At 66.7% G+C, this 55,998-nt stretch carries 56 protein-coding genes (2 of these 56 only partly in view); 29 read left to right on the plus strand and 27 right to left on the minus strand.

The annotated features are described in order from the left end of the window. The 18 genes from LPB04_RS14845 to LPB04_RS14930 form a co-directional block, all read left to right on the plus strand. Positions 1-1,993, plus strand: partial view of a formate dehydrogenase subunit alpha gene (locus tag LPB04_RS14845; protein WP_193685308.1) — the 3' portion only. Its footprint begins 827 nt before the window's first position; only the last 1,993 of its 2,820 coding nucleotides appear in the window; its start codon lies beyond the left edge, outside the window; its stop codon occupies positions 1,991-1,993. Between the two features lie 43 nt (positions 1,994-2,036). After that, positions 2,037-2,720: a formate dehydrogenase FDH3 subunit beta gene (gene fdh3B / locus LPB04_RS14850; protein WP_227496418.1), complete on the plus strand. Its 684-nt coding sequence runs from the start codon at positions 2,037-2,039 to the stop codon at positions 2,718-2,720. After that, positions 2,717-2,935: a hypothetical protein gene (locus tag LPB04_RS14855; RefSeq protein WP_193685309.1), complete on the plus strand. Its 219-nt coding sequence runs from the start codon at positions 2,717-2,719 to the stop codon at positions 2,933-2,935. The genes fdh3B and LPB04_RS14855 overlap by 4 nt, the downstream gene beginning before the upstream one ends. Positions 2,936-2,944: 9 nt before the next feature. Then, complete coding sequence (locus LPB04_RS14860) at positions 2,945-4,021, plus strand: formate dehydrogenase subunit gamma (protein WP_193685310.1); 1,077 nt, start codon at positions 2,945-2,947, stop codon at positions 4,019-4,021. An 8-nt stretch (positions 4,022-4,029) separates the two neighbouring features. Next, positions 4,030-4,494 carry a hypothetical protein gene (locus tag LPB04_RS14865; protein WP_193685311.1) on the plus strand — a complete coding sequence of 155 codons (465 nt, stop codon included), beginning with the start codon at positions 4,030-4,032 and terminating at the stop codon, positions 4,492-4,494. Further along, entirely contained in the window at positions 4,491-5,207 is a 717-nt protein-coding gene (locus LPB04_RS14870; RefSeq protein ID WP_193685312.1) for a hypothetical protein, read from the plus strand. Before LPB04_RS14865 ends, LPB04_RS14870 begins: the two co-directional genes overlap by 4 nt. Beyond that, positions 5,207-5,647, plus strand: a complete 441-nt coding sequence (locus tag LPB04_RS14875; protein WP_193685313.1) for a DUF3305 domain-containing protein — start codon at positions 5,207-5,209, stop codon at positions 5,645-5,647. Before LPB04_RS14870 ends, LPB04_RS14875 begins: the two co-directional genes overlap by 1 nt. Positions 5,648-5,655: 8 nt before the next feature. Then, positions 5,656-6,384 carry a DUF3306 domain-containing protein gene (locus LPB04_RS14880; RefSeq protein WP_193685314.1) on the plus strand — a complete coding sequence of 243 codons (729 nt, stop codon included), beginning with the start codon at positions 5,656-5,658 and terminating at the stop codon, positions 6,382-6,384. 67 nt (positions 6,385-6,451) lie between these two features. Further along, on the plus strand, positions 6,452-8,113 hold the full coding sequence (locus LPB04_RS14885; RefSeq protein WP_193685315.1) for a 4Fe-4S dicluster domain-containing protein: 1,662 nt from the start codon (positions 6,452-6,454) through the stop codon (positions 8,111-8,113). Between the two features lie 162 nt (positions 8,114-8,275). Next, the gene (locus tag LPB04_RS14890; protein ID WP_193685316.1) at positions 8,276-9,955 is read left to right on the plus strand and encodes an AMP-binding protein; all 1,680 of its coding nucleotides are present in this window, start codon (positions 8,276-8,278) and stop codon (positions 9,953-9,955) included. A gap of 81 nt (positions 9,956-10,036) precedes the next feature. Continuing rightward, complete coding sequence (locus LPB04_RS14895) at positions 10,037-10,636, plus strand: RNA polymerase sigma factor (protein ID WP_227496419.1); 600 nt, start codon at positions 10,037-10,039, stop codon at positions 10,634-10,636. Continuing rightward, the gene (locus tag LPB04_RS14900) at positions 10,633-11,283 is read left to right on the plus strand and encodes a zf-HC2 domain-containing protein (protein WP_193685317.1); all 651 of its coding nucleotides are present in this window, start codon (positions 10,633-10,635) and stop codon (positions 11,281-11,283) included. The genes LPB04_RS14895 and LPB04_RS14900 overlap by 4 nt, the downstream gene beginning before the upstream one ends. Further along, positions 11,280-12,614 carry a S8 family peptidase gene (locus LPB04_RS14905; protein ID WP_193685318.1) on the plus strand — a complete coding sequence of 445 codons (1,335 nt, stop codon included), beginning with the start codon at positions 11,280-11,282 and terminating at the stop codon, positions 12,612-12,614. Before LPB04_RS14900 ends, LPB04_RS14905 begins: the two co-directional genes overlap by 4 nt. Continuing rightward, entirely contained in the window at positions 12,611-13,303 is a 693-nt protein-coding gene (locus LPB04_RS14910) for a TorF family putative porin (protein WP_193685319.1), read from the plus strand. The genes LPB04_RS14905 and LPB04_RS14910 overlap by 4 nt, the downstream gene beginning before the upstream one ends. A gap of 95 nt (positions 13,304-13,398) precedes the next feature. Then, complete coding sequence (locus LPB04_RS14915) at positions 13,399-14,517, plus strand: TIGR03118 family protein (protein WP_193685320.1); 1,119 nt, start codon at positions 13,399-13,401, stop codon at positions 14,515-14,517. A 161-nt stretch (positions 14,518-14,678) separates the two neighbouring features. Beyond that, a complete protein-coding gene (locus LPB04_RS14920; protein ID WP_193685321.1) occupies positions 14,679-15,167 on the plus strand; it encodes an SET domain-containing protein in 489 nt (162 codons plus the stop codon). A 10-nt stretch (positions 15,168-15,177) separates the two neighbouring features. After that, positions 15,178-16,368: a nicotinate phosphoribosyltransferase gene (gene pncB, locus LPB04_RS14925; RefSeq protein ID WP_193685322.1), complete on the plus strand. Its 1,191-nt coding sequence runs from the start codon at positions 15,178-15,180 to the stop codon at positions 16,366-16,368. 59 nt (positions 16,369-16,427) lie between these two features. After that, entirely contained in the window at positions 16,428-16,847 is a 420-nt protein-coding gene (locus LPB04_RS14930; RefSeq protein WP_193685323.1) for a DUF4019 domain-containing protein, read from the plus strand. A 4-nt stretch (positions 16,848-16,851) separates the two neighbouring features. Here LPB04_RS14930 and LPB04_RS14935 read toward each other — a convergent pair whose 3' ends face one another. Beyond that, the gene (locus LPB04_RS14935; protein ID WP_193685324.1) at positions 16,852-17,949 is read right to left on the minus strand and encodes an L-dopachrome tautomerase-related protein; all 1,098 of its coding nucleotides are present in this window, start codon (positions 17,947-17,949) and stop codon (positions 16,852-16,854) included. 39 nt (positions 17,950-17,988) lie between these two features. Next, entirely contained in the window at positions 17,989-19,113 is a 1,125-nt protein-coding gene (locus tag LPB04_RS14940) for a DNA topoisomerase IB (protein ID WP_193685325.1), read from the minus strand. A 178-nt stretch (positions 19,114-19,291) separates the two neighbouring features. On the opposite strand from LPB04_RS14940, the gene LPB04_RS14945 reads away from it, so the two are divergent. Then, a complete protein-coding gene (locus LPB04_RS14945) occupies positions 19,292-19,504 on the plus strand; it encodes a ParD-like family protein (protein WP_193685326.1) in 213 nt (70 codons plus the stop codon). Continuing rightward, entirely contained in the window at positions 19,501-20,268 is a 768-nt protein-coding gene (gene map, locus LPB04_RS14950; protein ID WP_193685327.1) for a type I methionyl aminopeptidase, read from the plus strand. The genes LPB04_RS14945 and map overlap by 4 nt, the downstream gene beginning before the upstream one ends. On the opposite strand, the gene LPB04_RS14955 is transcribed toward map, so the two are convergent. The 4 genes from LPB04_RS14955 to LPB04_RS14970 all read right to left on the minus strand — a co-directional run bounded on the left by LPB04_RS14955 (position 20,265) and on the right by LPB04_RS14970 (position 26,190). Continuing rightward, entirely contained in the window at positions 20,265-20,849 is a 585-nt protein-coding gene (locus LPB04_RS14955; protein WP_193685328.1) for a hypothetical protein, read from the minus strand. The two genes, map and LPB04_RS14955, sit on opposite strands and share 4 nt — an antisense overlap. 155 nt (positions 20,850-21,004) lie before the next feature. Next, positions 21,005-22,633 carry a Na+/H+ antiporter gene (locus LPB04_RS14960; RefSeq protein ID WP_193685329.1) on the minus strand — a complete coding sequence of 543 codons (1,629 nt, stop codon included), beginning with the start codon at positions 22,631-22,633 and terminating at the stop codon, positions 21,005-21,007. A 159-nt stretch (positions 22,634-22,792) separates the two neighbouring features. After that, positions 22,793-25,039, minus strand: coding sequence for a hybrid sensor histidine kinase/response regulator (locus LPB04_RS14965; protein WP_193685330.1), 2,247 nt, complete (start codon positions 25,037-25,039; stop codon positions 22,793-22,795). Beyond that, positions 25,036-26,190, minus strand: coding sequence for a pyridoxal phosphate-dependent aminotransferase (locus LPB04_RS14970; protein ID WP_193685331.1), 1,155 nt, complete (start codon positions 26,188-26,190; stop codon positions 25,036-25,038). The genes LPB04_RS14965 and LPB04_RS14970 overlap by 4 nt, the downstream gene beginning before the upstream one ends. Positions 26,191-26,452: 262 nt before the next feature. Between LPB04_RS14970 and LPB04_RS14975 the strand changes: the two genes are divergently transcribed. Then, positions 26,453-26,791: a hypothetical protein gene (locus tag LPB04_RS14975; RefSeq protein WP_193685332.1), complete on the plus strand. Its 339-nt coding sequence runs from the start codon at positions 26,453-26,455 to the stop codon at positions 26,789-26,791. Positions 26,792-26,813: 22 nt separating this feature from the next. Here LPB04_RS14975 and LPB04_RS14980 read toward each other — a convergent pair whose 3' ends face one another. The 10 genes from LPB04_RS14980 to LPB04_RS15025 form a co-directional block, all read right to left on the minus strand. After that, positions 26,814-29,042, minus strand: a complete 2,229-nt coding sequence (locus LPB04_RS14980) for a xanthine dehydrogenase family protein molybdopterin-binding subunit (RefSeq protein WP_193685333.1) — start codon at positions 29,040-29,042, stop codon at positions 26,814-26,816. Continuing rightward, positions 29,039-29,527, minus strand: coding sequence for a (2Fe-2S)-binding protein (locus LPB04_RS14985; RefSeq protein WP_193685334.1), 489 nt, complete (start codon positions 29,525-29,527; stop codon positions 29,039-29,041). The genes LPB04_RS14980 and LPB04_RS14985 overlap by 4 nt, the downstream gene beginning before the upstream one ends. 124 nt (positions 29,528-29,651) lie before the next feature. Next, a complete protein-coding gene (locus LPB04_RS14990; RefSeq protein ID WP_193685335.1) occupies positions 29,652-30,992 on the minus strand; it encodes an erythromycin esterase family protein in 1,341 nt (446 codons plus the stop codon). A 4-nt stretch (positions 30,993-30,996) separates the two neighbouring features. Beyond that, positions 30,997-32,196: an SRPBCC family protein gene (locus LPB04_RS14995; RefSeq protein ID WP_193685336.1), complete on the minus strand. Its 1,200-nt coding sequence runs from the start codon at positions 32,194-32,196 to the stop codon at positions 30,997-30,999. Positions 32,197-32,268: 72 nt separating this feature from the next. Continuing rightward, the gene (locus tag LPB04_RS15000; protein WP_227496420.1) at positions 32,269-32,976 is read right to left on the minus strand and encodes a phosphoribosyltransferase; all 708 of its coding nucleotides are present in this window, start codon (positions 32,974-32,976) and stop codon (positions 32,269-32,271) included. Between the two features lie 39 nt (positions 32,977-33,015). Then, complete coding sequence (locus LPB04_RS15005; protein WP_227496421.1) at positions 33,016-33,525, minus strand: Hsp20/alpha crystallin family protein; 510 nt, start codon at positions 33,523-33,525, stop codon at positions 33,016-33,018. A gap of 157 nt (positions 33,526-33,682) precedes the next feature. Next, positions 33,683-34,522: an S-formylglutathione hydrolase gene (gene fghA / locus LPB04_RS15010; RefSeq protein ID WP_193685337.1), complete on the minus strand. Its 840-nt coding sequence runs from the start codon at positions 34,520-34,522 to the stop codon at positions 33,683-33,685. Between the two features lie 164 nt (positions 34,523-34,686). Continuing rightward, positions 34,687-35,271, minus strand: coding sequence for a chromate transporter (locus LPB04_RS15015; RefSeq protein ID WP_193685338.1), 585 nt, complete (start codon positions 35,269-35,271; stop codon positions 34,687-34,689). Then, on the minus strand, positions 35,268-35,843 hold the full coding sequence (locus tag LPB04_RS15020; RefSeq protein WP_193685339.1) for a chromate transporter: 576 nt from the start codon (positions 35,841-35,843) through the stop codon (positions 35,268-35,270). The genes LPB04_RS15015 and LPB04_RS15020 overlap by 4 nt, the downstream gene beginning before the upstream one ends. A gap of 65 nt (positions 35,844-35,908) precedes the next feature. Then, complete coding sequence (locus tag LPB04_RS15025) at positions 35,909-36,085, minus strand: hypothetical protein (RefSeq protein WP_193685340.1); 177 nt, start codon at positions 36,083-36,085, stop codon at positions 35,909-35,911. A 180-nt stretch (positions 36,086-36,265) separates the two neighbouring features. Here LPB04_RS15025 and LPB04_RS15030 point away from each other — a divergent pair, with 180 nt between their 5' ends. Continuing rightward, positions 36,266-36,481 carry a hypothetical protein gene (locus tag LPB04_RS15030; RefSeq protein WP_227496422.1) on the plus strand — a complete coding sequence of 72 codons (216 nt, stop codon included), beginning with the start codon at positions 36,266-36,268 and terminating at the stop codon, positions 36,479-36,481. A 441-nt stretch (positions 36,482-36,922) separates the two neighbouring features. Then, a complete protein-coding gene (locus LPB04_RS15035) occupies positions 36,923-39,058 on the plus strand; it encodes an ATP-dependent helicase (RefSeq protein WP_193685341.1) in 2,136 nt (711 codons plus the stop codon). A 38-nt stretch (positions 39,059-39,096) separates the two neighbouring features. Here the strand turns inward: LPB04_RS15035 and LPB04_RS15040 are convergent, their stop codons facing one another. From LPB04_RS15040 to LPB04_RS15055, 4 genes are all read right to left on the minus strand, one after another. Then, positions 39,097-39,270, minus strand: coding sequence for a hypothetical protein (locus LPB04_RS15040; protein ID WP_193685342.1), 174 nt, complete (start codon positions 39,268-39,270; stop codon positions 39,097-39,099). 64 nt (positions 39,271-39,334) lie between these two features. Beyond that, complete coding sequence (locus tag LPB04_RS15045) at positions 39,335-40,216, minus strand: SIR2 family NAD-dependent protein deacylase (protein ID WP_193685343.1); 882 nt, start codon at positions 40,214-40,216, stop codon at positions 39,335-39,337. Continuing rightward, positions 40,155-40,520 (minus strand): hypothetical protein, encoded by a 366-nt coding sequence (locus LPB04_RS15050; RefSeq protein WP_193685344.1) that lies wholly within the window; start codon positions 40,518-40,520, stop codon positions 40,155-40,157. The genes LPB04_RS15045 and LPB04_RS15050 overlap by 62 nt, the downstream gene beginning before the upstream one ends. Before the next feature lie 30 nt (positions 40,521-40,550). Beyond that, positions 40,551-41,171 carry a phosphohydrolase gene (locus LPB04_RS15055; protein ID WP_227496423.1) on the minus strand — a complete coding sequence of 207 codons (621 nt, stop codon included), beginning with the start codon at positions 41,169-41,171 and terminating at the stop codon, positions 40,551-40,553. 191 nt (positions 41,172-41,362) lie between these two features. Here LPB04_RS15055 and glpD point away from each other — a divergent pair, with 191 nt between their 5' ends. The 3 genes from glpD to LPB04_RS24370 all read left to right on the plus strand — a co-directional run bounded on the left by glpD (position 41,363) and on the right by LPB04_RS24370 (position 45,017). Further along, on the plus strand, positions 41,363-42,913 hold the full coding sequence (gene glpD, locus LPB04_RS15060) for a glycerol-3-phosphate dehydrogenase (RefSeq protein WP_227496424.1): 1,551 nt from the start codon (positions 41,363-41,365) through the stop codon (positions 42,911-42,913). Between the two features lie 258 nt (positions 42,914-43,171). Then, positions 43,172-43,594, plus strand: coding sequence for a post-PEP-CTERM-1 domain-containing protein (locus LPB04_RS15065; RefSeq protein WP_193685346.1), 423 nt, complete (start codon positions 43,172-43,174; stop codon positions 43,592-43,594). Further along, complete coding sequence (locus LPB04_RS24370; protein ID WP_193685347.1) at positions 43,581-45,017, plus strand: PA domain-containing protein; 1,437 nt, start codon at positions 43,581-43,583, stop codon at positions 45,015-45,017. Before LPB04_RS15065 ends, LPB04_RS24370 begins: the two co-directional genes overlap by 14 nt. 66 nt (positions 45,018-45,083) lie before the next feature. On the opposite strand, the gene LPB04_RS15075 is transcribed toward LPB04_RS24370, so the two are convergent. From LPB04_RS15075 to LPB04_RS15090, 4 genes are all read right to left on the minus strand, one after another. Then, the gene (locus tag LPB04_RS15075; RefSeq protein ID WP_193685348.1) at positions 45,084-46,040 is read right to left on the minus strand and encodes an IS1595 family transposase; all 957 of its coding nucleotides are present in this window, start codon (positions 46,038-46,040) and stop codon (positions 45,084-45,086) included. A 111-nt stretch (positions 46,041-46,151) separates the two neighbouring features. After that, entirely contained in the window at positions 46,152-46,973 is an 822-nt protein-coding gene (locus LPB04_RS15080) for a response regulator (protein WP_193685349.1), read from the minus strand. Continuing rightward, positions 46,966-49,290 carry a PAS domain-containing hybrid sensor histidine kinase/response regulator gene (locus LPB04_RS15085; RefSeq protein ID WP_407943862.1) on the minus strand — a complete coding sequence of 775 codons (2,325 nt, stop codon included), beginning with the start codon at positions 49,288-49,290 and terminating at the stop codon, positions 46,966-46,968. Before LPB04_RS15085 ends, LPB04_RS15080 begins: the two co-directional genes overlap by 8 nt. Before the next feature lie 65 nt (positions 49,291-49,355). Further along, positions 49,356-50,105, minus strand: a complete 750-nt coding sequence (locus LPB04_RS15090) for a Crp/Fnr family transcriptional regulator (RefSeq protein WP_193685350.1) — start codon at positions 50,103-50,105, stop codon at positions 49,356-49,358. Positions 50,106-50,390: 285 nt separating this feature from the next. Between LPB04_RS15090 and LPB04_RS15095 the strand changes: the two genes are divergently transcribed. Then, a complete protein-coding gene (locus LPB04_RS15095) occupies positions 50,391-50,714 on the plus strand; it encodes a hypothetical protein (RefSeq protein WP_193685351.1) in 324 nt (107 codons plus the stop codon). Then, complete coding sequence (locus LPB04_RS15100; protein WP_227496425.1) at positions 50,711-51,328, plus strand: glycine zipper 2TM domain-containing protein; 618 nt, start codon at positions 50,711-50,713, stop codon at positions 51,326-51,328. Before LPB04_RS15095 ends, LPB04_RS15100 begins: the two co-directional genes overlap by 4 nt. A gap of 33 nt (positions 51,329-51,361) precedes the next feature. On the opposite strand, the gene LPB04_RS15105 is transcribed toward LPB04_RS15100, so the two are convergent. Beyond that, positions 51,362-54,028 carry a M1 family metallopeptidase gene (locus tag LPB04_RS15105; RefSeq protein WP_193685352.1) on the minus strand — a complete coding sequence of 889 codons (2,667 nt, stop codon included), beginning with the start codon at positions 54,026-54,028 and terminating at the stop codon, positions 51,362-51,364. Between the two features lie 157 nt (positions 54,029-54,185). Here LPB04_RS15105 and LPB04_RS15110 point away from each other — a divergent pair, with 157 nt between their 5' ends. Then, complete coding sequence (locus LPB04_RS15110; protein ID WP_193685353.1) at positions 54,186-54,812, plus strand: glutathione S-transferase family protein; 627 nt, start codon at positions 54,186-54,188, stop codon at positions 54,810-54,812. Between the two features lie 39 nt (positions 54,813-54,851). Here LPB04_RS15110 and LPB04_RS15115 read toward each other — a convergent pair whose 3' ends face one another. Both LPB04_RS15115 and LPB04_RS15120 read right to left on the minus strand, forming a co-directional pair. Further along, positions 54,852-55,703: a CheR family methyltransferase gene (locus LPB04_RS15115; protein ID WP_227496426.1), complete on the minus strand. Its 852-nt coding sequence runs from the start codon at positions 55,701-55,703 to the stop codon at positions 54,852-54,854. After that, positions 55,691-55,998 carry the 3' portion of a hybrid sensor histidine kinase/response regulator gene (locus LPB04_RS15120; RefSeq protein WP_193685354.1) on the minus strand. 4,609 nt of this gene lie beyond the right edge of the window, so 308 of the gene's 4,917 nt are visible here — the last part of the coding sequence; its start codon lies beyond the right edge, outside the window — the gene reads right to left on this strand; its stop codon occupies positions 55,691-55,693. Before LPB04_RS15120 ends, LPB04_RS15115 begins: the two co-directional genes overlap by 13 nt.

Here is a 55,998-nt window from a genome sequence, read left to right on the forward strand (position 1 = left end):
CCTCTGGCACATCTTCAACAACGGCTGGGAAGACAAGGAATACATCGCCGCCCGTACCTACGGCATGGACGACGTGCGCAAGGAAGTGGCGAAATGGACGCCCGATAAGGTTTCCGATATTACCGGCGTGCCGGAAGCCTCGGTGCGCATGGCGGCCGAGATGCTCGCCAAGAACCGCCCTTCGTCGGTGGTCTGGTGCATGGGCATTACCCAGCACCACGTCGGCACCGCGAACGTGCGCGCGCTCTCGATCCTGCAGCTGGCGCTGGGCAATATCGGCGTGCCCGGCGGCGGCGCCAACATCTACCGCGGCCACGACAACGTGCAGGGCGCAACCGACGTCGGCCCGAACGGCGACTCGCTGCCCGGCTATTACGGTCTGGCCGAAGGCGCCTGGAAACATTTCTCCAACGTGTGGGGCGTCGACTACAACTGGATCCTGTCGCGCTTCGGCTCCAAGGAGCTGATGGAAAAGCCGGGCATCACGGTCTCGCGCTGGTTCGATGCTGTCAACGAACAAAACCAGTTCGTCGACCAGCCGGCCAACCTGAAGGCGGTGTTTTACTGGGGCCACGCGCCGAACAGCCAGACCCGCTTGCCGGACATGAAGGCGGCCATGCAGAAGCTCGACATGCTGGTCGTGATCGACCCCTATCCGAGCATGACGGCGGCCATGCACGGCCGCACCGACGGCGTCTACCTGCTGCCGGCGGCCTCGCAGTTCGAGACCCAGGGTTCCTGCACCTCGTCGAACCGGTCGATCCAGTGGCGCGAGCGCGTCATCGCACCGCTGTTCGAGTGCAAGACCGACCACGAGATCATGTACCTGTTCGCCAGGAAGCTCGGCTTCCACAATGAACTGTGCAAGAACATCAAGGTCGTGCAAAACGAGCCGGTGATCGAGGACATCCTCCGCGAAATCAACCGCTCCTGCTGGACCATCGGCTACACCGGCTGCTCGCCGGAGCGCCTGAAACTGCACATGGAGAACAAGCACACCTTCAATCCGACCACCATGCTGGCCGAGTCCGGTCCCTGCAAGGGCGACTATTACGGCCTGCCGTGGCCGTGCTGGGGCACGCCGGAAATGAAGCACCCGGGCACCCCGATCCTGTACGACATCAACAAGCCGGTGGCGAAGGGCGGCCTGCCGTTCCGCGCCAACTGGGGCGTCGAACACAATGGCCAGACCCTGCTGGCGGCCGACGGCTCGACCAACAGGGATTCCGAGCTCGACACCGGCTACCCGGAATTCGACCATGTGTTCCTGAAGAAATTGGGTTGGTGGTCCGAGCTCACGCCCCAGGAGCAGGCCATGGCCGAGGGCAAGAACTGGAAGACCGACAATTCGGGCGGCATCATCCGCGTCGTCATCGCCCACGGCTGCGCGCCTTTCGGCAATGCGCGCGCCCGCTGCAATGTCTGGAACTTCCCGGATCCGGTTCCGACCCACCGCGAGCCGCTGATGTCGCCGCGGCGCGACCTGGTCGCCAAGTACCCGACCTACGACGACAAGGCCAATTTCCTGCGCCTGCCGACGCTGTACAAATCGGTGCAGGAAGTCGACTTCTCCAAGGACTTCCCGATGATCATGACCTCGGGCCGCCTGGTCGAGTACGAGGGCGGCGGTGAGGAAACCCGCTCCAATCCCTGGCTGGCCGAACTGCAGCAGAACATGTTCGTCGAGGTCAATCCGAAGGACGCGGTCCAGTCGGGCCTCAAGCTGGGCGACTATGTCTGGATCGAAACGCCGACCGGTGCGCGCCTGAAGATGATGGCGATGGTCACCGAGCGGGTTCCGGTGGGCATGGTCTGGGCGCCGTTCCACTTCGGCGGCTGGTGGATGGGCGAGGACCTGGAGCGCCACTATCCCGAAGACGGGGCGCCGACGGTGCGCGGCGAAGCAATCAATACCGGCTGGACCTATGGCTACGACGCCGTCACGATGATGCAGGAAACCAAGGTTTCGCTGTGCCGCCTCGTGCGCGCGTAGTAGACCATACGACGAGACCTCTGGACAGGAACAGGAGACGAACATGTCCGCAAGGATGAAATTCATTTGCGATACCGAGCGCTGCATCGACTGCAACGGCTGCGTTACCGCATGCAAGAACGAACACGAGACGCCCTGGGGCGTGAACCGGCGCCGCGTCGTCACCATCAACGACGGCGCACCGGGCGAACGCTCGGTGTCGATCGCCTGCATGCATTGCACCGACGCGCCTTGCCTGGCCGTGTGCCCGGTCAACTGCATCTATCACACCGAAGACGGCATCGTCCTGCACAGCAAGGACCAGTGCATCGGCTGCGGCTATTGCCACTATGCCTGCCCGTTCGGCGCGCCGCAATTCCCGTCCACCGGCCTGTTCAACCACCGCGGCAAGATGGACAAGTGCACCTTCTGCGCCGGCGGTCCGGAGCCGGATACCTCGGAAGACGAATTCAAGAAGTACGGCCGCAACCGCATCGCCGAGGGCAAGCTCCCGGCCTGCGCGGAAATGTGCGGCACCAAGGCGCTGCTGGGCGGCGAGGCCAACCTGATTGCCGACATCTACCGCCAGCGCGTCGAGACGCGCGGCTACGGCCCCGAGCTGTGGGGCTGGAAGATCGCCTACGGCCCGAACAAACGCGGCGGCCCGCGCAAGGCGACCGGCGACCTGCCGCGCGTGAACCAGAAACCTGGCGACAGCCAGAACGATCCGGGGAGCCTGCCGACATGAAAAAACTGACTCTCCTCGCGGCGTTGCCGCTCGTGCTCGCCCTGTCCGGTTGCCTCGAAGTCGAACAGCATCCGGCCTGGGTGAAAGGGCAGTACGCGGGCAAGAAGGACACCCGCCATTTCCAGACGCTGTTCCATAACGACAAGCTCTCCTGGAGCGCTGCGATCATCAATCGCAACAACCAGCAGAACGAGTACAACCGCGCCAATCCCTAGGAGACCGCCATGCGAGCTCAATTCAATGCCGTGCGTGCGATCCTTGCGTTGATGCTGGCCTTGCTCGTGCCCGCGGCCTTTGCGGGCGTGCCGAACAAGGACGCGAGGCCGGCCTATGCCGAAGAGCAGACCATGCTGCAGGTCGAAGGCGACTCGCGCGTGCGCGAACCGGGTCTGGACGAGAGCGCCTCGGGCCGCGTCCATATCGACCGCCACTACCTCGGCCAGTACGGCAACAACGAGGCGAATGTCATCGTCCAGCGCGGCGGCAATACCTGGCGCTTCCTGCGCAATGGTCCGCTGGCGCTGATCGCCGGAACCATCCTGCTGGCCGTGCCGCTGCTGCTGCTCGTATTCTATAAAGCCTTCGGTCCGGCGCCGTTCGATCCGGCGCCGTCCGGACGGCGCATCCACCGCTTCAACAGCTGGGAACGCACCGTGCACTGGGCCACGGCCTTTGCCTTCATCGCGCTGGCCGTCACCGGGATCATCATCATGTTCGGCAAGAACATCCTGATGCCGTGGATGGGGCACACGCTGTTCTCCTGGGTCGCGATCATCTCGAAATACCTGCACAATGTCGTCGGGCCGCTGTTCGTCCTGTGCTCGATCCTGATGATCTTCACCTTCCTGCGCCGTAACTTCTTCAATCGCATCGACTGGCAGTGGGTGAAGCAGGGCGGCGGACTCATCTCCCATAAACACGTGCCGGCCGGCTTTTTCAATGCCGGCGAAAAGAGCTGGTTCTGGTTCGGCGTCGTGATGCTCGGCCTGGTCATGTCGATCACCGGCCTGATCCTCGACTTCGTCACCTTCGGCCAGACCCGTTACGTGATGCAGATGGCGAACTACCTGCACATCGGCGGCGCCACGCTGTACATGGCGGCGGCCATGGGCCACATCTATATCGGCACGATCGGTACGCCGGGCGCCTACGACGCCATGCGCCACGGCAGCGTCGACGAAAACTGGGCCAAGGCGCACCACGCGCTGTGGTACGAGGAAGCCAGATCGGGCGCCGCGCCCGACACCACGCGTCCGGGACAGGTGCCGCCGGCGGCGCCGCGTCCGGGACCGGCACACTGAGGTCAACGATGAAAGTATCCACACTCGCTCTTGGCATCCTTGCCGCCTGCATGACGCTCGCCGGCTGCGACCGCGGCCACGCCAACCCGAAGGACGGCGTGATCCAGACCAAATTCCCGGGGCAGGTCACGGCCGGCGGCGGCACCAGCGGCCAGGTGATGGCGCGCAGCAGCAAGCCTGAAACCAACGCCGCCTATGCCGGCGGCACGCCGGGCATCGCCGGCGGCTCGGGCGGCACCACCGGCGGCGCGGCCATGGGCGGCACCGTCACCGAGACCGGCCAGGGCCCGTCCTCGGGCGTGACCGCGCCGGTCAGCGGTGGGGCGCCGGGCAACAAGCCTGCGGGCGACTACGGCACCAAGGCGGCGAACGCCCCGGCGGCCGGCGTCACCCCGGTCGGCGCCGGCAGCGCCACCAACCAGGACAGCACCCCGGCCGCGGCGCCGGGCACGCTGACGGGAGAAAAGAAATGAGCCGCATCCGACTGATGAAGCGCGCATTGGTGCTGGCCTCGCTGGCCACGACCAGCCTTGCCTGGGCCACCTTGCCGGCGCCGACGCCGGCGGCGCAGCAGGCGGCGGCCGCCAAGAAAGCGGCGGCCGATGCCGAAGCGGCAAAGCAGAAGGAATTGCTGGCAGCCTCGATGGAGTCGCTCAGTGCGCGCTGGCGTTCGAATGCCAGCGCCAAGGGCTGGACCACGCACCCGCCGGTGGCGATCGCGGCGGCACCGGCGCCCGCCGCGGCTGGCGCGCCGGGCGCTCCGGCCGCCGGCGCGCCATCGGTCGGCGCAACGTCCGCGGGCGTGCCCGGACCGGGTCCGTCGGCCACCGGCGCACAAGGTGGTCCACAAGCGGGCGCAGCGCTGAGCGGCGCAGTGCCGCAGGCGGTCCAGACCACCGGCGTGGCCACCACCGGCACGCCGATGCCAGGCGTCGCGCCGCGCGCAACCGGCGTCTCGGCCAACACGCTCACCGGCACCCCGGCCGGCAATGCGGCCGCCTCGCCTGGTAACGGCGCGGCGCCGCGCAGCCCGCAGGCGATGGAGTCCGCGAACGTGCCGATCAAGAGCGAGAAGCTCGGCACCGCCACGCCGAGTCCGGACGCCAAGAAAATTCCGACCCAGGCAGTGCCGAAGGGCGCTTCGCCGGCTGTCGACAAGGGCAATGCAAAAGAGGTAAAGCACTGATGAAAATGGCCAGCATGCCGATCGCGGTGATCATGCAGCGCCGCGCGCTGCAGCACCGCTGGGCCGACGAGGCCTGGTCCGCCGTCGGCGTCGTGCCCGACCGCGGCAACCTGCCGCGCCTGCAGATACTCGGCGAAAGCCAGGAGCGCGACTATTACCTGGTCTCGGGCCTGGAACTCGAGCTCTACACGGACGAACACGAAGGCTATTACGAGAACGTGATCGCGCCCGAATCGAAAGTGTTCGTACTGTGGCGCATGGAAGACGGCCGCGCCATGCCTGCACGCGCCTCGGTCAGCTATGTCGAAGGCACGCGCATGTTCGATTCCGGCGAATCGGCCGACGGCGTGACGATGCCGGCCGAAATCTACGCCTGGGTCGCCGGCTACCTGCGCGAGAACTACACGCCGAAGCCGCGCCGCGGCCGCCAGCACGGGTAGGAGCATTGATGCCCGAAGAAGGATTCCTGCGCCGCTGGGCGCGCATGAAGGCAACCGGCGAGGCTGGCAGCGACGCTGCCCCGGCCGAAGCGAAGCGCCCCGGGCCGCCCGCCGCAGCCCCTGCGCCTGCCACCGTCCCCGAACCCGTGCAAGCGGCGCCCGTTGGCGAGCTCGCCGCCGGGCCTGCACCTGCCGCTCCCACGCTCGAGGACGCTGCCCGGCTGACGCCCGCTTCCGACTTTTCCGCCTTCGTCAGCCAGGGCGTGGACAAGGACGTGCGCCGCCTGGCGCTGAAAAAGCTGTTCGCCGATCCCCATTTCAAGGTGCTGGACCGGCTCGACATGTACATGGACGACTACAACAAGCCGGACCCGGTGTCGGCCACGATGCTGGCGGCGCTCGAGCACGCGCGCGGGGTCTTGCGCCGTCCGGAAGAGGTGCAGGCCGAGCTGGCAAGGCTGGCCGCGCGCGACCGGCCCGCCGACGCGGCAGCCCGGGCCCTGGAGGCGGAGCTCTCCGAGGTGCAGGACGTCGAAGAGCAGGCCGCGGCGGCAGGGGAGCAGGCAGCGCCCGGGACTGCTCCCGACGAACCCGCCGCGGACATGCCTGTCCGGTCCGACCCCGCAAGCGGCGCAGCGCCCATGCCTCAGCCGCTCCCGGCGCTTCCCATCGAGCCCGCCGTCGACACCATTGCACTCCCCAGCCTGGGCGCGCACAATGCAGAGGCACGCCCGTGATTGTCATTGAAGCCCAGGCCAGTCTCCACCAGCAATTCACTCAAGCGCATTTCAACCAAGGTAACGCATGAACATCCGATTTCTGGAAGGGCAGGCCGGCGATCCGCTGCAGGAACGCCGCAACGCCCTTGCCAAGACCGCCGCCATCCTCGCAGCCGACGCCATCGCCCCCTTCGAGCCGGCCGCCTCCGTCAGCTACCGCTCGGGCGGGCGCACCCTGGTCGTCGGCAGCTCGCTGCAGGCCCTGGCCTGGGCCGAGCACCTCGCAAGCAGCTTGCCGGTCACGCTGCTGCTGCTCGACAACGTCGACGTCGGCGAGCGCCTGTACCCGGTCTTCGTGGCGCGCGCGGTGGCCGTTGCCGGCTGGCTCGGCGCCTTCGAGGCGCGCTGGCAGGCACCTGGCCAGCCGGCCCAGCAGGGCAAGTTCGACCTCGTCTTCGACCTGTCGCCGAGCCCGCTGATTTCGACCCATCAGCATCCGCATGGCTATTATGCGCCGGGCCCCGACGAGGGCGCCCGCCGCGCAGCCGCCGCCGAGATGATGGAGATGACGGGCGACTTCGACAAGCCGAAGTATTTCGCCTACAAGGAACGCCTGTGCGCCCACAGCCGCAACGGCCTGACCGGCTGCAACGCCTGCATCGAGATCTGCTCGGCCAAGGCCATCGTCGGCGACGGCGACCGCGTCAAGGTCAATCCGTATTTGTGCGCCGGCTGCGGCGCCTGCGGCACCGTCTGCCCGACCGGTGCGATGAGCTACAACTATCCGTCGCCGGCGCACACGGGCAGCCGCATCAAGGCCGCGCTGCGCGCCTATGCCGAGGCCGGCGGCCAGGACCCGGTCCTGCTGTTCCACAGCGATGGCGGCGCGCCGCTGCTCGAGGCGGCAATCGACGCCGTGCCCGGCCGCGTGATCCCGATGGCCCTGCATCACACTGCCTCGACCGGCATCGACCTGTGGCTCACGAGCCTGTCCTATGGCGCCGCCGGCATCACGGTGCTGATGACCGAGGCCGAAGCCCCGCAATACGCGGCCGCGCTCGACACCCAGATGCGCGTCGCCCAGGCCGTGCTCGATGGACTCGGCTATGCCGGCCCGCACTTCCAGCTGCTGCGCGTCGCCGGCCCGCAGGAACTGACCCTCGCCCTGCAGCACGCGCCGCGCGGCGAAACCCCGGCGCAGGCGGCGACCTTCAACCTGGCCCAGGACAAGCGCAATACGCTCGACTACGCGCTCGACCATTTGTTCCGCCACGCGCGCCAGCAGCCAGACGCCGTGCCGCTGCCGGCAGGCGCCCCCTTCGGCGCGATCGCGGTCGACAAGCAGGCCTGCAGCCTGTGCATGGCCTGCGTCGGCGCCTGTCCGTCCTCGGCCGTGATGGACACGCCGAACGCGCCGCAGCTGCGCTTCGTCGAGCAGAACTGCGTGCAATGCGGCCTGTGCGCGAATACCTGCCCTGAAAACGCGATCACTCTGGTGCCGCGCATGGCCTTCGGCGAAACGCGCAAGCAGACCGTGCTGCTGAACGAATCCCAGCCTTTCCACTGCATCCGCTGCAGCAAGCCTTTCGGCACGCTGCACATGATCGAGAACATGCTGTCGAAGCTGTCGCAGCACGGCGCCTTTGCCGGCAATCTCGATCGCCTCAAGATGTGCGGCGATTGCCGCGTGATCGACATGATGCAGCCAGAGGGCGAGCTGTCGGTGCCGCTGCGCCGCCCACGCTGATCTCCCCGAAGAGCCGGCCGGCTTGCCCCGCGCCGGCCTTGCATGTACACCTGCCGCGCGCCGCCAAGCCGTGGCACAATGTGCGCAAACTGACAATAAAAGCCGAGCCATGTCCTTCCGGGATGGGACCAGGCTGCCCCGCAACTGCGCACAGGAGACACCATGACCCCTTACCAGCGTTTCGTTCAGGCACGCGACTTCCTGCAACAGCACCGCACCGACTACGACACCGCCTACCGCGACTACCAGGCTCCGAAGCTCGATACCTTCAACTGGGCGCTCGACTTCTTCGACCACGAAGCGAGGGACAACGAGAACCCGGCGCTGTGGGTGGTCGAGGAGGATGGGCGCGAGCAGAAAATCTCCTTCGCGGACATGTCTTCCCGTTCGAACCAGGTCGCGCAATACCTGCAGCAATGCGGCGTCGAACGCGGCGACCGGGTTCTCCTGATGCTGCCGAACCGGGTCGAACTCTGGGAAATCATGCTGGCCGGGATCAAGCTCGGCGCCGTGCTGGTGCCGACGACGATGCTGGTCTCGACCGCCGACCTGCAGGACCGGATGGCGCGCGGCCGGGTGCGCCACGTGATCGCCCAGGTCTCCGAGGCGCACAAGTTCGAAGGCATCACCGGCAACTACACGCGCATTGCCGTGGGCGGCAGCCTCGACGGCTGGCACGACTTCGACGATTGCCGGCGCGTGCTGAGCGTCTTCACGCCGAAGGGCGAAACGCAGGCCCACGATCCGCTGCTGCTGTACTTCACCTCCGGCACCACGGCCCAGCCGAAACTGGTGCTGCACAGCCACCAGAGCTATCCGGTCGGCCACCTGTCGACCATGTACTGGATCGGCCTGCAGCGCGGCGACGTGCACTGGAACATCTCCTCGCCGGGCTGGGCCAAGCACGCCTGGAGCTGCTTCTTCGCGCCCTGGAATGCCGGCGCCACCGTATTCGTCTATAACTATGAACGCTTCAGCGCCAAGGCGGCGCTGGAAACCGTGCAGCGCTGTGGCGTCACCTCGCTGTGCGCGCCGCCGACGGTCTGGCGCATGCTGATCAAGGAAGACCTGAGCCAGTGGAAGCCGCCGCTGCGCGAACTGGTGGGGGCGGGCGAGCCGCTCAATCCCGAAGTCATCGAACAGGTCGAGCGCGCCTGGGGCATCCGCATCCGCGACGGCTTCGGCCAGACCGAAACCACGGCCCAGATCGGCAACCCGCCGGGCCAGACCGTGAAACCGGGCTCGATGGGCCGCCCGCTGCCCGGCTACAGCATCGCCCTGCTCGACATCGACGACCAGCCGGCGCAGGAGGGCGAGATCTCCGTGAAGCTCGATCCCCGCCCGCTGGCGCTGATGCTGGGCTATGAAGGCGATGAGGAAAAGACGGCGGACGTGATGCGCGCCGGCTTCTATCACACCGGCGACACGGCCATGGTCGACGAGGACGGCTATTACTTCTACGTCGGCCGCAACGACGACGTCTTCAAGTCGAGCGACTACCGCATCAGCCCCTTCGAGCTGGAGAGCGTGCTGGTCGAACACGAGATGGTGCTGGAGGCGGCCATCGTCCCGAGTCCGGACGCGCTGCGCCTGTCGGTGCCGAAGGCCTTCATCACGCTGCGCCAGGGCGTCGAACCGAGCGCCGCGCTGGCGAAAGAAATCTTTGCCTTCGCGCGCGAGCGTCTGGCGCCGTACAAACGTATTCGCCGCATCGAGTTCCGCGAGCTGCCTAAGACGATTTCCGGCAAGATCCGGCGGGTCGAGCTGCGCAAGCAGGAAGAGACGCGCGATAGCGTGCCGGGAACGGGTATCGAGTTCCGCGAAGAGGAGCTCGGTAACTGATCTCCAGCCGGGTGCACGGACGGCGGGCTTGAACTTTTTTGCCGCAGCGGGGTATTCACCGAAAACAGCGGAGATGCAGGCGTGGATTGCCGGACCCATGAAACGCAGCCCGCCGCGCGGCTGGCGGAAACAGGCCAGGACCGCGACGCCGAGCTGGTCGGCCTGGTGGCGGGCGGGGACCGGCACGCCTTCGAGGTCTTGTACCGTGCCTATTTCCCGCGCCTGACGCGCTTCCTGCACCGGATGACGCGCAGCGTGCAGCTGATCGAGGAGATCGTCAACGACGTCATGCTGGTCGTCTGGCAGAAAGCCGACAGTTTCGACGGCAGTTGCAAGGTTTCGACCTGGATTTTTGCGATTGCCTACCGCAAGGCCTGCAAGATGCTGCACAAGCTCGACGATCCGCTCGATTCTTTTCCCGATGCGCTCGCATCCGAGGCGAGTTGCCAGCCGGAGCGCCGCTTCGAGCAGCTGAGCCTGGCGCACGCGCTGGGCGACGCCCTCGACACCTTGCCGCTGGCGCAACGGGCCGCGTTCCAGCTGACCTTTTATCACGACATGAGTTGCGCGGAGATTGCCGATATCATGGATTGCCCCGTCAACACGGTCAAAACCCGGCTGTTCCACGCCCGGCGCCGCCTTGCCCTGCTGTTCGAAGGCCAGCTGGAAGGACGGCCATGAACGGGCGTTCCGACATGGATGGCGACGCGGCTCACCGCGCAACCCGGGACGCCTTGCCCTGGCTGCTGAGCGGCCGGCTCGGCGGCGACGAGCTGGACGCGGCGCAGGCCCATCTTGCCGGCTGCGCCGCCTGCCGCGCCGATTTCCAGCAACTGCGCCGCCTGCGCGAGGCGGCAGCGGCGCCCGACCCGCAGTGCGACCCGGACGCCGCACTTGGCCGCTTGCTCGCGCGCATCGACGCGCCGGTCCAGCCGCCGGCGGACGTTTCCCCACCGCCGACGCTGCGGGGGCGGGCCGCCAACGATCCGCGCTGGCTGCGCCGCATGGCGCTCGCCCAATGCGGCGTGATCGTGTTGCTGGCCGTCCTGCTGGCCCGGCCGGGTCCACCCGCCGACAGCTTCCGCGGACTGGGCGCGGCGCCCGCGGCGACGGGGCAGGCGGTGGTCGTGTTCCGGCCCGAGACCGCCGAGCGCGAGCTGCGCCGTATCCTGCGCGCCAGCGGGGCGCGCGTGGTCGGCGGGCCGACCGTGACCGATGCCTGGCTGCTCGCGATGCCGCAAGCCGATGCGGCGGCGTCCCTGGCCAGGTTGCGCGCCGAGCCGGCGGTACTGCTGGCCGAACCGCTCGGCGCCACGGGCCACCCATGATCCGGACCGGCATCGCGGCCCTGGTGCTGGGGCTGTGCACGCTGCTCGGCCCGGCGCAGCGCTGCGCCGCCCAAGCCGCAGACGAGGACGCCCAGCCGGCGCCGCCCGCCGCCGCGCGCGACGCCGAGCCGGCCGCGCGCCAGCTGCTGGTCATGCTGCGCCTGCCGCCCCGGCATTTTCGTCCCGACAGCGCCTACGGCAGCGGCTATGGCGGCGACGGCACCCGTGCCGCGCGCCGTCGCCTCGCCGAGGAACTGGCCGGCGCCCATGGGCTGAAACTGGTGAATGCCTGGCCGATGCCGGCGATCGGCGTCGACTGCTTCGTGATGGAAGAGGCGGGCGGGGTTCCGGTCGAGCGCGCCCTGGCGGAACTGGCGCGCGATCCGCGCGTGCTCTGGGTGCAGCCTGTCAGCCAGTACGAGGGCCTGGACGGCGGCGATCCCTTGTACGCCGTCCAGCCGGCCGGCCGCGACTGGCAGCTGGCGGCGCTGCACCGCGCCAGCACTGGACGCAGGGTGCCGGTGGCCGTCATCGACAGCGGCGTCGACAGCGCGCATCCCGACCTGCTGGGACAGGTGGCGCTGCGCGAGAATTTCGTCGATACCGGCCCGGACGCCGCCGAAGCGCACGGCACGGCGGTGGCGGGCATCATCGCAGCGCGCAGCGGCAACGGCGTCGGCATCGCCGGCATCGCGCCGGACGCCAGGCTGATGGCCTTGCGCGCCTGCTGGGAGCGCCCGCATGCGCCGGTCCGCTGCAACAGCTTTACCCTGGGACGGGCCATCAACTATGCGCTGCTGCACGGCGCCAGGGTCATCAACCTGAGCCTGAGCGGGCCGCCCGACCGATTGTTGCAAAGCCTGCTCGACGCGGCCCTGGCGCGCGGCATCGCGGTGGTCGGCGCGGCCGATCCGCGCCGCGCCGACGGCGGCTTTCCGGCCTCGCATCCGGGCGTGATTTCCGTGGCGGCGGCGGGAACGGGCGCGGCGCCCGGCGCGCTGCATGCGCCGGGCGCCGACATCCCGACCTGCATGCCGGGCGCGCGCTGGGCATTGGTGAACGGGTCCTCGTTTGCGGCGGCGCATGTGTCGGGCCTGGCCGCCCTGCTGGTCGAATTGCGGCCCGCGCTGACGCCGGCCGGCCTGCGCAGCCGCCTGAGCGAGGCGGGGGCGGGCGTGGCGGCCTTCTCGCTGAACACGCGACAAGAACCGGGACAGCAAGCCGAACGAACTGGTAGCATAGACGCATGCGCAGTCATCGGGCGCGCCGCCGGAGCCTGTGTCTGCCCATGCCCCTCGACTGTCGCGATCACTGCCGAAAAAGCCCCTTGATCCCTGGCCGCCGGGTCGTGCCCGCGGCCTGCCGCGCCGTCTTCCTGCTGTCCTTGTTCGCACTGGCGCCCGGCGCCCAGGCGCAGACGGCCGCCACCTTCAGCGTCGTGTCCGAATACAGCCTGCGCGGCCTCTCGCTCAGCAGCGGCCGCGCGGAGCCGCAGCTGCGCATCGACCAGGACAGCAGCGATGGCTGGTACTGGGGAGCCTTCGGCTCGCGCGTGCTCCTGCGCGCCAGTCCCGCCAGCGCATTGGCGATCGCCTACGCCGGCTATGCCCGGCGCCTGGCCTCCGGGCTGGGCTGGGATGCCGGGGTCAGCCGCGTGGTGTTCCTGCGCGACGGCCGCAGCAATTACCTCGAGGTGTATGCCGGGATCAGTTCCGATCGCGCCGGCGCGCGGGTGTCGCTGTCGCCCCATTATTACGGCGAGGGCCGCACCGCCTATGCCGAAGTGAACGGCGACTGGCCGCTGGGCGAGCGCTTGCGGCTGACCGGCCACGCCGGCCTGCTGCACTGGCTGCAGGACTATGGCCGCGCCGCGCGCAACCGCATCGACCTGCGCGCCGGCCTGGCCGCCGACATCGGCGACTTCAGCGTCGAGATCGGCCTGCAGGCGCGCCAGCGCGACCCCGGCCTGGGCGCCGCGCGGGCGCGTGCGCTGTTCGCCAGCGCCAGCCTCGGCTTCTGACGGGCAGCCTTTTGCGCCGCGACGCTTGAACCTTGCGCGGGCCGGCGGGCATTAACGGGGGATCATCCTTCCCGACCCAGCCCTGAGGAGCAGCCATGCACATCCATTCCAAAGCGGCCGCCTGGTTCAAGGCGGCCCTCTCCGGCGCGGCCCTGGCCGCCGTCGTCGCAGCCTGCGGGGGCGGCGACGACCATCCGATGCGCCCGCCCGTCGTCATGCCGCCGGTCGCCACCAGCGCCTATGCCACGACGGTCCTGGTGGCCGATGCGGCGCCGGCGCCGCACGTCGATACGCACCTCGTCAATGCCTGGGGCATCGCCTTCAATCCGACCGGCTTCGTCTGGGTCAACAACGAAGGTACCTCGACCTCGACCCTGTACGACGGCGCCGGCGTGCCGCAGTCCCTGGTCGTCGCGATTCCCGCCGGCACGGCCGGCGCGGCGCGGCCGACCGGCATCGTGTTCAACGGCAGCAGCGATTTCAAGGTGACCCAGAACGGCGTCACCGGCGCCAGCCCCTTCATCTTCGCCGGCCTGGCCGGCACCGTGGCCGGCTGGTCGCCCACGGTGAACCGCACCAATGCGGTGACGGTGGTCGACAGCGGCGGCGCGTCCGTCTACACGGGCCTAACGATCGCCAGCTCGGGCGGCGCGAACTTCATTTACGCGGCGGATTTCCGCAATCGCCGCATCGATGTCTACGACGGCAACTGGCAGAAGGCGACGCTGCCGGGCGGCAGTTTCACCGACCCCAACCTGCCGGCCACCTATGCGCCCTTCGGCATCCAGGCCGCGGGCGGGCGCATCTACGTAGCCTATGCGCAGCGCGGCGCCTCCGGCGAGGAGGCCAAGGGCGCGGGCCTGGGCATCGTCGACGCCTTCGATCCGAACGGCGCCTTCGTCGCGCGGGTGGCGACCGGCGGCGCCCTGAACGCGCCCTGGGGCATGACGCTGGCGCCGGCCGCCTTCGGCGACTTCAGCAACAGCCTGCTGGTGGCGAATTTTGGCGACGGCAAGATCAACGCCTACAACCCCAGCACCGGCGCCCTGATGGGGACGCTCAGCCGCGCGGACAAGACGCCGATCGTCATCGATGGCTTATGGGGTATCGCCTTCGGCAATGGCATCCAGGCGCAGCCGACCACCACCCTGTTCTACGCGGCCGGGCCGGGCGACGAGGCGCACGGCCAGTACGGCAAGATCGAGCTCCAGTAAGGGCGCGTGTCCCGTTGGCGCTCGCTGCGGTGTCGTCCGCAGCGGGCGTTTTTTTTCGCCGGCGAGAAATACTCATGTGCGGCGTGGACGGAAAAAACGTACGATAATAGTAATGATGCACATCGCGCATGCCGCGCGTCGATCGCCAACCCGAACCCTACATGCCCACCAAACCCGCAGCCAAGGCCGACCCGGCCTATGAAGTGAAGAAATCCCCCGTCCACGGCAACGGCGTCTTTGCCCGCCGCCACATCGATGCCGGCGAGCGCATCATCGAATACCGGGGCGAACGCATCACCTGGGACGAGGCGACCCAGCGCGCCGAAGACCGGGGCGGTCCGATCAACCACACCTTCTACTTCAGCCTGCACGACGGCCGCGTCATCGACGGCGGCAGCCGCGGCAACGAGGCGCGCTGGATCAACCATGCCTGTTCGCCCAACTGCGAAGCGTATGAAGACGAAGGGCGCGTCTACATCCACGCGCTGCATCCGATCGAGCCGGGCCAGGAACTGAACTACAACTACGCACTCATCTACGATGAGCGCCATACGCCCGCCCTGAAGAAGCTGTTCGCCTGCCGCTGCGGCACGCCCGGCTGCACCGGCACCATGCTCGCGCCCAAAAAACGTCAAAAGAAAAAGGCGTGAAAGAAAAATCATGAAACCCATCGTCCGCAGCCTGCTGGAAACCGACCTCTACAAATTTACGATGTGGCAGGCGCTGCTGCACCGGCACCCGAACGCGCATGGCGAATACGAATTCCTGTGCCGTAACCAGCCGGACTATCCGCTGGCCGAGCTGAAGGAAGAAGTCGAGCGCGAGCTCGACCATCTGTGCGAGCTGCTGTTCACCGACGAAGAGATCGCCTATCTGCGCGGCCTGCGTTTCATCAAAAGCGACTTCGCCGACTTCCTGACGGTGTTCCGCTTCCAGCGCAAGTTCATCACGGTCGAGGCCGACGGACCGCACCTGCGCATCCGCGCCACCGGCCCGATCGTGCATGTGATGGGCTTCGAGATCTATGTGCTCTACATCGTCAACGAGCTGTATTTCCGGCGCTTCGACGCCGCCGCGGCGATCGGGGAAGCGCGCAAGCGCCTGGCGCTGAAGGTCGAACAGTTCCGCGACTTCGACAAGGAGCCGAAGCGCACCAACCCCTTCGAATTCTTCGACTTCGGCGTGCGCCGGCGCTTTTCGGGGGAGTGGCAGGACGAGGTCGTGTCGACGCTGGCGCGCGAGCTGCCGCAGTTCTTCAAGGGCACCTCGAACGTGCACCTGGCGCGCAAGTACAACCTGGTGCCGATCGGGACCATGGCGCACGAATACATGCAGGCCTTCCAGGCCTTCCCGGTGCGCCTGCGCGACTTTCAGAAAGCGGCGCTCGAGGACTGGGTGCAGGAATACCGGGGCGACCTCGGCACGGCGCTGACCGACGTGGTCGGCATGGACGCCTTCCTGGCCGACTTCGACCTGTATTTCGCCAAGCTCTTCGACGGCCTGCGCCACGATTCGGGCGATCCGCTGGAATGGGGAGAGAAGGCGCTGGCGCACTATGCGAAACTGCGCATCGACGCCCGCACCAAGCGCCTCGTGTTCTCCGATGCGCTGACCGTGCCCAAGGCGCTGGCCCTGTACCGCCATTTCGCCGACCGCACCCAGACCGGCTTCGGCATCGGCACCCAGCTCACCAACGACACGCCCTATAAAGCGCTGAACATCGTCATGAAACTGACCCGCTGCAATAACCAGCCGGTGGCGAAACTGTCGGACACGCCCGGCAAATCGATGTGCACCGACGAGACTTTCATGGCCTACTTGCGCCAGGTGTTCCAGCATTCCGTATCCTAGGCCCGGTTCCTGGACCGGCTGCGCGGCGGCCGCTTGCCGTCAACTCGATGGAGAACGTCTTGAAAGCACTCGCCGCCTTCGTGCTGGCCGCCGCCAGCTTCGCCGCCCCGACCATTCATGCGCAGGAAACGGCCAGCGTCGCCGCCGCAACCGACGCCGCCACCCAGTGGCTCGCCCTCATGGATGCCGGCAAGATCCCTGAATCCTGGGATGCCATGGCGCCGGCCATGCAGCAGGCCGTGACGCGCGACACCTGGGCCAGGGTCGGCAGCGAGGCGCGCGCCCCCTTTGGCGCGGTCAAGACGCGCACGCTGGGTTCGGCCGGCTACACCCGCACGCTGCCGAACGCGCCTGCCGGCGAATACGTCGTCATCCAGTACAACACCGACTTCGCCAGGCGCGCCGGCGCCGTCGAGACCGTGGTCCCGATGCGCCAGCCGGATGGCAGCTGGAAAGTCTCGGGCTACTTCATCCGCTAGCTGCTCAGTTATCCGGCTTGCCTGGCACCAGGCGCCACAGCTCGGTCGGCAGCGCGCTCGGCGCGTCCGGCTTGAAGAAGGCCGCATCCTGGATGTGCGAGGTCGTCACATAGACCGTGCCGTCCGGGCCCTGGCTGAAGGTGTCGGGCCAGCGCAGCCGTTTGTCCTGCACCAGTGTCTGCAGCGGCGCGCCTGGCCCCGCGTCGAGGTCGCGCATCCGGATGGCGTCGTTTTCCACGCTGGTGAGCAGCATGCGGTTGGTGCCGCGCGGGATCAGCAGGCCGTCGTTCACGCCGTTCAGGCCATAGGGTTCGACTTCCTTCGAGACGTCCTCGCCGCGCATGCCGGCGCCGCGCAGCTGCTCCGTGCGGATGCGGTACAGGGTGTCGCCCTTGATCGCCTGCCAGTACAGGTATTCTCCGTCGTCGGAGAGCTCGATGCCGTCGGCCGAGAACTCGACGCCGCGCCCGTCCGGACGGCGCAGCACCTTGCCGTCGGCTTTGACGTCGAGTCCCTTCTTCATCTGGGTGGAGTCGTCGCCGTCGAGCACGCGCACCGCCTTGCCGCTCCTGATGTCGACCACCACGATCGCGCCCTTTACGCCCGAGTCGGTGATGTAGGCGACGGCGCCGTCGTTCGAAAAGCGCACGTCGTTCAGGTAGGAACCCTGGGGCGCCGCGTCCTCATCGAAGGCGATGGTCTGTTTCACCTTGTTGGTGGCGAGGTCGATGCGCACCAGCTTCGGTCCGCCGTCGACCACATGGCTTTGCGCCGGCGCGGCCGGGTCCAGTACCCACAGGCTGCCGCGGCCGTCGGCGACGACGCTCTGCACGCAGACCCAGTGGTCTTCCGGACTCAGCTCGTCTTTCTTCGCATTGCGCCAGGCGTTCCATTCTTCGTCCGGATAAGGCTTGACGCTGCCGTCGGCCAGCACTTCGGCCACCGAGACCGGCGCGTCTTCGGTCCAGCGCGGGAAATTGACGAAGATGCGATTGTCCTCGGAGACGGTGACGCCCGTCACCTGGTGTTCGAAACGGGCCACGCAGTCGATGCTGCAATGGCCTTCCTGGAGATCGAAAGTCGATGCGGTCTTCTTGCTCATGAATGTCCTTGGAATCGTTGAAAAGGGGGAGGCCGACTCTCAGGCAGCCTTCTTCTGGTTGCCCGAGGCGGCTTCGGCCTCGTGCGCCAGGCGCTGCTGCAGCATGGCGAGCACGGCTGCTTCCTCGGGCTGGAGCGCGTGCAGGTCTTCGACCAGCTCCTGTTCGGTGCGTTCGCGCATGGCCTCGATCACGGCGCCTTCCATGTAGGCGTCGAGCACGGCCGGATGCACATAGCACTTGCGGCAGACCGAGGGCGTGTTGCCGAGTTTTTGCGCCACCGACTCGATGGCGCGCACGACGTTCTTCTTGGCCTGGGTTTCGGAATCGAACTTCTCGAATTCCTGCAGGGCGAGGGCGGCCAGCACCGTACCCGACCAGGTACGGAAATCCTTGGCCGTATAGTCTTCGCCGGTAATGCTGCGCAGGTAATCGTTGACGTCGGAAGAATCGATGCTGTGTGTCTCGCCATCTTCGCCCACGTACTGGAACAGTTCCTGGCCGGGCAGGTCGCGCGTGCTGCGGATGATGCGCGCCACGCGCCGGTCGTGCACCTTGATCTTGTGGTAGACGCCGCTCTTGCCCCGGAAAGAGAAGGCGACCTCGCTGCCGTCGACTTTCACGTGGCGGTTGCGCAGGGTGGTCAGCCCGAAGGATTTGTTGGTGCGCGCATATTCCTCGTTCCCGACCCGCATCATGGTCGCCTCGAGCAGGTAGACGATGGTCGCCAGCATTTTTTCGCGCGGCAGGCCGGGCAGTTTCAGGGCGCGGTCCACTTCGGCCCGGATCGCGGGCAGGGCCTTGCCGAAATTGATCATCCGCTCGTACTTCACCTCGTCGCGCACGCTGCGCCATTTCGGGTGGTAGCGGTATTGCTTGCGCCCGCGCGCATCGCGCCCGGTCGCCTGCAGGTGGCCGTTGGCCTGGGGGCAGATCCAGACCTCGGTCCAGGCCGGCGGGATGACGAGCGACTTGATGCGTTTCAGGGTCGCCTCGTCCTCGATCGGCTCGCCCTTGGCCGAGAAGTAATTAAAACCTTCTTGCGCCGGCTCGCGCCGGATGCCGGGCCGGTCGTCGTGGACGTAGCGCAGCCCGGCCGCCTTGGCGGCGGCGGGCGGATCGCTGAGCGGTGCAGGGTCTTGCTGCGTCTGGGCGTCGAGGGTCATGGTCGCGGCTCTGGAGTCAATGTGCCGGACCGATCTTACGCCTTCCACATGTGCGTACCGTTCGGGAGCTAACGCAGCGCGCGGGGCAGGACGATGACCTGGATCAGCAAAGATCGCTTGCACTATGCTCGATCGACAATATATGATCCGTATATGAATCGTATATAAGGGGTTTGGCATGGGCATTGTTAACATCGACGACGATCTGCACGACCAGATTCGCAAGGGGAGCAGTGTGTCGCACCGCTCGATCAACGCGCAGGCGGCGTTCTGGGTCAGGATCGGCATGCTGGCCGAATTGAATCCGACCCTGAGTTTCAACGAGCTCATGGCGCGCGAGCTGCGGGCGGCGGGCATCATGGAGGACGCCATCCGGGTGGCCTCGACATGACCAAGCGGCCGGAAGAGATCGCCCTGCTGGCCGAATCGGGCAAGCTGCTGGCGCAGGTGTTCGGCCACCTGGACCGGCTGAGCCTGATCGGCATGTCGACCATGCAGGTCAACGACCTGGTCGACAGCCTGATCGTCGACGAGCTGAAGGCGCGGCCGGCCAGCAAGGGGCAATACGGCTATGCCTATGCCCTGAATTCTTCCCGCAACAACGTGGTCTGCCATGGCGTGCCATCGACGAGCGAGCTGCTGCAGGACGGGGACATCGTGAATTTCGACATCACGCTGGAGAAGAACGGCTATATCGCCGACTCCAGCAAGACCTATCTGGTCGGGGCGGTGTCGCCGCTGGCCGAACGGCTGGTGCAGGTGACTTACCAGGCGATGTGGAAGGGCATCAAGGCCGTGCGTCCGGGTGCGACGCTGGGCGACGTCGGGCATGCGATCGAGCGCCATGCGCGGCGCAACGGCTATTCGGTCGTCCGGGAATACTGCGGGCACGGGATCGGCCGCGAAATGCACGAGCCGCCGCAGGTGCTGCACTGGGGGAAACCGCAGACAGGCCTGGTGCTGCGCGAAGGCATGGTGTTCACCATCGAACCGATGCTCAACCAGGGGCGGCGCGCGGTACGGACCGAGGATGACGGCTGGACTGTCGTCACACGCGACGGGCAGCTCTCGGCGCAGTTCGAGCACACCGTGGCCGTGACCCGCAATGGCGTGCGGGTGCTGACCCTGCGCCCTGAGGAAGGGATGCCGGCTTAAGCTGCCGGTGTCGAAGCTACGGGCGCGGTGCCAGGGGCAGGGCGCAGCGCCCCCAGGGCACTCATCCACAAGATCAGCCCGGTGCCGAGAAAGCCGACCGGATCGCGCGCCCCGCCCGGTGCGAGGAAGGGATACGACAGCGCCAGGGCGACCATCGCGCATGCGGTGAGGTAATGGGGCGGGTTGCGGTACACGTGCGCCAGCGGCACGAAGTGCAGGCCGATCACGGCGATCGCCATCGGCACCACCCAGTCGCCCAGTCCCAGGTTGGCCATGACATTGCCGAGCACCAGGATCAGCAGCCACTGGCCCAGGTTCACGAGGTTGAACACACGGTCGGCGCGGCGCTTTTCCGCCGAGTCGGGTTCGCCGGCCAGGGCCGGTGCATGGCGCCGGTAACGCATGCCGGCAAACATGAACAGGACCAGGCCGAGCGCGCCGATCGTCAGGGCCAGCGGCAAGCCGGCATGCGCACGCTCGTTCCAGACCTCGAGCAGGACGCTGCCGAAAAAGCCGAAGATCAGCGCTCCCAGGGCGCGCCTCGCGCTCAGGGCATCGGCAACATGGATGGAAGTCTGCATCGCCGGCTCCTTCTCTTCCAAATGGTTGAGCAGAATTCTGGCGCAGTTTCGGGTCCTTGACAATCGTGGCGCCGGCCGTGCGCCCCCGCGTTGGAGGAAAGCGACGGGGGCGCGTTTCTTTTTATCGGCGCCGGCCGAACGGTTCTGCAAGTCCCTCAGCCGTACCTGGACTCGACCAGGTCGATCTCGCGCAGCAGCTTGCGCGCGATTTCGTCCGACAGTTCGCGCGCGTGCACCAGCGCCAGGATCGCCGTGCGTTCTGCCTTCAAGGCGGCGAGCCGGTATTCGCGCTCGGCCTGTTCCGCCACGCGCACGCGCGACGGGTCGTACAGGCCGCCCACGCCCAGCCGATGCTCGTAGACGCCACGTACATGGTCGACGGCGCTGGCGTGGACGTCGGCGTCATGCTCCTTGTCGGCGTGGCCGTGGGCAGCCTTGTCGATGGCGACGATGGCGGCGAGGGCGGCATCGTGGCGCGCGCGGTCTTCTTCGGCCAGTTCGGCCGGTTCGTCCGGGACTTCCAGGTTGCGCAGGACGCGCGGCAGGCCGATGCTGGCCACCAGCAGCGACACGATGATGACGGCGCTGGCATAGAAGATCGCCAGGTCGCGGGCGGGGAAGGGCGCGCCGCCGGGAAGCGTCAGGGGCAGGGTCAGCACGCCCGCCATCGTGATCGCGCCGCGCACCCCGGCCAGCGAGGTGGCGACCACCAGCCGGAAGTTCGGCGTGTAGACGTGCTGGCCGTGGCGCCGGGCTTTCAGGATCGTCAGGCGCAGCGAGACCCAGACCCACACCAGGCGCAGCAGGATCAGGCCCAGGCTGATGGCGAGGGCCGTGCCGAGCAGCGACATCGGCGTCATGTCCGCATCGAGCCGGGCGTCGTGCAGGGCGCGTTGCACGATCTCGGGCAGCTGTTCGCCGAGCAGCACGAACATCACGCCGTTCAGGGAGAACTGCACCGTGTCCCAGACCACGGCGCGGCGCACGCGCGTCGTCGCCAGCGCGCGGCCCGAGAGTTCGACAAAGCTCATCGTGACGCCGGCCGAGACGGCGGCCAGGATGCCCGAAGCCTCGATGTGTTCGGCCGCGAGGTAGGCGCCGAAGGGGATCAGCAGGTTCACCAGGATCGGCGAGCCCGGTTCCTCGCCGAGGCGTTGGGCCGCCACACGCTGGATGAAGGCCACGCTGACCGTGATCGCGACGCCGCAGGCGATGCCGGCCAGGGCCACCCAGAGGAAGGTGAACGAGGCGCTGGCGAGCGAAAACGCGCCCGTCATCGCGGCGGCGACGGCGAAGCGGAAGCACACCAGGCCGGTGGCGTCATTCAGCAGCGATTCGCCCTCGAGGATGTGCATCAGGCGGTGCGGGATCGGCACCCGCGCGGCGATCGAGGACACGGCCACCGGGTCCGTGGGCGCGACGATCGCGGCCAGCGCAAAGGCTACGGGCAGCGGCATGGTCGGCACCAGCCAGTGGATCAGGAAGCCGGCGCCCAGCACCGTAAACACGACCAGGCCCAGGGCCAGCTCGAGGATCGTGCCCTTGTCGCGGAACAGGCCGACCTTCGGAATGCGCCAGCCATCGAGGAACAGCAAAGGCGGGAGGAACAGGAGGAAGAAGATCTCGGGATCGAGCGCGACGCCGCGCTTGAGGACGCCGGCAATGACGGCGCCGAGGGCGATCTGCACCAGCGGCAGCGGCACCGCGAAGGGCAGCAGCCGCACCAGGTAACCGCTGCCGATCACCGCCAGCAGCATTGCGAGTACGACGCCTACCGATTCCATTCATCCCCCTTCATGTCGAATCGGCATGATACGGGAATGCGGGGCGGAGTGGTTTTCGTAGGGTGGGCATTCATGCCCACGCGGTGATACGTACGGGCTCCGTTATCGGGCGCGACGATCTCGCCGCTACCTATCACCGCGTGGGCACAAGTGCCCACCCTACCGCGGATGCTGCTCCGCCGCCGCATCGGCCAGCAAATCCGACAACTCCACCGTATTGACCGGCTTGACCATGTAACGATCGAAGCCCGCCGCCACGGCGGCGTCGCGGTCCTGCTGGCGGCCGTAGCCGGTCATGGCGACCAGCGTGGCGCCGGTGGCTTGCGGCAGGCGGCGCAGGCGGCGGGCCAGTTCGTTGCCGTCGAAGTCGGGCAGGCCGATGTCGAGCAGGCAGACGTCGGGCACGAACACGCGCGCCAGTTCGATCGCGTCGGCGCCGCAGTAGGCGATTTCGACCCGGTGGCCCCCGGCGGCCAGGAACAGCTGCAGCGTGTGCGCGGCGTCCAGGTTGTCGTCGACCAGCAGCACTTTCAGCGGCTTGACCGCCTGCGCGTGGCCCGCGCTCTGCGCCACCGGGGTCAGCACTTCCTGGCTGTGGCGCGGCAGGCGCACGGTGAAGGTGCTGCCCTGGCCGAGACCGCGGCTTTCCGCCCGCACCGTCCCGCCGTGCAGTTCGACCAGGCTTTTCGCCAGCGCCAGGCCCAGGCCCAGGCCGCCCTGCGAGCGGTCCGGCGTACGTTCGGCCTGGGTGAACAGGTCGAACACGCGGGAGACCAGCTGCGGCTCCATGCCGATGCCGTCGTCGCGCACGGTGAGCACGTAGTCGGCGCCGTCTTCAGCCAGGCCCAGTTCGATGCGTCCGCCTTCGGGCGTGTACTTGTTCGCGTTGTTGAGCAGGTTGGCCACCACCTGCACCAGCCGCTTGTGGTCGCCCTTGACCGTGGCCGGGCTGGACGGCAGGTCGAGCACGACGCTGTGGCGGCGGGTCGAGATCAGGGGCCGGATCTGCTCGGCCGCGTCGTCGATCACTTTTCGCAGGTCGAGCACCTGGGTCGAGATCGAGACCAGGCCGCGCGTCACGCGCGACACGTCGAGCAGGTCGTCCACCAGGCCCGTCATGTGCTCGACCTGGCGCGCGATGATGGCGCAGGTCTGCGTGATCTGGGCGTTGTCCGAGTGGAGCAGTTTCAACAGGTGCGCGCCGGTGCTGATCGGCGCCAGCGGATTCCTCAACTCGTGCGCCAGCATGGCGAGGAATTCGTCCTTGCGCTGGTCGGCCGCGCGCAGTTCGCGTTCGGCCAGGCTGCGCGCCGCTTCCTTCTTTTGCAAGGTCGCCGCCATCTCGTCCAGCGCCTCGGCCAGCTGGCCGATTTCTTCGCGCTCGTAAGCGATGCCCGAGCGGGCGTCAAGGTCGCCGGCGGCGATGCGGCGCGCCGTGTCCATCAGCTTGCGCACGCGCTGCACGATCAGCACGTCCCCGGCCAGCCAGGCCGCGAGCAGCGCCAGCATGGTAGTGGCGGCCAGGCCGACCAGCGACATCAGCTGGGCGCGGCGTGCGCCCGCCGTGACCGTGTCGACCGGGATGCCGATCGTGACCGTGTAGTCCGACAGCGAAGGCGCGCCCACGCGGGCGAAGGTGTGCAGGCGTTCGACATCGTCGTCGTCGCGCAGCACGACGGCGCGCCGGCCGCCGCCTTTCACGGCCTCGCGCATGGCGTCGCGCATCGCGGTCGAGACCTTGGTGCCGAACCAGCGCTCGGGGTCGGGACGGCGCGAGATGATGGTGCCGTTGGCGTCGGTCGTCACCAGCACCGAGCCGGGCGGCAGGTTGATGTCGGCGACAAAGGTGTCGAGGCCGGCGAGGTCCATTGCCGCGAAGACGACGGCGACGACCTTGCCGCTGCGGTCGATCACCGGATAGGTGAGGTTGATCGTGTGGCGCCGGATCACGCGGCCGAACACGTAGTCGCCGGCGATGAAGCGGCGTTCGGAGATGGCGCGCTTGAAGTGGCTGCGGTCGCCCAGGTTGACCGGATGGAGCATCGGCACGGCGCTGCAGGTGACGTCGCCGTTCAGCTGGATCAGGCCGAAGTTGACATAGCCTTCGTTGCGGTCCAGGACATCCGCCAGCAGCGCATTGCAGCGCGGCGTTTCGCCCAGCAGGTCGGGGACGCTGGCGAGATCCACCAGGATCTGCCGCGCGCGCTCGACCGATTGCGCTTCGTTGGCCGCGGCCAGGTTGGTCAGGCGGCGCAGGTTGTCCTGGGAGGCCTCGACCGCCTGCTCGCGTTCGCGCAGCCCGCCCAGGATGGTCATCAGGGCCAGCGGCAGGATCGCCAGCGCGACCAGCAGCATCAGCCGGCTGCGCAGGCTGCCCGGCTTGAAGGGTGCGCGCGGCGGTTTCATCGTCGCGCTGCCATCCGGTCGCCGAATGCGACCAGGCGCCGCACGCCTTCCATCAGCGTCCAGGTGTCGTCGCAGATGTAGCCGATGCGGATGAAGCCGGGCACGCCGAGCGCGTCGCCCGGCATGATGGCCACGCCTTCCTCGGCCAGCAGCGCTTCGGCGAAGGCCTCGGTGTCATGGGTGAGCGCGCGCACGTCGCCCCACAGGTAGGGGCCGGAATCGGGACACTTCATCTCGATCCACGGCACTTCGCGCACGTGGCGCAGCACCGTGTCGCGGCGCTCGCGGTATTCGTCGATCATGTGCTGCTGGGGGCCGCAGTCGAAGGCGGCGACGGTCGCGACCTGGGCCAGGTGCGAGGCGGCCGCCGTGATCGGACCCTGCAAGGTCTGCATCGCCTCGGCGATCTCGAGCGGGGCCAGCGCAAAGCCGAGGCGCCAGCCCATCATCGCGTAGCTCTGCGAAGCCGAGAAGATCGTCACCACGCCGAGCGCGCGCCAGTCGCACAGGGTGGCGAAGCTGGTGTGGGCCGGGCCGAAGCTGAGGTGTTCGTAGCTCTCGTCGACGATCACCTGGGAGCCGTTGGCTTCTACCCAGTCGCGGATCGCCTCCAGCTCCTGCTTCGTATAGACCTTGCCGGTCGGGTTGTGCGGATTGTTGATGATGACGAGGTCGGCGCGCGGGCAGGCGCCCAGCGTCGCGGGCGTCACCTGGTCGGGCAGGTCGACCAGCACAGGGGTCAGGCCGAGCAGCTGGCAGGTGGTGACATAGGCGGGCCAGTGCGGCTTGAAGATCAGCACGCTGTCGCCCGGATCGGTCATCGCATACAGCGCCTCGTACAGGGCCTGCTTGGCGCCGTTGGTGACGATGATCTCGCCGGCTTTGGCGTCGATGCCGTTTTCGCGTTGCAGCTTGGTGCACAGGCTGCGGCGCACATCGAGCGCGCCGGCCACGCCGGTATAGGGCATGGTGCGTTCTTCCTGCACGGCGGCCGTCACGGCGTCCAGCACCGGCGCCGGGGGAGGGAAGTGCGAGATCGCGATCGAGAAATCGATGATGCCCATGCCCTCGTTGCGGAAGGCTTCGACGCGGCCATGCATGGCGGTCGTTGCGAGGGGACGGGAGGCGGCAATCCGGTGCGAAATCTTCATCTTCTTATGCTCAGCTTCTGTTCTATTAAACGATTGACACTGTGTCTCCGTGTGGCTTCCGCGTGCCACAACATTTCCTGATTGTACTAAAAAATTGCAGCGGGGCGAGCGCGAATGGCGTCAAACCGGGCCCAGTGGGCATGTTCCGTATGACCTTCGGTTTTACGTGTGTTCAAACGCCGACAGCGCGGGGCCATCCGGGCGAGCGCCGCAGGGAAAAGGATTCTGGTACGGTGGTCACAACTGCAACAATGGAGCGACCATGAACAAGCAGATCGTACGTGTGCTGCCCGATTTCGCGGCGGCCGACCAGGCGCGCAAGACCTTGCTGGCGGAGGGGTTCGACGGCGACGGCATCGATATCAAGGTGACCACCGACGAAGCAGGTCCTGCCGAGAGCAATTTCTATGTCGGCGATTCGCCTCAGGTGAAGGGCGGTACCGATTACAAGGATGTCTTCAGGCCCGCCGATCGCGGCGACCTGTGCGTGATGACGGTCACGGTGGCCGACGCCAGTCAGATCGAGCGCGCGACGGCCATCCTCGACTACAACGGCGGGCTCGACGTCGACCCTGCGCACCATCGGCCAGGCCGGGCCTGAGCCCGGCGCCCGGCTTCCCCGATCAGCTCCAGCTCAGGTCGGTCTTGCTGAGCGGTAGTTCGCGCACGCGCTTGCCCGTCGCGGCGAAGATCGCATTGCATACTGCCGGGGCGAGCGGCGGCAGCACCGGCTCGCCCAGGCCCGTGACCGGATAATCGGTCTTCAGGAAATGGATGTCGATCCGCGGCGGCGTTTCCGGCATGCGCAGCAGCTTGTACTCGTGGAAGTTGCTCTGCACCACGCGACCGCCTTCGATGTTCAGTTCCGGGTGCAGCAGCGTCGACAGGCCGTCGATCACCGAGCCCTGCACCTGGTTCTCGGCGCCGGAGAGATTCACGATCTGGGCGCCGATGTCGGTCACCACGACCACCCGGTCGACCCTCAGTTCGCCCGACTTCGAGACCGTCACCTCCGCCACTTCCGCCACATAACCGCGATGGCTGAAGTGGAAGGCGACGCCCGCGCCCTGGCCGCGCGCGAACTGCTTCTTGCCCCAGCCGGACTTCTCGGCCACTTCCTTCAACACATTCCTCATGCGCACGACGCTATAGGGCTGTCCCCGTTCGCCGGTGCCGGGAACGATGTCCTTCTCTCCCAGCAGTTCCAGGCGGAATTCGATCGGGTCGCGCCCGCCCGCATGGGCCAGCTCGTCGATAAAACTGTGGAAGACCCAGGAAAACACATTGCTGCCCGGCGCACGCCACGGTCCCATCGGGATCCGGCATTCGAGGGCGGTCTGCTCGAGCAGGCAGTTGGCCAGCCAGCGTCCCGGGAATTCGTCGCCGGACAGGCTGCCGCCGCTGCCCGGCTGCAAAATGCTCTTGCCGTCGCGCTCGATGCGGTTGGCGAAGGTGACGAAATGGTTGTGCCAGGCGACCAGCTTGCCCTGGGCATCGACGCCGCCCCGCAGGTGGTGGAAACCGCCGGCGCGGAAATGGTCGTGCTGCAGGTCGTCTTCGCGGGTCCAGGTCAGTTTCACCGGCGCCTTGACCCGTTGCGCGATGGCCGCGGCCTCGACGATGAAGTCCGAACTGAGGCGCCGCCCGAAGCCGCCGCCGCTACGGATGATGTGGAGCACGATCTTTTCCTTCGGGATGCCGAAGGTCGCGCTGATCAGGGCCTGGCCGGCGCCCGGGTTCTGGGTCGGCGCCCACAGTTCCAGCGTGCCGTCCGCCGGCTTGAACAGGGCGGTGCAGTTCTGCGGCTCCATGCTGGCATGCGAGATGAAGGGATAGCGGTAGCTTGCTTCCACGGTTTTTGCGGCACCGGCCAGGGCCGCGCGCACGTCGCCGTCCTGGCGCAATACCGTCGTGCCCGGCTTGCCGGCGGCGGCCTCGGCCTGGGCTGCAAAACCGGCCCAGCTGTGGCCGGCGCCGGCGCCTTCGTCCCATGTCACTTCCAGCGCACGGCGCGCCTTGAACGCCGCCCAGGTCGAAGTGGCGACGATCGCCACGCCCGGACGCAGGCCGTTCAGGTTCCCGGTGCCCTCGACGATGAAGGCATCCTTCACGCCCGGCATGGCCTTGATCGCCGCCAGGTTGGCACTGACCGGCTTGCCGCCGAACACAGGGCATTTCGCATACACCGCGTACAGCATGCCCGGCAATTGCACGTCGATGCCGAACAATGGCTTGCCGCTGACGATGGCCGCGTTATCGACGCCGCCGACGCGGGTGCCGAGCAGGGTGTAGGTGGCCGGGTCCTTCAGCTGGACCTGGGCAGCGTCCGGCAGCGCCAGTTGCGATGCGCTTGGCACCAGCGCGCCGTAGCCGAGCTTGCGGCCGCTGGCGGCATGGTGGACGGCGCCATGAAGCGCGCGGCATTCGGAGGCCGGGACACCCCAGGCCTGGGCTGCCGCCTGGACCAGCACCGTGCGCGCGGTCGCGCCCAGGCGGTGGAAATCGTTGTAATTGGTCGGCGTCGAGGTCGAGCCGCCCGCGCCCTGGCTGCCGTAGGCCGGGTTCAGGTCGCCCTGGACGACGCGCACGTCTTTCCAGTCGATTTCGAGCTCTTCGGCGATGACCATGGGCAGCGAAGTCTTGATGCCCTGGCCGATTTCCGGCTGCTTCGATATCAGGGTCACGACGCCGTCGCGGCCGATGCGGATGAAGACGTTCGGCGCGAATTCTTCGGCCGGCTTGCCCGCGTTCTGTGCGGCCAGCACGCCGCCCGGACCCATGCCGATGACGAGGGCACCGGCGCCGGCGGCCCGCAGGAAGCCGCGGCGCGAGGAAGACAGGGGCGCGTTCATGCCTTGCCCTTTCCGTGTTTCGCGCTCTCGGCGATCTCGGCGGCGCGGTGGATGCCGGCGCGGATGCGGGTATAGGTCGCGCAGCGGCACAGGTTGCCGGCCATCGCTTCGTCGATCTGGGCGTCGGTCGGTTTCGGGTGCTGTTTCAGGAGGGCGCAGGCGCTCATGATCTGGCCCGACTGGCAGTAGCCGCACTGCGGCACATCGAGTTCCTGCCAGGCGAGCTGCAGCGGATGGCGATGGTCCCTGGCCAGCCCTTCGATGGTCGTGATCTTCGCCTTGCCGATGTTCGACACCGGCAACAGGCAGGAACGGGTCGGCGCGCCATCGATGTGCACGGTGCAGGCGCCGCACTGGCCCGCGCCGCAGCCGTACTTGGCCCCGACCAGCCCGAGCGCGTCGCGCAGCGCCCACAGCAGTGGGGTGTCGGCTTCGACATCGACCGCCTGCCGCTTGCCGTTGATGTTCAGCGTGTATTTACTCATCCACTTTCCTTGCCTTGCCTGGTGATAAACCCGAGCATCGTATCAAAAGGCGGCAGGAAAGCGGTGGCGTGAGGAAAGTTTATTGTTGGAGAATTGTTGCGGATACCCGTCCATGGAGACAGTCTTAAATCCCCTCCGGATACGTCTCCGGCGGCTCGCCCGAATGCCAGCCGCTGGTTGCGTCGAGCGGCACCAGTGCTTCGGTCTGGTCGATGTGGATGATGGCATCGAACTGCTGGGCCAGCTGGGCCTTGAAGTAATGGCTCTGGCGTTCGGTGCGCGGCAAATACAGCACACCGATCGCCCGTTCCAGGCGCTCCTCCTGCAGCAGGCGGCGCGCGGGGCCCTCGTCGCGCAGGTTCAGGTAGTAGCGCGGCAGGCCGACATGGTGCAGCAATTCCTCGTAGCTGCCGGACATGCCGGGACGCACGCGCTTGCGCTCGGCCGGGCCGTCCCACTCCGAGGCCGCCGTCACATGCCCCTCGTAGGTCGAAAAGCCCACCAGGCAGGTCTGGCCCGGGTAGGCCTTGCGCACGAGTTCGCCCACATTCCATTCGCCCAGGTTCCCCATATGGGTGGCGCGGGCGTCGCCGATGTGGGAATTGTGTTCCCAGACCACGATTTTGGCGGGCTCGCCGCCCTTCGACAGGTGGCGCGCGAGGGCGTCGAGCGTCTCGGCCATGTGGCTGTCGCGCAGGTTCCAGGACGAGACCCGGCCACGGAACATGGTCCGGTAGTATTCCTCGGCGTTCTTCACCAGGCGCGCGTTCTGCTGGGCGTAGAAAAAAGCGTCTTCGCTGGAGGCGCCATCGGCATGCATGTAGTCGAAGGCGCGCTGCTGCAGTTCCTGCAGCTGGGTCAGTACCCCTTGCTGGCAGGATTCGGAGAGGCCAACGCCGGTGGCGTAACCATAATGCTGGCTGTCTTCGCCGTAATGGTCGAAGCAGGCATAGCGGCGCCGGGCTTCCTCGGCGGCGGTCGGGTCGACCTTGTCCAGGTAATTGAGGACTTCGCGTACCGAGGTGAACAGGCTGTAGAGGTCGAGTCCGTAGAAGCCGACCTTCGGCCCCGCCCTGACCCCGGCATTGTGGGTGCGCAGCCAGTCGATGAAGGTGGCGACATCGGCGTTACGCCACATCCAGGCCGGAAAGCGTTCGAAGCCGGACAGCGCGGCATCGGCGTCGGCGTCCAGGCCTTCGCCGCGTACGTAGCGGTTGACACGATAGGCATCGGGCCAGTCGGCCTCGACCGCAACTGCGGTGAATCCCTTCTCGCGGATCAGGCGCTGGGTGAGGCGCGCCCGTTCCTCGTAGAACTCGTGGGTGCCGTGGGTCGCTTCGCCGATCAGCACGAAGCGGGCGTCGCCCACGAGATTCATCAGGGCGTCGTAGTCGCCCGGTCCACCGGAGAGCGGACGGGCGGCGGCCGCCAGCGCGGCCGCGCTGATGTCGATCGCGGCCGTCATGGCGTCAGTGCAGGAAGCGGCTGCCCGACTTCTCGCGCTGCGCCGCATCGTGCGGAATCTTGCCGCGCTCGATGTATTGCTTCATGCGCGCCAGGTCATCGTCCATCTGGCCTTTCGGGTCGGACCCGAACAGCGAGGCCAGGCCATGGCCGATGGCGCCGGCCGGCGGAGAGTAGGACAGGCGCACGGTGACCCGGGTGCCGCCCCGGTAGGGCTCGAACTCGACCGAGCCCGCATTCGGGATCTGCGCGCCCGGTTCGCTGCGCCAGGCCAGGCGCCGGTTCTTCGTCTGCTCGGTGAGCACGGAATCGAATTCGAACTGGGTGCCGGCCGGACCCTGCACGACCCAGTGCGAGCGGCGGCGGCCCATGTCGCGCACGTCGACCACATGCGACATGAAGCGCGGGAAGTTTTCGTAGTTGCTCCACATGTCGTACACCTCGTCCGGCGAGGCGTCGATGCGGATCGATTTTTCGAGGTCGATGCTGCGCCCGCGGCCGCTGCCGAGCAGCTTCGCCAGGGCCGAACCGCCGCCGCCACTGCTGCGTGCGGCGAGCGCGAGCGCGCCCAGGGCAACTGCGGCGCCCACCGGCGAGCGGCGGAACAGCCCGATCAGGCCGAGCACGCCGCCACCGACCACGGCCGGGTTGCGCAGCAGGGCAGACAGGTCGTCGCGGTTCTCCAGGTGCAGGGCCCTGGCTGCGCTGCCGGCGGCATTGCTGGCCATGCGGCCAAAGCGCGATGCGGCGGCACTGGCGCTGCTCGATGCGTCGTCGAGCATGCGCGATGCGCCGTCGACCGCATCTTCATAGCTGCGGCGGGCCGAGCCGTTCGGCTTGGCCGACTCCAGCATGCGGTTCGCGCGCGAGCCGGCTTCGTCGGCATATTTGCTTGCGCGCGAGCTGGCTTCGTCGACATATTTGCCGGCGGTGTCGCTGGCGTCCTCGAGCATCTCGCTGGCGGCGTCGCCGGCCTGGCGGGCCGCCTTGCCGATGCGCTCGCCAATGCCGTGCCAGGCATTGCCGAGCGCACTGCCGGTACGCGTACCCGCGTTGCGCAGCGCCGAGGTCGAGGTGGCGCGTCGTGCGCTGCCGCGGTCGGGATCGAGCATGTACATCAGCAGGGCGCCTGCGGCGGCTCCGCCCAGCAACTTGACCAGATCGCCTGCTTCGATGCTGCTGTCGGTAGTGGTGGTGTGTCGCATGTTGTGTCCTTTCTGTTGGTTGCTTCAGTTGCCAAAAGCGCCTGAATACCCGAAGGCGAGCTCCAGGGCGCTCTAGGGTTGCATGCGGGGCGTGCGATCTGCCCCGCTGCGCCAGGCCATTGCCAGCAAGTCCTGCACTTCCTCGTCGCTCGTCTGGTCGAACGTCTCGTACCACTGGCTCACCGCGCGAAAATGCGGCGGTGCTGCCAGGCAGACCACTTCGTCGGCCACCGCCTCCAGCGCCGCGAGCGTATCGGGCGGGGCGACCGGTGCGGCGACGACGACGCGCCGGGCGTCATGCCCGCGCGCCACCTGCACCGCGGCCAGCATCGTCGAACCGGTGGCGATGCCGTCGTCGACGATGATCACCGTCCGGCCGGCCAGCACCGGCTGCGCGCGCCCGCCCCGGTAGAGGCGGGTGCGCCGTTCGATCTCGAGCAGTTCGCGCGCGGTGATCGCGTCGACCTGTTCCTGTGTCACGCCCAGCAGCCCGGGCACGCCCGGCTGCAAGACCCGCACGCCGCCGCTGCCGACCGCGCCGATGGCGTACTCGGGCTGGTAGGGCAGGCCCAGCTTGCGCACCAGCAGGATGTCGAGCTCGAGATCGAGCGTCATCGCCACTGCGAACGCAACCGGGACGCCGCCGCGCGGCAGTGCCAGCACGACCGCGTCAGGCTGGTGCGCGTAAACGCCCAGCGCTTTCGCGAGCAATTTGCCGGCCTGCGCGCGGTTCTTGAAACGGCGGACCTCGGCCATCGTGATCACCCCGATTCCGTGCATGCCAGCCGCAGCTGGCATGCGTGGATTGCGACCGCAGGCTCAGTGGATTTCAAGCCGCCGCGCTGCGCCGCCCTGTTTCTTCGGCAGCGTCAGGTGCAGCACCCCGTTTTCCAGCTTTGCCTCCGCAGCCGCATCGTCGACTTCGCCAGGCAGGGTGAAGCTGCGCATGAACTTGCGTGCTGAACGTTCAGAATACACCACGTTTTCGCCCTCGCGCCGCTCGTTTGCCTTGCGGCATTCTCCTTCGATGGTGACGCGCTGATGGTCGATCGCCACCTTCAGGTCTTCCTTCTCGACGCCCGGCATTTCGGCCTGAATTTCATAGGCTTGCTCGCTCTCGGTCATGTCCAGGCGCGGGATGCTGGTATCTCCCTGGCGCAGGCCGGCTCCCACGGTCATGGGCGCAAAGAAATCTTCGAACATGCTTTCGACGAGGCGGCCAAACCCGTCCTCGACCGTGCCGGGGCGATAGGCCGCCAGGGGCGAACTGCCTCTCCTGACGAGATTCATGGTAAGCCTCCTTTTATAATGGATGAACAAGCGCGGCATGGCGCCGCACCTGTTTTATAGGGCAGCGCAAGGGCATTTTCAAGGGTCGAAAGGGCTTCGCGAGTCCGCTTTGGGGCGGCTTTGCGGGAGGGCAGGAATGGTGCAACCAGGCGGAACTGAAAGCAGTTCCGCCGGTCAAAACGAGCGTGTGAAAGCGTCAGCCGAGCTGGCGGCGGTGGAAGCGCAAGTGGTCTTCGACGAAGCTGGCGATGAAGTAATAACCGTGGTCGTAGCCGGCGTGGCGGCGCAGGGTCAGGGGCTGGCCGGCGGCGCTGCAGGCGGCCTCGAAGGCCTCGGGGTTGAGCTGGTCCGGCAGGAATTTGTCGGCCAGGCCCTCGTCGACCAGGATGCCTTGCGGGAAGCGCACCGGACCCTCGGCCACCAGCTCGGTGGCGTCCCAGGCGCGCCAGCGCGCGCGGTCCGGGCCCAGGTAGCCGCCGAAGGCTTTTTCGCCCCAGGGGCAGCGGCTCGGGGCGGCGATCGGCGCAAAGGCCGACACCGAACGGAACAGCTCGGGCTTGCGCAGGGCCAGCACCAGTGCCCCATGGCCGCCCATCGAGTGGCCGAAGATGCCGCAGCGTTCGGCGTCGGCGCCGAATTCGCGCAGCACCAGTTCGCGCAGCTCGAGGATGTAGCTGTACATGCGGTAGTGGCGCGACCACGGCTCCTCGGTCGCGTCGACGTAGAAGCCGGCCCCTACGCCGAAGTCCCAGCTGTCGGTCTCGCCCGGCACGCCGGCGCCGCGCGGGCTGGTATCGGGCGCGACCACGATCAGGCCTTCCTCGGCGGCGACGCGCTGGAAGCCGCCCTTGATCGCGAAGGTCTCTTCGGTGCAGGTCAGGCCGGCGAGGTAGAACAGCACCGGCAGGTGTTTTCCTTCGGCGCCCGGCGGCAGGTAGACCGAGAACCGCATCGGCAGGCCGATGGCGCTTGATTCGTGCTGGTAGAAACGCTGGACGCCGCCGAACGAGGCGTGTTCGCTGAGGAGAGTAAGCATGGAAGGCTCCGGATGATCGATACCGCAAGTATGCCAGTTCGGCAAACCGGGCGCATCGCGTTGGCGCGCCTGACAAAATCGCCATGGCCGCGTTGCAGCGCCTCGCCGTACCCTCGTACTGTCTTCGGGGCCGCGCCTTGCCCTGACGGTTTTGTCAGGCGCTCCTACACGAAGCCGAGCGCTCCCAATAATGCACCGGCCCCCAGCACCCACAGCAGGTGCAGTTTCGTGCGCCAGATGACGAGGCAGCTGGACAGCGTCAGCAGCCAGAGCGGCCAGTGGTAGCCGCTGCCGCCCGCCGAACTGGCCAGGATCCAGCTGGTGGACAGCAGCAGGGCGATCACGACCGGCGCCATGCCCTGCTTGAAGGCGCGCACCGGGCGCAGCTCGCGGTTGCGGTGCCCCCATTGCGCGACCTGGTAAGTGAAGATGGTCGAGGGCAGCAGGATCCCGATCATGGTCGTCGCCACGCCGAGAAAGGCGGCGCTGGTGCTGCCGGCGTTCATGCCGACATTCCAGCCCATCAGGGCCACGAACAGCACATTCGGGCCCGGCGCGGCCTGGGCCAGCGCGATCGAATCGTTGAACTGGGCCTGGCTCAGCCAGCCATGCTGCTCGACCAGGAAGCGGTGCATCTCAGAAGTGGTCGAGATCGCACCGCCGAGCGACATCAGGGACAACAGCATGTAGTGGGCGAACAGGTTCAGCCAGTCATGCCAGGCGAGAGTGATGTGGATGGCGCCGTTCATCGCAGGTTCCTGTAAGCCAGCACGCAGCCGAGGCCGCCAAGGGCAAGCAGCACATAAGCCAGGGGAAATTTCAGCAGGGCGACGAGCACGAAGCCGATGGCGCCGATCGCCACGCACCACTGCAGGGGCACCGGATTGCGCTTGAGCGCCACCGACATCTTGAGGCCGGTCGCCGCGATCAGGCCGGCCGAGACCGCCGCCATGCCGCGCAGGGCGCCGGCCACCTGGGCGTTGCCGGCAAAGCGCGCGTGCAGGATCGCCAGCAGCAGGATCAGCACCAGCGGTACGGCCAGCATGCCGGCCAGCGCCGTCAGCGCGCCGCGCAGGCCGAAATAGCGGGCGCCGATCATCATCGACAGGTTGACGACGTTCGGCCCGGGCATGATCTGCGCGACCGCCCAGTCCTCGATGAACTCTTCGTTGCTCAGCCAGCGTTTGCGCTCGACGAGCTCGCGCTGGACGACCGCCAGCACGCCGCCGAAGCCTTGCAGGGCCAGGACGGTAAAGGCGACGAACAGGTCGAGCAGGGATTCGGGACGCGGGTGTTCGAAAGCGGAGGGCGGTGAAGTCATCCCGCGATTATCGCGCCCAGCCGGCTTTCTGTCACGCAAGCGCCCGGAATCAGCCTGTCCTCGGCTCAGCCGCCGCCGATCCCCCGCATGACGCGTCCGCTGCCGCCGCATTGCGGGCACTGCTTGCCGTCGGCCAGTTTGCCGCTGCCGGAGCAGGCTTCGCAGACGTCTTCGCCGGCGCCGGGCGTGCCCGGGGTGGCTTCGTCGCCAGGGTTCAGGTCGGGTTCGGGAGTCGTTGCCATGGGTGCCTCGCAAGTGGGTGGAGAACACGGCCATTCTAGGACGATCCCGGTACCGGTGGCGCTCCCTTGAGAAAGTCGTACGCTCAACTTTTTACACTTTTCGATAGGAAGTTGACATTGACATTCTTTTGTATTGATGAATACTCGTTAGGAAACTTCAACCTGTGAGGCGAGGTCACTATGGAGCAATCCCCAAGCGAGCAAACGGATATATCGGCAGTCATAGACGAATCCCGGACCGACGCGCGCCAGCGCCGCATCGTCGATGCCGGCATTGCGGTCCAGGACAGCAGCAATACCATGTCCGCATTCGAATACCTGCGCACACGCGATATCGACGTCCACGTCATCGAGCGGGTACTGCTGGAGCCGCACCGGCGCCGCTCCCGCTCCTGAAAGTTTCCCACAATACTGTCTTTTTGATGTCAAAGGTGCATGTTTGTTGCGCCTGGTGACCGGCATTTATACACATAAGTTGCATTTTTTTATCTTCACCGATCTTCACGGTGGTCCTGCGCATGATCTCGCAAGTCATTGATTTTTCGTGAATTCGGTGCTGCCCGCCGAACGGGCAAATTGTTGAAACCCGCATGCGGACGGGTTTTCCGCCTGTCAAGCCCCTTCTTTTCCACAAAGTTATTCACAGACTTTGTGGATATCCGGAAAAGTTCTTTGGTTACGGCTACTTAGCAGAAAAGGATCGCGTAACACGCGAGCTTCGCGCAACGCTCGTGCACGCTTTTTACAACATCGCATCGGGCAGCAAGTGCAAAATGCACTTGCGAAGCGCTACTGGACAAATGTACAGTTGCGTTGTCTTCACCTTGTCAGTTTTCCATGTCCGCTGCCGCCGCCGTCGCTGTGCCCGCTCACTCGTCCGATCCTTTGGCTGCATCCGTGCCGGCCGCTTTACCCCCTGTCGACGATCCTTTCGCCAGCCTCAATCCCGCGCAGCGCCTGGCGGTCGAGCACGACATCGGCGCAGCGGCCAGCCGGCCTTTGCTGGTCGTGGCCGGCGCCGGTTCGGGCAAGACGAATACCCTTGCGCACCGGGTGGCGCGCCTGATCATGGCCGGCGCCGATCCGCAGCGGATCCTGCTGCTGACCTTTTCGCGGCGCGCCGCCAACGAGATGACCCAGCGCGCCGGCAATGTACTGCAGAGGATCATGGGAGGCAGTGCGGGCGGCGTCGCGACGCTGCCCTGGGCCGGCACCTTCCACAGCATCGGTGCGCGCCTGCTGCGCGAATTTTCCGGGCGCATCGGCCTGGACGAATCGTTCACGATCCACGACCGCGGCGACTCCGAAGACCTGATGGGCCTGGTACGCCACGAGATCGGGCTGACCCAGACCGCCAAGCGTTTTCCCCTGAAAGGGACCTGTCTGTCGATCTATTCGCGGGTCGTGAATTCGCGCGAACCGCTCGACCTGGTTCTGCAGAGCACCTTCCCTTGGTGCTGCGAGTGGGAAGCGGAGCTGAAACGCCTGTTCGGCGCCTATGTCGACGCCAAGCAGGAGCAGAATGTGCTCGACTACGACGATCTGCTGCTGTTCTGGGCCGAGATGGCCTCGGACCCCGAACTCGGGCCCGAGATCGGTTCCCTGTTCGACCACGTGCTGGTCGACGAATACCAGGACACCAACCGCCTGCAGGCCGCCATCATCACCGGCATGAAGCCGGGCGGGGAGGGCGTGATGGTGGTCGGCGACGATGCCCAGTCGATCTATTCCTTCCGCGGCGCCACGGTGCGCAACATCCTCGACTTCCCGGGCCAGTTCTCGCAGCCGGCGCAGGTGATTACGCTCGACCGCAATTACCGCTCGACCCAGCCGATCCTCGACGCCTCGAACGCCGTGATCGCCGCCGCGCTCGAGCGCCACGCGAAAACGCTGTGGACGGACAAGGTCGCCAGCAGCCTGCCGCAGCTGGTCCTGATTCCCGACGAGGCCGAGCAGGCGCGCTGGGTCTGCAACCGCATCCTCGAACACCGCGAAGCGGGCATCAAGTTGACGACCCAGGCCGTGCTGTTCCGGGCGGCCAGCCATAGCGCGGCGCTGGAGCTCGAACTGATGCGCCGGAATATCCCGTTCGTGAAATTCGGCGGCCTGAAATTCCTGGAAGCCTCGCACATCAAGGACGTGCTGGCCGTGCTGCGCTTTGCCCAGAACCCGAACGGGCGCATGGCCGGCTTCCGGGTGCTGCAACTGATTCCGGGCATCGGCCCGGCCACGGCCACGCGCCTGCTGGACGCGATGGCCGCGGCGCCCGAAGCGCTGGACGCGGTCGAGGCCTTCACGCCGCCCTCGAAAAGCCAGGGCGACTGGCAGGATTTCGTTACCCTGTACCGGCGCCTGCGCACGCCGGGTTTGCGCTGGCCGGCCGACATCGAGCTGGTGCGCGACTGGTACTTGCCCCACCTCGAGCGCCTGCACGACGACGCGACAGTGCGCGCGGCCGACGTCGCCCAGCTGGCCCAGCTGGCGGGCGGCCACGGCACGCGCGAAAGTTTCCTGGCGGAGATCACGCTCGATCCGCCCGAGGCCACCAGCGACCGCGCCGGGCCGCCGCTGCTCGACGAAGATTATCTGATCCTGTCGACCATCCACTCGAGCAAGGGCCAGGAATGGAAGTCGGTGCACGTGCTGAATGTGGTGGACGGCTGCATTCCCTCCGATATGAGCACCGGAAGCGCCGAGGAAATCGAGGAGGAGCGGCGCCTGCTGTATGTCGCCATGACGCGCGCCAGGGAGCATCTGCACCTGGTGGTACCGAACCGTTTCTTCATCAAGCAGCAGTCGCAGATGGGCGATCGCCATGTGTATGCGGCGCGCACCCGCTTCGTGACGCCGGCCATGCTCAAGCATTTCGAGGAATGCGTCTGGATCACGGCGGACACGGCGAAATCGAACAAGCCGATGCCCGACAGTGTCCGGATGCTGGTGCGCGATCGTGCCCGCAGCGCGTGGAAGTGAGGAGGGGAAATGGCGCAGAGAATGTGTCTCAAGCTGACTTATCCCCCGTTGTAGGACTTTGTAGGAATTTGCTGATAACGGCCCTGTGCACGAAAGCACAGTGCGTGCAAGCCATTGATTTTAAAGGACACAATTTCTGCCTGTAGATTGGGCATTTTGTTGAAACCCGCATCAATACTGCGCTTGCGGCTTGTCAAGAGGCGCTTGTCCACACAGTTATCCACAATTCTTGTGGATATCAGCGCCGCCCTAATGAAATCAATGACTTAGCTGCAATTATTTGCGCTGCATCAGCTCAGCCATCGCTTCGAGCGCGTCCCGTGCAGTAAGCGAAATTGCAACACCCGGATGGCCGTCGAGCTGGGACGCGCGCGGATTGATGCGCACGATCGGCACGCCCTGCATCTGGCTCATGCGCCGCACAGAGGGAATGTCGATGCCGGCGCCGAGTTCGATCACGACCATTCCGCGCACCCTTGCGCGCCAGCGCCGCAGCCGTTCGAACTGCGCATCGGTCCGGTTCGCGATCCAGTCGCCGTCGTTGAACATCAGGATGTTGGGCCGGGCCAGCGCCCCGCAATGCGGACAGCGCGGCGGCGCCGAGCGCAGCCGGCAAGCCTGCGCGTCGACCAGCGGCATGAATGCGTCCGCCGTCCAGGTCGCGTTCGAGCAGGGCAGGGTGCATTGCAGGTGGTGGATCGAGCCGTGGCATTCGACGATGCGCGCCTCGTCGAAGCCGGCGCGCTGGAACTGGCCGTCGACATTGCTCGTGAAGACAAAGGCGCCGCCGGGCATATCGGCGGCCAACCTGCGCAGGATCGTGAACCCCGGGTGCGGCACCGTGTCCCGGTAGAGCTGCAGGCGATGCCCGTAGAAGCCCCAGGCAAGGGCAGGATCGTCGGCGAAGGATGCCGGATTGGCGATCTCGTGGAAGGCAATGTTTGATGCGCGCAAGGCCGGATAGGCTTGCCAGAAGCCGCTGTTGCCGCGAAAGTCGGGCAGGCCGGAATCGACGCCGATGCCGGCGCCGGCGCAGATCAGGAGCGAATGCGCTTCGCGCAGGAGTTGCGCGGCGTCGGCGAGGCCGGCGGCCTTGTCAGCGCCAGGGTTCGACAACACAGCCCCCGAGATCCACCGTTTCCAGCTTGACCGGCCCATACCATTCGTCCACCGGTACGAAGCCGCCCTTGCGCCGTATCCACGCTTGTTTGTTGTCTTTGTTGATCAGGGCCGAATGGGCAAAGCCGTCGGGCACGTCTCCCTTCTGGTTCGGCAGGCGGATGACGACCAGGTCCGCCGTGCGCACACCGTGTTCGAGCGGCCGTGGCGCTTTCGGGATCTGCTTCCTGAAACCCGAAAACGAGATGCCATAGGTTTGTACTAACTGATCGGCTGCGTTACATGCCGCCTGGACAGGGAGGGCGAGCGCGAGCGCTGCGACAAGGCTGAGAATGCGTTTCATCGGGGTCTCCTCCATACGATGCCGTCGAGCTTAGCGGATCGCTGCCGTTAGCCGATGCAGTTCGGCAAGAAAACGCTCGGCGGCCAGCGCCGGCGGCCATGGCTCCCAGGGCCGGCCGCCATAGCGCGCGACCAGCGGATCATCCTCCAATACGGCGGCCTGGATCTTGAGCGTGCTGCGTACTTCCTCGCGCGACCAGCCGGCCACGTGCACGGCTTCGCTGGCCGCTGCCAGGCGGTCGGCGCGCTTGTGGCGCGCATGGTCGAGCGGGGTCCAGGACGGCAGGCCGTAGCGCAGGAAGACCACGTGTTCCAGCCGTTTCGTCAGCGCATGAAAACCTTCGCCGAGGAAGGGCTTGATGACCGACAGCGCATCGAAGCCGAGCAGGCCTTCCTCGGCGTCGTGCAGCAGTTCGCGCAGCTCGAGCAGGGGTTCGGCCCGGTCGCCGAGCGCGGCGCGCTGCAGCAGCATGACCGTGATCGAATGCTGGGCCACCGACAGGGGCAGGGGCCAGGCCGAATGCCCGCCCCAGCGGTAGGTGCGGGCCAGGCCGAGCGCGAGGTCGGCGTCGTCCCAGTCGAAGGGGGTCGGGTTCAGCAGGTCGAGGCGCTTGCCCGACGGCATGCGCACCCAGGCGCGTTGCTGGGCCATCAGAAGATCCGGTTCGTCGTTCTCATACCCGGATTCTACAGGGCGGACGAACGCTTGCGGCCGGCATGGGCGTGCGCGTGCCGGGAGGCGCGCACGCGGATTTTCCTGGTGCCGGACCCATTGATCCATGCGAACATGGCGACATGGAGGCGGCATACACTGGATCGGTTTGTGATCCTGAAGGAGGCCCCGTGGATGACACACCGAAGCGGTACGAGTGCGACGTGCTGATCGTCGGCGGCGGCATCAACGGCGCGGCCATCGCGCGCGACGCGGCCGGACGCGGCCTGCGCGTGGTGCTGTGCGAAAAGGACGACCTGGCCCAGCATACCTCCTCGGCATCGAGCAAACTCATCCATGGCGGCCTGCGCTACCTCGAACAGCGCCAGTTCGGCCTCGTGCGCAAGGCCCTGGCCGAGCGCGAAACCCTGCTCAGCAGCGCGCCCCACATCATGCGTCCGCTGCGCTTCGTGATGCCCCATGACGCCGGCGCCCGCCCGGCCTGGATGATCCGCGCCGGGCTGTTCCTGTACGACCGCCTGGCGCGGCGCGAATTCCTGCCCGGCTCGCAGGGCGTGGACCTGCGCACCCACCCGGCGGGGGCATCGCTGCAGCCGCAGTACACGCGCGGCTTCATGTATTCCGACGGCTGGGTCGACGACGCCCGTCTGGTCGTCTTGAATGCGCTGGACGCCCGCGAGCGCGGCGCCGTCATCCTGACCCATGCGCGCTGCAACCCGCCGCAGCGCCACCCCGACGGCTGGAACGCCACGCTCGAGGGAGAAGGGCGCCACGTGCACGTGACGGCGCGCTGCCTGGTCAACGCCGCCGGCCCCTGGGCCGCGCGCTTCCTGCACGGCGCCACGAATGCGGCGGGCGGCCAGGCGCTGCGCCTGATCAAGGGCAGCCACATCGTCGTGCCGCGCCTGTTCGAACACGCGCACGCCTATATTTTCCAGCACCCGGACGGGCGCATCGTGTTCGCACTGCCCTATGAAGGCGCCTTTACCCTGGTCGGCACCACCGACGTCGACTTCCGCGGCGAGCTCGACAAGGTGGCGATCAGCGCCGAGGAAACGGTCTACCTGTGCCAGCTGGTGAACCGCTATTTCACGCGCCAGGTGACGCCTGCCGACGTGCTGTGGAGCTATGCCGGCGTGCGTCCGCTGGTCGAGGATGCGGCCGCCAGCGCGGCGACCGCCACGCGCGACTTCCGTCTCGAGCCCGACCTGGCCGGGGCACCGCTGCTGTCCGTTTTCGGCGGGAAGATCACGACCAGCCGCAAGCTGGCCGAGCAGGCCGTGGACTGGATCGGGCAGGCGCTCGGCCGCGCGGGTCACAGTCACTGCGCGGGCTGGACGGAGCAGGCCTGCCTGCCCGGTGGCGACCTCTACGGTCCGCGTCCGGACAAGCGCGGGGTGCTGGAATTCGGCGCCTGGAGCGCGCGCCAGGCAGGCCGTTATGCCTGGCTGCCGGCGCCCCTGTTCGAGCGCTATGCTCGCGCCTACGGCACCCGCATCCATCTGCTGCTGGCACGCCGCGAGAGCCTGGCGGACATGGGACCGGAAGTGCTGCCCGGCCTGTACGCGGCCGAGATCGACTACCTGATGCAGCACGAATGGGCGCGCAGCAGCGCCGACATCCTCTGGCGCCGCAGCAAGCTCGGCTTGCACATGGCACCCGGCAGCGCGGTGCGGCTCGACGAGTGGATCGCGGCGCGGCAGGGTGCGGTGGCAATCTGAAGCATCGGGAGCGATATTCCGGCCCCGGCCGAACCGGCCTCAGCGCGAAAACAACACACGAGCTCGTATAACAGCCTCTGTCTTTTCAGAGTATGGGCCGAACAATGCACGCTGTTTTAGCTCAAGAACAATACAATATTTTTAACAACATTCCCGGGGGCTGATTGTCGCCGAAGCTATAGTTCTCGACAACCGGCGCCAAGACCGGAAAGAAAAGATGCACCGATCGAAGTTCATTTTTCCAAGAGATAAACAAACATGCGTAAACCTGCATTCACACTGCGCTGCGTCGCCGCCACGGCGGCACTGGTGCTCGCTGGTTCGGCCTTCGCCGCCGGCCAGGCCGACCAGGTCGTTGCTAAAGATCCACGCACGGGCAAGATCCGCAACGCGACGGCCGCAGAAGCAAAACAGCTGAATGAACTGCGCGCCGCCGACCGCGCCGCCCAGAAAGCGGCGCGCCAGGCCGCCGGTGCCCCGGCCGCGGGCGTCGTCCGCCTGCAGCAGAACGGCATCGCTGCCGCCTATGTCGACGAAGAGTCGGTGTCGTACTCGGTGGTGCACCGCACCGCCGACGGCAAACTCGAAGCCGACTGCATCCACGGCAAGACCGCCGCCGAAACCGCCCTGACCAACCCAGTGACCAAGCACTCCGAGGAGCACCAGCATGAAGTTCAATAAGCTCCCAAGCCTGACCCTGGTGGCAGCAAGCCTGGCCCTCTCGTTCGCCGCGATGGGTTCTGCCCAGGCGGCAGCGAAGGTCGTGATCAACAACCTGAACGCGCCTGGCGTCGGCTTCAACGATCCGACCCCGGCCACCCCGGTCGGCGGCAATACCGGCACCACCATCGGCCAGCAACGCCTGATCGCGTTCACGCACGCCGCCAATATCTGGGGCGCGACCCTGACCTCGTCGGTGCCGATCGTCGTCAATGCGCAGTTCACGCCGTTGGCCTGTACCGCTACCAGCGCCGTGCTCGGCAGCGCCGGCGCCACCCAGGTGTTCGCCGACTTCCCGGGCGCGCCGAAGGCCGGCACCGTCTATTCCTATGCCCTGGCCAACAAGCTCTACGGCAGCGAGATTTCGGACAACCCCGGCGCCCAGATCAATGCCCGTTTCAATTCCGACCTGGGCAAGGCCAACTGCCTGGCCGGCAGCTCCTTCTACCTGGGGCTGGACGCCAACGAAGGCAGCAACATCGACTTCGTCGCCACCCTGCTGCACGAGATGGGCCACGGCCTGGGCTTCCAGACCTTCACGAATGGCGCCACGGGTGCCCAGTTCGCCGGCTACCCATCGGCCTGGGACCACTACCTGCTCGACAACACGACCGGCAAGCTGTGGGTCGACATGACCAATGCCGAGCGCGCCGCATCCGCGCTCAAGCCTTCGGGCCTGTCCTGGACCGGTCCGCGCGTGACCGCGGCCGTGCCTTCGGTCCTGACCGCCACGGCCGAGCTGCGCGTGGTCGGCGCGGGCGCCAACTCGCCGAGCGGCGACCTGTACGCTGTGGGCGAAGCCGATTTCGGTCCGAAGCTGGACCAGTCGCCGCTGACCGGCCAGGTTGCCCAGGTCGCCCTGCAGGCGGACAGCCCGGGCTCGGCTTGCACCCCGTTCAACGCCGCCAATGCCGAAGCGGTTCGCAACAAGATCGCACTGGTCAACCGCGGTACCTGCGGTTTCGTGGTCAAGGTCAAGAACGCGCAGAACGCGGGCGCGACCGGCGTGATCGTGGCGGACAATGCACCGGGCGCGGTCACGGGCCTGGGCGGTGCCGATCCATCGATCACCATCCCGGCCGTGCGCGTGAGCCAGGCGGACGGCGTGCAGCTCGCCGCCAGCCTGACCAGGGCAAACGGCAATACGAACGGCACCGTGGCCAAGCTGCAGCGTTCCAGGAGCTCGCTCTCGGGCGCCGATGCGCAGCGCCGCATCACGATGTTCACGCCGAATCCGTACCAGCCGGGCTCGTCGGTCTCGCACTACAACACGAGCGCCACGCGCAACCAGCTGATGGAGCCGGCGATCAGCGCCGACCTGACCCACTCGGTGACGGCACCGACCGACCTGACCTTCGAACTGTTCAAGGACATCGGTTGGTAATTGCCGTTCCCGCAGTACGACGCAAAACCGCCTGCATGCAGGCGGTTTTTTTTGGCGCTGTTCGCGTTAAATGTGGAATATGCCGATTGCCGCTCGCAGCAAAGCCTCTGGCGTCTTAATACGGGCGCCGTCGAGCGCCCAGCGCCAGCCGAGATAGTTGCCGAGGTAACGGCTGGCAATCCCGCGAAATGGCTGCAGCCAGCCGCGCAGGCGGCTGTGATAGGCATTCACGTTCTGGACGTGGAGTGCGCCGCGCACCCGGATTCCCGCCTGCAAGTTCACCGTTTGGTGGGTGATCCCGGCTTCGCGCGCGAAATGCCGGTAGGCCGCATGGGCGTCCGTCACCAGCAACACGTCCGGCTCCAGGCGCACTTTCAAATGTTCGTGCAATTGCGCCCGCGTCACCGGCCCCTTGCCGGGGACCCAGTCGAGCGTCTGGCCGGTCCGGTCGCGTGCGACCAGGATGCACATCTGTTCCTTTGAAATACCGCGTTTTGTCGCTTTGCCGCCGCGCTTGCGTGGAGGTCGATCGAGCGAGCGGGACCCTTTGTGTGATTCGAGCACATACATCTCGTCGGCCTCGGCGATCCCGGCCAGGCGCTGGGGCCGGTCGTTTTGAGTGAGCGCGAGAAAACGGTGGCGCCAGCGAAAGCTGGTGGCGCCGGCGACGCCGAGCTGGGCGGCGCTGCGCCGGATACTGTGCGAGTCGAGCATGCCGCCCAGGTAATCGAGCCAGCGCCCTTTGTGGCGCAAGCGCGCCAGCGGCGTGTTGGTGAGCGCATTGCAGGTGCGGCCGCAAGCGCGGCAACGAAAGCGCTGCAGCCCGTTGGCGCGGCCGTGCTTGTGAAACTGCTGCGCGCCGCAACCGGGACAGGCAAGTTGTGGCGCGCTCGCCTGCTCGATGACGTCCACCGTCCGATCGCGCTTGACCGTTGGCAGCAGCAGGCCGAGCAGCCGCTCGCGCTGGCGCCGGGTCAGCGCGGCCAGGTTCTTCAGGAAGTGCTCGAACTTGCGTGCATGCATGCGAACCTCCTCACGGGTGAAGTCCGGGTTGGACCTCAGCCGTTCAAGAAGATTCCACACTCAACGCGAACAGCGCCTTTTTTTTTTGCACGGCCGGGCTCGCGCTACCGTTCAGGCGCGCAGCATGCGTTCGCTGACATCGAGTCCGATGCCCCGGTAACCGGCGAATGCACTGGCCGCGTCGAACATCGGTTCGCCGCTGACCTGCAGGGTTTGAACGCGTCCGTCCGGCAGGGTTCGGCTGTAGATAAAGTCGAGGAAGGGCTGCCGATTCGCAATCTTGGCCTCGAGCGTCGCACGCTCGGCCAGGTTCCAGCCCGCCGCAGCCATTTCCTCGGCAGTGACGCTGTTGTTGATGCCGAGCATCTCTTCCACCGGGCCCGAGAATTGCGTCAGGGCCCCCGCAGGGTCCTGCTCCCAATACCAGTCGGACGAGAGTTCGGTAAAGCGCTGGAAGCGTGCTTCGCTCCGGCGCAGCTCGGCGGTGCGTTCGAGGACGGTCTGTTCGAGCAGGCGGTTGTGATCGCCGAGCCGGCGGTACAGGAGGCGCACTTCGAGCATATTGTGGATACGCGTCTGTACTTCGACAAAGTCGAATGGCTTGCTGACGAAATCTTTCGCGCCCGCTTTCAGCGCGCGCAGCTTGTGCGCCGGCTGGGCGGTGATGACCAGCACCGGAAGATAGCCGCCGTCCTCGATCGCCTTGAGCGCGTCGATCACCTCGAACCCATCCATTTCCGGCATCTGCAGGTCGAGCAGGATCAGGTCGAAGCGCTGCTCCTGGTGCAGGCTGCAGACCACGCGCGGATCCTGGGTCGTCGTGATGTGCCGATAGCCCGCGTTGCGCAGCATTTGCTCGAGCAGCAAGACGTTTGCCTCCTGGTCATCCACGATCAGGATCGTTGCGTTCAGGATTTCATTAGCGTCAAGCATGGCAGTTCCTCGGAATGTGCATCGGGATATCGATATTGGTGATGTGCGGCGGCTGGAGGCCCCGATGGCTGGCGGCGTGCAGCAAGGCGACATCGAGGGCGTTCATGAATTCGTGTACGCGGATCGGCTTGGTGAGGTAACGGAAGAAGCCGGCTTCCAGTCCTTTTTCGATGTCGCGCGGAACGGCGTTCGCCGACAGCGCCAGCACCGGGATATGTGCGGTGACCGGATCCTCGTGCAGGCGCTTGAGCGCTCCGTAGCCGCTCATGCCCGGCAGGTTGATGTCCATCAGGATCACGTCGGGCAGGTAGGCGCGCGCCAGTTCGATGCCGAGATGCGCGTCGATCGCCGTCAGCAGTTTGAGGTCGCCTCGGCGCGCGATCAATTGCTCGACGAGGGCGAGGTTGGCCGGATTATCCTCAACGTAGAGCAGGGTCGGCTGCTCATCGAGTCCGGTGGCCGCCGTTTGCCGGCGCCCGAGGGATTCCTCGTCAATATTGTCCAGTACCAGGGTGGGCGGCGCGGACGCCGCAAACTCGACCCAGAATACCGTTCCCTGGTTGACCACGCTGTCCACGCCGATCTGCCCGCCCATCAGTTGCACCAGTTGTTTCGTGACGACGAGTCCGATGCCGGTGCCTTCTTCGACGCTGTCGTGCTGGCCGAGGCGGTTAAACGGCTGGAACAATTGCGCAAGCTGGTCGGCGGAGAGGCCGGCGCCGGTGTCCCTGACGCTGATGCGCACGCGATCGGCGCCGCTGTTGGCACACTCGACCGTCACGCTGCCGCCGATGCCGTTGTATTTGATGGCGTTCGACAGCAGGTTGATCATGACCTGCTTGAGCCGGGTGCGGTCCGCGTGCACATACAGGATGTTGTCGAGTTCCGGGAAGCGCATTGCAATGCCCCGTTTCGTCGCCTGCGGTTCGATCATCCCCTTGCAGTCCTGCAGGACATCGTTAATCGACATCGATTCCTGCGACATGGTCACCTTGCCCGCCTCGATCATGGACAGGTCCAGTATCTCGTTAATCAGGCGCAGCAAATACCAGCCGCCCTTGAGGATCTGGTCGATCGAGCGTTGCTGGCGCGGCTCCGGTGGCGGCACTTCCGAACCCATCAGCTGGGCAAAACCGAGCACCGCATTGAGCGGGGTCCGCAGCTCGTGGCTCATGCTCGACAGGAATTCGGACTTGGCACGGTTGGCCTTCTCGGCCGCTTCCCGGGCGGCGACCAGCTCGCCGTTGGTCACCTGCAGCGCATGTTCGAAGTGCTTGCGCTCGGTGACGTCGCGCGCCGCGGCGAAGACCCCTTGCAGCTTGCGGTCGCGGTCATGGAAGGTCGTCGCGTTAAACGACACCACCGTTTCCTTGCCGTTACGTGCCAGTGCCGTCAGTTCATAATTCGTGACCTTGCCTTCGTGCAGGACGCGGGTGATCGCCTCTTCGGCACGTTGCGGCTCGGTGAAGCAGCCCTTGAACGGCGCGCCGATCAGTTCGTCGCGCGTGCGGCCGGTCAGCATCTCCGTTTGCTGGTTGACGTCGCTGATAATGCCGCGCGGGTCGGTCGTAATCAGCGGGTCGATGTTCGATTCGATCAGCGAGCGCGTATAGAAATGCTGGTCGCGCAGGCGCTGGTCGAGCAGCGACTGTTCCGCCTCGACCTGCTTGCGGGCCGTATTGTCGGTCCCGATCAGCAGGAACCCGATCACCTCGCTGTTCGGGCCACGCAGGGCGGTGACCGACACCAGTGCCGGGAAGCGTGTTCCATCGGCACGGATATACGTCAATTCGTAAATGTCCTCGATACCCCGTACCGCCTTGTAGACAAGCGCGTCGAAGCCGGAACTGATGGCGGTGCCGAACTCGGTACTCAGGGATGCCGCGCGGACGATGAGCTCGTGCGCGTCCGAGATGCTGGCGGGCGTCAGCTTGTTCACCACGTCGCTGGGCGCATAGCCGAGCATGCGTTGGGCGCCGACATTGAAGATCTGGATGACACCGTCGGCATCGGTGGCAATGCTTGAAAAGTTGACGCTGTTAAAAATCGCGTCCTGCAGCGCCCCGGTTTTCAACAAGGGTGCCGACAGCAGCTTCGCCTGCATGGCGCTGCGTTGGCGCGACTGGCTCCTGGCCAGCAGCAGCAAACCGCCCAGGAAACACAGCAGCAGGCCCAGGCTTGCCGTGACGCGCACCGTCATTGCCGGGCCGTCGGCATGCTGGAGTGCGAATGCGCTCACCAGGACCAGCACGGCCAGGCTGGCGGCGAAGCCGGCCGCCGCCAGGTTTCTGACGGAAAAATATCCGATATGTTGCATGATGGACTCCAATGCCCGGCCAGGGGCGGCAAGCCTGGCGGACGGTAACGGGAAAAAGGGGGTGTTCAGGCGGCCAGGCCCGGCCGGGCCACCGGCTGGCGTTGGCGCACGTCCGACAGCAGCCGTCCGAATTCCTTCTTGACCACGCCATAGCATTCGCATACATGCTGCTCGAGGCCGGCGCGGTCGAGTACCGTGATGTGGCCGCGCCGATAACTGATGTAGCGGTATCCCTGCAGCCTGCCGGCGGCCTCGGTCACGCCTTCGCGCCGCACGCCCAGCATGTTCGAGATCAGCTCCTGCGTCATCGTCAGTTCGTTGGACGAAAGACGGTCGAGCGTGAGCAGCAGCCAGCGGCACAGTTGCTGCTCCACGGTGTGGTGGCGGTTGCATACCGCGGTTTGCGACATATGGGTGAGCAAGGCCTGGGTGTAGCGCAACAGCAGGCGCATCACCGGGCCTGCCCGGTTGAATTCTTCCATCAGGACGCGTACCGGCAGGCGATAACCGAAGCCGCCGGTCTGGACCACGGCGCGGCTCGGCGTGGTACTGCCGCCCATGAACAGCGCAACGCCCAGCACGCCCTCGTTACCGACGCCCGCGATTTCCGACGAGCCGCCGTTTTCCAGCAGGTAGTGGATCGAAATGATGGCCGTCGTCGGGAAATAAACGTAATCGAGCGTGCCGCCGGACTGGCAGAGCACTTCGCCGAGCAGGAGGGGAATGCATTCGAGATGAGGGGAGAGACGGTCGAACTCGGCGTCGAGCAGGGCAGCGAGGAGGTGATTCTGGTTCGGGTCTTGTATGGGGGGCACGCGGCGCTGGCTTCTTTGTCTACTGAGGTATGGATGAGCGCAGGGTAGCACGAAGGGGTTATAAAACCTACAACTATTTCGGCAAACATTTTCCCCGACCTAAGCGCGGTACCGAACGGAGCCGGCGTTGGCGAAACGCGATAGTGCAGCACGAAGTCAGCGCCGCGAACGAATGCGCCTTCCAACATTTCCTGGTTTGCATGAGCCTCATGCTTCAAGGCAGGAAATGGTCAACGAAAGTCAAGTCATGAGTCCGGCAAATTTTCATACAAAAATAACGAGTCTGTGTTCCGCCCCCTGGTTGCACCCGTTTTCATCGCCGACCCTGGTGATGGCAATGTCCAGCATCGTGGCATTGGCCTGGGCCTTCCAGCAGTACGGCTGGTCGTCCTGCATCCCGTGCATCGCTTTTATCGCAAAAAAGATCGGCACATTCCGTTCGACGCATCGTTTCACGCTATGTGCGGTAGCCGGCAGAGCCGCCTTGCCGAAGAGCGGATAACGATGCCTGCGCACCGTGCCTGGTGCAAACCGCTCAAGAAGAAACGAACTCCCGACCGGTTCCCCGTCTCACCTGAATTCCCCCTCACTAAGAAGAAATCATCATGACCATGTCCCCTACCACCGCTTCGAAAAACCGCACCCATCCCATGCTGATCATTGCCGGCGCCGCCATTGTGCTGGTGAGCCTGACCGGCACCGCGGCCATCCTCGGATGGCTGCCGTCGACCGGAGCGAGCAACAATGCAAACGTGGCCACGCTGGCGTCGCCGGCCGTCCCTGCACAACAGGCAGCGACGCATGCAACGCATCCGCGCGCGGCAAGCGCCCCGGCCGTCCATCGCCAGCCCCGTGCCGAGCCGGCGCACAGTGCGCCTGCACTGGCCTGCGGCAATTGCGGGGTCGTGGAGTCGATCCGGGAAGTCAGCACCCGCGGCGACGGAAGCGGCCTGGGTGCGGCGGGTGGGGCCGTCGTCGGCGGCCTGTTGGGCAACCAGGTCGGCGGCGGTCACGGCAAGGAAGCGATGACGGTGGTCGGCGCGATCGGCGGCGCCTTTGCCGGCAACCAGATCGAAAAACAGGCAAGGGCGACGCGCAGCTATGAAACGACGATCCGCATGAGCAACGGGTCGAGCCGGACCATCGCACACGCGGCAGCGCCGGAATGGCACGACGGGGACCGGGTCAAGATCGTCGACGGCACGGTGCGGATGAACGGATAAGCCGCACCAGCGGCGCCGAGTTCGGCGACCCGCTTACCTGGCGCGCTGCGCGAGCCAGGCATCGATCTCCGGTAGCCGTTCGCGGCGCACCTTGATGCGGTCCTTGATCGCGGCGATCGCGGTCTCGGCATCGCGCCGCGCTTCCGGTGCGATGTGGGCCTCGGCATAGGCGCGCACCTTCTCGATCATCGCCGGCGTCGCGGCGCTGCCGGCCAGGCCGGGCAGGTAGCGGCTGCGCGAGGTGGCGTCGACGCGCTCGTTGACGGCCTTGATGTTGGCCAGCGCGAAATCGAAGGCCAGTTCCGGATGGCTGTGCGACACCATCGCGATCATCGCCGCACCGTTCGTCGCGCCCGGCTCGTCGCCCAGGGCCAGCGCCAGCGCCCGTTCGGCGAGCGCCGGGTCCTCGCTCGAGGCCAGCAGCGCATACATCGCGTCCTTGATCATCGGCGATTTCTCTGCCTGGGCGGCGCGGCGCAGCGCTTCCCAGGCGGCAGGATCGGCGTGGGCGGCGACGACTGCCATGATGGTCTTGCGCAGGGCGCCCGGCACGGCGGTCGGGTCGGTTTCCATGGCGGCGTAGCGGCGGCGTGCTTCATCGATCGTGGCCTGGTCGCCCAGTTGGCTCAGGGTCGAGATCAGCTGCGCACGCAGGTTGGCGTGCGAGGTCGGTTCGTCCGCGCGCGCGTTCCAGCCGATCCGCGCCATCACCGGCGCCAGGCGTTGGACGGCATAGGCGTCGAGGCGCGCGCGGCCGGCCCTGTCCTCGCCATACATCGCGTGCAGGCTGCCGAAACCGCGGGCAACCAGCGCCCAGACCTGCGGATCGGCGCCCGCCGCGGTGGCATCGGCCAGGTCGAGGAAGTTCGAGGCCGGCTGCAGTCCGGCCATGCCGAGCGACCAGGTATCGCTCAGCATGCCGAGCTGGTCGATCGGCGCCAGCGCGGCGAAGCCCTTCGTGAGTTGCGCGAAGCCGTCCTGGCTGTACAGGGTGCGGTAGTAGCCGCTCTGGCCGGCGTTCACGACGACCGGGCCGCAGCCGGGCAGGGTGAGGCTGCCCTTGCCGCCGGCGACCAGCGTGCGCGCTTCGGCCGGGTTTGGCCCCGTCGTGGCGGTCGCCTGCGCAATGACGGGCACGCGCCAGTTCAGTGGTTTGCGCGCCGGCTGGTCGCGCGAGAATTCGCCCTGGCTCAGCGCCACCGTCATGCTGCCGCCCTTGCACACGGGCTCGCCGACGCGGATCAGCGGCACCCCCGGCTGCAGCGTGAAGTCGTGCGCGATCGCCGTCACCGGTTTCGCCGCGGCGCGCTCGACCTGGCGCCACAGGTCGTTCGAGGCCGTGTTGCCGTAGGCGTGTTCGCGCATGTACGAACGCACGCCGCGGCGCCAGGCGTCTTCGCCGACATAGGCTTCCAGCATGCGGATCACGGCTTCGCCCTTTTGATAGGTGATCTCGTCGAAGGCCTGGCTGGCCTGCTCGACGGTTTTCACGTGCTGCACCACCGGATGGGTGGTGGCGAGCGCGTCGCGGCGCATGGCCGCGTCGCGGTTGTTCACCGCTTCGAGCGCCGTGTTCCACTCGGGATGCAGGCGCGCCGTCATGCGCGACTCCATCCAGGAAGCGAAGCCTTCGTTGAGCCAGAGGTCGTCCCACCAGCGCATGGTGACCAGGTCGCCGAACCACTGGTGCGCCATTTCGTGGGCGGCGGTGGCGAAGACTTCCTGCTTGTCGTGCTGGGTCGAAATCGCCGGATCCAGCAGCAGCGCGTATTCGAAGGTGAAGATCGCGCCCCAGTTTTCCATCGCGCCGAAGAACTGGCTGCGGCCCGGGCCGGCGACGTTGTCGAGTTTCGGCAGCGGATAGCGCACGCCGAAATAATCGTTGTACTCGCGCAGGACGGCCTGCGACGACTCCAGTGCGAAGCGCGCCTGCGGCAGGCTGCCGCGGCGCGTGACGACGCCCAGTTCCGTGCCGTCCACCGTTGCTGTTGCGCGCTCGAAGTCGCCCAGCGCGAAGAACAGCAGGTAAGTGGACATCTTCGGCGTATCGGCGAAGCGCAGCTCGACCCGGCCGTCGGGCAGCGTGGTGCTGGATTTCACCGGCATGTTACTGACGGCCATTTCGCCCGCCGGCACGGTAGCACGCAGGGCGAAGCTCGCCTTGTAGGCCGGCTCGTCCCAGGACGGGATCATGCGCCGCGCATCGGAGTTTTCGAACTGGGTGAACAAGGCGCGCCGCTTGCCCTCGCCCGTGCTGTAGTCGAGCGAGAACAGGCCGACGGCCTGGCTGCCGATCGCGCCCGTGTAGTCGAGACTGAGCTTGTAGCGTCCGCGCGGGAGCGGCCTGGCGAAGCGGAAGGTGGCGGTCTGCGCCTTGTCGTCGATGGCGATTTTCGCGTCCAGTGCGGCGCCGGTGCGCGGCGCCAGGGAGGCGCGCGTGAACGCCAGGTCGGCCGCGTTCAGGGTGATGCTGCTGGTCGGGACCGTGATCTCGAGATCGATCGCGGCCTGGGCGCCGAAGCGGGCGTTCTGCGCGTCCGGCACCAGCGCGATGTCGTAGTGCAGCGGACGCACGCCGCGCGGCAGCTGGGTCGTCGCTTCGATGCTGGTTGTCGGTGCGGCCGGGGCGGCGCCGGCGGGCAGGGCGGCCAGGCCGGAGAAGGCAAGGACGAGGGCGGCGGAGAGCAGGCTGCGGTGCATGGGTTCTTTCGTCGAAGGCAGGCAATCCGCCAATCTAGCGCCGGGCCGGGGGAGTGTCAATCTGTTAAGAGCTGAATCGCCGCGGCGCGTCGCCGGGCAGCCTGTTTGCGGCTATGATTCCCATGGAAGATCATTACAACAAAACCGAAGGAGACCTATGAAACTGTATATCAGCAGCCATGCGCCCAACCCGCGCCGGGTCAGCATGTTCATCCTCGAAAAAGGCATCACCGGGATAGCGACCGAGGTGGTCGACATCCTGGCCGGCGAACAAAGGAGCGAGCGCTTCCTGGCCAAGAACCCACTCGGGCGGGTGCCGGCGCTGGAATTCGACGACGGCCGCGTGCTGAGCGAGACGCGTGCGATCTGCACCTGGCTCGAGGGCCGTTATCCCGAGCCGAACCTGATGGGCGTCGACTTCGAGGAGCGCGCCTTCATCGAGATGGCGGACCGCCGCATGGAACTGCACCTGCTGCTGGAGACGGCGCACAGCGCGCGCCACACGCACCCGGCGCTGGCGCCGCTGGAGCAGCCGCAGTTCAAGGAGTATGGCGCGGCGCAGGCCGACAGGATGCGCATCACCGCGCGCTGGCTCGACCAGGTGCTGGCGCGCCAGCCGTATGTGGCCGGCGAGCGTTTTACCATTGCCGACATCACCGCCTTCTGCGCGCTCGAATTCGGGCGCGGCCTGCTGCGTTTCAGGCCGGGCGAGGAGGGGATGGCGAACCTGCAGGCCTGGCGCGACCGGATTGCGGAGCGGCCGAGCGCGATCGGGTCGAAATAGGGATAAAAAAGGGCGGCAAGCGCCGCCCTTCACAAGAACTCACTCCACCCGCCGATACCACGGCAAGTCCGGCAGCAGCGGCTTGTAGGCCCCCGCATGCGCATCTCCCGGCGCCAGCTCGCGGTCGATGCCGAGCACCCCGAAACGCGACAGGCTCTCGTAGAACAGGCGCAGCACGCGCTGGCGCAGCATCGGGCCGAAGTCGGCCAGCGCGCGGCAGCAGAGGATGGCCTGGAACTCGTTGAACGAGGCGTCCGTCACCAGGTTGTGGCCGGCCCAGGTGATGCGCGAACGCAGGCGCGGCAGCAGGAGCGCGCGGCCGTCCTGCACCTCGAAATAGTCCGCCAGCGTTCCGGTGCCGCCCGCAAGGAGGTAGTTCTCCTGCAGCCCGGGCAGGCTGTCGGCATCGATGCCCGCTTCGCGTACTTCGGCCAGCAACTCGTCGTTGGCCATGGTGGCGAAGATCTCGCTGCGGTGGAGCAGGCCTTCTTCCTGTAGCAGGATCGCCAGCGTCCAGGCTTCGCCGATGCCGGCGCATTCGGCCAGCCACAGCTTCGGCAAGGCGGCCGAACGCAGGTTCGCGCCCAGCACCTGGCGTGCGTGCAGTGCCCCGGCCGGATCGTCGAACAGTCCGGCCGGACGCACCGCCAGCGCGCGCAGCACGCCGGATGCGGCGCCCGGCTCGTGCAGCACCCGTTCCTGCAGCGCGGAGACCGTTTTCAGCTCGCGTACGCCCATCACGCCCAGCAGCTTGCGCCGCACCAGCTGGCGGTCGTAGTCGCGGAAATCGTAGCCGTGCCTTTGGGTCAAAGCCTCCAGCAACAGTTCGATTTCCAGTTCCTCGACAGCCAGCGAAGCGGCGAAGGCGGCAAAGGCGGTCAATGCAGCCACACTCGCATCAGCGACAGCAGCTGCGCCACATCGACCGGCTTGGTGATGTAGTCGGAAGCGCCGGCGGCGATGCACTTGTCGCGGTCGCCCTTCATCGCTTTCGCGGTGAGGGTAATGATCGGCAGCGACTTGAACTTCGGAATACGGCGGATGGCGCGCATCGTGTCGTAGCCGTCCATCTCCGGCATCATGATGTCCATCAGGACGATCTCGATGGTCGGATCCTTCTCCAGCACTTCGATGCCGTCCCGGCCGTTCTCCGCGAAAAGCACTTGCATCTGCTGGCGCTCCAGCA

Source organism: Massilia litorea (genome assembly GCF_015101885.1).
GTDB classification, from domain to species: domain Bacteria; phylum Pseudomonadota; class Gammaproteobacteria; order Burkholderiales; family Burkholderiaceae_D; genus Telluria; species Telluria litorea.

Coding starts and splice junctions, on each gene's coding strand:
- fdh3B (WP_227496418.1), top strand. CDS start 2,037: ATGTCCGCAAGGATGAAATTCATTTGCGATACCGAGCGCTGCATCGAC.
- LPB04_RS14855 (WP_193685309.1), top strand. CDS start 2,717: ATGAAAAAACTGACTCTCCTCGCGGCGTTGCCGCTCGTGCTCGCCCTG.
- LPB04_RS14860 (WP_193685310.1), top strand. CDS start 2,945: ATGCGAGCTCAATTCAATGCCGTGCGTGCGATCCTTGCGTTGATGCTG.
- LPB04_RS14865 (WP_193685311.1), top strand. CDS start 4,030: ATGAAAGTATCCACACTCGCTCTTGGCATCCTTGCCGCCTGCATGACG.
- LPB04_RS14870 (WP_193685312.1), top strand. CDS start 4,491: ATGAGCCGCATCCGACTGATGAAGCGCGCATTGGTGCTGGCCTCGCTG.
- LPB04_RS14875 (WP_193685313.1), top strand. CDS start 5,207: ATGAAAATGGCCAGCATGCCGATCGCGGTGATCATGCAGCGCCGCGCG.
- LPB04_RS14880 (WP_193685314.1), top strand. CDS start 5,656: ATGCCCGAAGAAGGATTCCTGCGCCGCTGGGCGCGCATGAAGGCAACC.
- LPB04_RS14885 (WP_193685315.1), top strand. CDS start 6,452: ATGAACATCCGATTTCTGGAAGGGCAGGCCGGCGATCCGCTGCAGGAA.
- LPB04_RS14890 (WP_193685316.1), top strand. CDS start 8,276: ATGACCCCTTACCAGCGTTTCGTTCAGGCACGCGACTTCCTGCAACAG.
- LPB04_RS14900 (WP_193685317.1), top strand. CDS start 10,633: ATGAACGGGCGTTCCGACATGGATGGCGACGCGGCTCACCGCGCAACC.
- LPB04_RS14905 (WP_193685318.1), top strand. CDS start 11,280: ATGATCCGGACCGGCATCGCGGCCCTGGTGCTGGGGCTGTGCACGCTG.
- LPB04_RS14915 (WP_193685320.1), top strand. CDS start 13,399: ATGCACATCCATTCCAAAGCGGCCGCCTGGTTCAAGGCGGCCCTCTCC.
- LPB04_RS14920 (WP_193685321.1), top strand. CDS start 14,679: ATGCCCACCAAACCCGCAGCCAAGGCCGACCCGGCCTATGAAGTGAAG.
- pncB (WP_193685322.1), top strand. CDS start 15,178: ATGAAACCCATCGTCCGCAGCCTGCTGGAAACCGACCTCTACAAATTT.
- LPB04_RS14935 (WP_193685324.1), bottom strand. CDS start 17,949: ATGAGCAAGAAGACCGCATCGACTTTCGATCTCCAGGAAGGCCATTGC.
- LPB04_RS14940 (WP_193685325.1), bottom strand. CDS start 19,113: ATGACCCTCGACGCCCAGACGCAGCAAGACCCTGCACCGCTCAGCGAT.
- LPB04_RS14945 (WP_193685326.1), top strand. CDS start 19,292: ATGGGCATTGTTAACATCGACGACGATCTGCACGACCAGATTCGCAAG.
- map (WP_193685327.1), top strand. CDS start 19,501: ATGACCAAGCGGCCGGAAGAGATCGCCCTGCTGGCCGAATCGGGCAAG.
- LPB04_RS14955 (WP_193685328.1), bottom strand. CDS start 20,849: ATGCAGACTTCCATCCATGTTGCCGATGCCCTGAGCGCGAGGCGCGCC.
- LPB04_RS14960 (WP_193685329.1), bottom strand. CDS start 22,633: ATGGAATCGGTAGGCGTCGTACTCGCAATGCTGCTGGCGGTGATCGGC.
- LPB04_RS14965 (WP_193685330.1), bottom strand. CDS start 25,039: ATGAAACCGCCGCGCGCACCCTTCAAGCCGGGCAGCCTGCGCAGCCGG.
- LPB04_RS14970 (WP_193685331.1), bottom strand. CDS start 26,190: ATGAAGATTTCGCACCGGATTGCCGCCTCCCGTCCCCTCGCAACGACC.
- LPB04_RS14975 (WP_193685332.1), top strand. CDS start 26,453: ATGAACAAGCAGATCGTACGTGTGCTGCCCGATTTCGCGGCGGCCGAC.
- LPB04_RS14980 (WP_193685333.1), bottom strand. CDS start 29,042: ATGAACGCGCCCCTGTCTTCCTCGCGCCGCGGCTTCCTGCGGGCCGCC.
- LPB04_RS14985 (WP_193685334.1), bottom strand. CDS start 29,527: ATGAGTAAATACACGCTGAACATCAACGGCAAGCGGCAGGCGGTCGAT.
- LPB04_RS14990 (WP_193685335.1), bottom strand. CDS start 30,992: ATGACGGCCGCGATCGACATCAGCGCGGCCGCGCTGGCGGCCGCCGCC.
- LPB04_RS14995 (WP_193685336.1), bottom strand. CDS start 32,196: ATGCGACACACCACCACTACCGACAGCAGCATCGAAGCAGGCGATCTG.
- LPB04_RS15000 (WP_227496420.1), bottom strand. CDS start 32,976: ATGCACGGAATCGGGGTGATCACGATGGCCGAGGTCCGCCGTTTCAAG.
- LPB04_RS15005 (WP_227496421.1), bottom strand. CDS start 33,525: ATGCCGCGCTTGTTCATCCATTATAAAAGGAGGCTTACCATGAATCTC.
- fghA (WP_193685337.1), bottom strand. CDS start 34,522: ATGCTTACTCTCCTCAGCGAACACGCCTCGTTCGGCGGCGTCCAGCGT.
- LPB04_RS15015 (WP_193685338.1), bottom strand. CDS start 35,271: ATGAACGGCGCCATCCACATCACTCTCGCCTGGCATGACTGGCTGAAC.
- LPB04_RS15020 (WP_193685339.1), bottom strand. CDS start 35,843: ATGACTTCACCGCCCTCCGCTTTCGAACACCCGCGTCCCGAATCCCTG.
- LPB04_RS15025 (WP_193685340.1), bottom strand. CDS start 36,085: ATGGCAACGACTCCCGAACCCGACCTGAACCCTGGCGACGAAGCCACC.
- LPB04_RS15030 (WP_227496422.1), top strand. CDS start 36,266: ATGGAGCAATCCCCAAGCGAGCAAACGGATATATCGGCAGTCATAGAC.
- LPB04_RS15035 (WP_193685341.1), top strand. CDS start 36,923: ATGTCCGCTGCCGCCGCCGTCGCTGTGCCCGCTCACTCGTCCGATCCT.
- LPB04_RS15045 (WP_193685343.1), bottom strand. CDS start 40,216: ATGGGCCGGTCAAGCTGGAAACGGTGGATCTCGGGGGCTGTGTTGTCG.
- LPB04_RS15050 (WP_193685344.1), bottom strand. CDS start 40,520: ATGAAACGCATTCTCAGCCTTGTCGCAGCGCTCGCGCTCGCCCTCCCT.
- LPB04_RS15055 (WP_227496423.1), bottom strand. CDS start 41,171: ATGGCCCAGCAACGCGCCTGGGTGCGCATGCCGTCGGGCAAGCGCCTC.
- LPB04_RS15065 (WP_193685346.1), top strand. CDS start 43,172: ATGCGTAAACCTGCATTCACACTGCGCTGCGTCGCCGCCACGGCGGCA.
- LPB04_RS24370 (WP_193685347.1), top strand. CDS start 43,581: ATGAAGTTCAATAAGCTCCCAAGCCTGACCCTGGTGGCAGCAAGCCTG.
- LPB04_RS15075 (WP_193685348.1), bottom strand. CDS start 46,040: ATGCATGCACGCAAGTTCGAGCACTTCCTGAAGAACCTGGCCGCGCTG.
- LPB04_RS15080 (WP_193685349.1), bottom strand. CDS start 46,973: ATGCTTGACGCTAATGAAATCCTGAACGCAACGATCCTGATCGTGGAT.
- LPB04_RS15085 (WP_407943862.1), bottom strand. CDS start 49,290: ATGCAACATATCGGATATTTTTCCGTCAGAAACCTGGCGGCGGCCGGC.
- LPB04_RS15100 (WP_227496425.1), top strand. CDS start 50,711: ATGACCATGTCCCCTACCACCGCTTCGAAAAACCGCACCCATCCCATG.
- LPB04_RS15105 (WP_193685352.1), bottom strand. CDS start 54,028: ATGCACCGCAGCCTGCTCTCCGCCGCCCTCGTCCTTGCCTTCTCCGGC.
- LPB04_RS15110 (WP_193685353.1), top strand. CDS start 54,186: ATGAAACTGTATATCAGCAGCCATGCGCCCAACCCGCGCCGGGTCAGC.